The organism is Pseudoalteromonas rhizosphaerae (assembly GCF_902498845.1).
GTDB lineage: Bacteria > Pseudomonadota > Gammaproteobacteria > Enterobacterales > Alteromonadaceae > Pseudoalteromonas > Pseudoalteromonas rhizosphaerae.
On record NZ_CABVLM010000001.1, the window covers coordinates 1 to 57,671 of the forward strand.

General features: G+C 40.5%; 48 protein-coding genes (1 of these 48 running past the window's edge). 20 read left to right on the forward strand and 28 right to left on the reverse strand.

Annotated features, from left to right (window positions below; genetic code table 11):
- Positions 1–210 precede the first annotated feature (210 nt).
- The 4 genes from PSR9079_RS00015 to PSR9079_RS00030 form a co-directional block, all read right to left on the reverse strand.
- Positions 211–441 carry a transposase family protein gene (locus tag PSR9079_RS00015; RefSeq protein WP_179959126.1) on the reverse strand — a complete coding sequence of 77 codons (231 nt, stop codon included), beginning with the start codon at positions 439–441 and terminating at the stop codon, positions 211–213.
- Between the two features lie 158 nt (positions 442–599).
- On the reverse strand, positions 600–1,256 hold the full coding sequence (locus PSR9079_RS00020) for a DsbA family oxidoreductase (RefSeq protein WP_149979956.1): 657 nt from the start codon (positions 1,254–1,256) through the stop codon (positions 600–602).
- Between the two features lie 143 nt (positions 1,257–1,399).
- Positions 1,400–2,620 (reverse strand): M24 family metallopeptidase, encoded by a 1,221-nt coding sequence (locus tag PSR9079_RS00025; protein ID WP_149979957.1) that lies wholly within the window; start codon positions 2,618–2,620, stop codon positions 1,400–1,402.
- Between the two features lie 490 nt (positions 2,621–3,110).
- Positions 3,111–4,085 (reverse strand): transposase, encoded by a 975-nt coding sequence (locus PSR9079_RS00030; protein WP_149979958.1) that lies wholly within the window; start codon positions 4,083–4,085, stop codon positions 3,111–3,113.
- A gap of 311 nt (positions 4,086–4,396) precedes the next feature.
- Between PSR9079_RS00030 and PSR9079_RS00035 the strand changes: the two genes are divergently transcribed.
- Complete coding sequence (locus PSR9079_RS00035) at positions 4,397–5,206, forward strand: fascin domain-containing protein (protein WP_149979959.1); 810 nt, start codon at positions 4,397–4,399, stop codon at positions 5,204–5,206.
- A gap of 186 nt (positions 5,207–5,392) precedes the next feature.
- On the opposite strand, the gene PSR9079_RS00040 is transcribed toward PSR9079_RS00035, so the two are convergent.
- From PSR9079_RS00040 to PSR9079_RS00050, 3 genes are read right to left on the reverse strand one after another with little or no spacing between them, the layout of a single operon-like run.
- The gene (locus PSR9079_RS00040; RefSeq protein ID WP_149979960.1) at positions 5,393–6,007 is read right to left on the reverse strand and encodes a flavin reductase family protein; all 615 of its coding nucleotides are present in this window, start codon (positions 6,005–6,007) and stop codon (positions 5,393–5,395) included.
- Positions 6,008–6,016: 9 nt separating this feature from the next.
- Positions 6,017–6,751, reverse strand: a complete 735-nt coding sequence (locus PSR9079_RS00045) for an SDR family NAD(P)-dependent oxidoreductase (RefSeq protein WP_149979961.1) — start codon at positions 6,749–6,751, stop codon at positions 6,017–6,019.
- On the reverse strand, positions 6,751–7,116 hold the full coding sequence (locus PSR9079_RS00050) for a thiol-disulfide oxidoreductase DCC family protein (RefSeq protein WP_149979962.1): 366 nt from the start codon (positions 7,114–7,116) through the stop codon (positions 6,751–6,753). The genes PSR9079_RS00045 and PSR9079_RS00050 overlap by 1 nt, the downstream gene beginning before the upstream one ends.
- Before the next feature lie 220 nt (positions 7,117–7,336).
- On the opposite strand from PSR9079_RS00050, the gene ppc reads away from it, so the two are divergent.
- The 3 genes from ppc (at position 7,337) to cdd (ending at position 11,702) form a co-directional block, all read left to right on the forward strand.
- Positions 7,337–9,982 (forward strand): phosphoenolpyruvate carboxylase, encoded by a 2,646-nt coding sequence (gene ppc / locus PSR9079_RS00055; RefSeq protein WP_149979963.1) that lies wholly within the window; start codon positions 7,337–7,339, stop codon positions 9,980–9,982.
- A gap of 361 nt (positions 9,983–10,343) precedes the next feature.
- A complete protein-coding gene (locus PSR9079_RS00060) occupies positions 10,344–10,721 on the forward strand; it encodes a hypothetical protein (RefSeq protein ID WP_149979964.1) in 378 nt (125 codons plus the stop codon).
- 48 nt (positions 10,722–10,769) lie between these two features.
- Entirely contained in the window at positions 10,770–11,702 is a 933-nt protein-coding gene (gene cdd / locus PSR9079_RS00065; RefSeq protein WP_149979965.1) for a cytidine deaminase, read from the forward strand.
- Here the strand turns inward: cdd and udp are convergent.
- The gene (udp, locus tag PSR9079_RS00070) at positions 11,683–12,438 is read right to left on the reverse strand and encodes a uridine phosphorylase (RefSeq protein ID WP_149979966.1); all 756 of its coding nucleotides are present in this window, start codon (positions 12,436–12,438) and stop codon (positions 11,683–11,685) included. The two genes, cdd and udp, sit on opposite strands and share 20 nt — an antisense overlap.
- A 429-nt stretch (positions 12,439–12,867) precedes the next feature.
- Between udp and PSR9079_RS00075 the strand changes: the two genes are divergently transcribed.
- The 3 genes from PSR9079_RS00075 to paeA all read left to right on the forward strand — a co-directional run bounded on the left by PSR9079_RS00075 (position 12,868) and on the right by paeA (position 16,227).
- The gene (locus tag PSR9079_RS00075) at positions 12,868–13,980 is read left to right on the forward strand and encodes an arginase family protein (protein WP_145234417.1); all 1,113 of its coding nucleotides are present in this window, start codon (positions 12,868–12,870) and stop codon (positions 13,978–13,980) included.
- 34 nt (positions 13,981–14,014) lie between these two features.
- Complete coding sequence (locus PSR9079_RS00080) at positions 14,015–14,797, forward strand: substrate-binding periplasmic protein (RefSeq protein WP_246175453.1); 783 nt, start codon at positions 14,015–14,017, stop codon at positions 14,795–14,797.
- 131 nt (positions 14,798–14,928) lie between these two features.
- A complete protein-coding gene (paeA, locus tag PSR9079_RS00085) occupies positions 14,929–16,227 on the forward strand; it encodes a polyamine export protein PaeA (protein ID WP_149979967.1) in 1,299 nt (432 codons plus the stop codon).
- Positions 16,228–16,253: 26 nt separating this feature from the next.
- Here the strand turns inward: paeA and iadA are convergent, their stop codons facing one another.
- The 3 genes from iadA to PSR9079_RS00100 form a co-directional block, all read right to left on the reverse strand.
- Positions 16,254–17,420 (reverse strand): beta-aspartyl-peptidase, encoded by a 1,167-nt coding sequence (gene iadA / locus PSR9079_RS00090; RefSeq protein ID WP_149979968.1) that lies wholly within the window; start codon positions 17,418–17,420, stop codon positions 16,254–16,256.
- A 12-nt stretch (positions 17,421–17,432) separates the two neighbouring features.
- Positions 17,433–18,839, reverse strand: coding sequence for a putative basic amino acid antiporter YfcC (yfcC, locus tag PSR9079_RS00095; protein ID WP_145234408.1), 1,407 nt, complete (start codon positions 18,837–18,839; stop codon positions 17,433–17,435).
- Positions 18,840–19,002: 163 nt separating this feature from the next.
- Positions 19,003–21,966: a TonB-dependent receptor domain-containing protein gene (locus PSR9079_RS00100; RefSeq protein WP_149979969.1), complete on the reverse strand. Its 2,964-nt coding sequence runs from the start codon at positions 21,964–21,966 to the stop codon at positions 19,003–19,005.
- Positions 21,967–22,305: 339 nt separating this feature from the next.
- On the opposite strand from PSR9079_RS00100, the gene PSR9079_RS00105 reads away from it, so the two are divergent.
- The 5 genes from PSR9079_RS00105 to PSR9079_RS00125 all read left to right on the forward strand — a co-directional run bounded on the left by PSR9079_RS00105 (position 22,306) and on the right by PSR9079_RS00125 (position 30,877).
- A complete protein-coding gene (locus tag PSR9079_RS00105) occupies positions 22,306–24,006 on the forward strand; it encodes a cyanophycinase (RefSeq protein ID WP_149979970.1) in 1,701 nt (566 codons plus the stop codon).
- A gap of 408 nt (positions 24,007–24,414) precedes the next feature.
- The gene (locus tag PSR9079_RS00110; RefSeq protein WP_149979971.1) at positions 24,415–25,572 is read left to right on the forward strand and encodes an efflux RND transporter periplasmic adaptor subunit; all 1,158 of its coding nucleotides are present in this window, start codon (positions 24,415–24,417) and stop codon (positions 25,570–25,572) included.
- 12 nt (positions 25,573–25,584) lie between these two features.
- Positions 25,585–28,716 carry an efflux RND transporter permease subunit gene (locus PSR9079_RS00115; protein ID WP_149979972.1) on the forward strand — a complete coding sequence of 1,044 codons (3,132 nt, stop codon included), beginning with the start codon at positions 25,585–25,587 and terminating at the stop codon, positions 28,714–28,716.
- Complete coding sequence (locus PSR9079_RS00120) at positions 28,716–30,125, forward strand: efflux transporter outer membrane subunit (RefSeq protein ID WP_149979973.1); 1,410 nt, start codon at positions 28,716–28,718, stop codon at positions 30,123–30,125. The genes PSR9079_RS00115 and PSR9079_RS00120 overlap by 1 nt, the downstream gene beginning before the upstream one ends.
- A 137-nt stretch (positions 30,126–30,262) precedes the next feature.
- Complete coding sequence (locus PSR9079_RS00125) at positions 30,263–30,877, forward strand: TetR/AcrR family transcriptional regulator (protein WP_145234396.1); 615 nt, start codon at positions 30,263–30,265, stop codon at positions 30,875–30,877.
- A 91-nt stretch (positions 30,878–30,968) separates the two neighbouring features.
- Here the strand turns inward: PSR9079_RS00125 and PSR9079_RS00130 are convergent, their stop codons facing one another.
- The 7 genes from PSR9079_RS00130 to PSR9079_RS00160 all read right to left on the reverse strand — a co-directional run bounded on the left by PSR9079_RS00130 (position 30,969) and on the right by PSR9079_RS00160 (position 37,390).
- A complete protein-coding gene (locus PSR9079_RS00130; protein ID WP_145234394.1) occupies positions 30,969–31,556 on the reverse strand; it encodes a GNAT family N-acetyltransferase in 588 nt (195 codons plus the stop codon).
- A gap of 140 nt (positions 31,557–31,696) precedes the next feature.
- Positions 31,697–32,815, reverse strand: coding sequence for a HupE/UreJ family protein (locus PSR9079_RS00135; protein ID WP_179959127.1), 1,119 nt, complete (start codon positions 32,813–32,815; stop codon positions 31,697–31,699).
- Positions 32,812–33,819: a tetratricopeptide repeat protein gene (locus PSR9079_RS00140; RefSeq protein WP_149979974.1), complete on the reverse strand. Its 1,008-nt coding sequence runs from the start codon at positions 33,817–33,819 to the stop codon at positions 32,812–32,814. Before PSR9079_RS00140 ends, PSR9079_RS00135 begins: the two co-directional genes overlap by 4 nt.
- A 51-nt stretch (positions 33,820–33,870) precedes the next feature.
- A complete protein-coding gene (locus PSR9079_RS00145) occupies positions 33,871–34,386 on the reverse strand; it encodes an Ig-like domain-containing protein (protein ID WP_149979975.1) in 516 nt (171 codons plus the stop codon).
- A gap of 11 nt (positions 34,387–34,397) precedes the next feature.
- The gene (locus tag PSR9079_RS00150; RefSeq protein WP_149979976.1) at positions 34,398–35,990 is read right to left on the reverse strand and encodes a DUF4331 domain-containing protein; all 1,593 of its coding nucleotides are present in this window, start codon (positions 35,988–35,990) and stop codon (positions 34,398–34,400) included.
- Positions 35,991–36,164: 174 nt separating this feature from the next.
- On the reverse strand, positions 36,165–36,854 hold the full coding sequence (locus tag PSR9079_RS00155) for an anti-sigma factor (protein WP_149979977.1): 690 nt from the start codon (positions 36,852–36,854) through the stop codon (positions 36,165–36,167).
- Positions 36,851–37,390, reverse strand: coding sequence for a sigma-70 family RNA polymerase sigma factor (locus PSR9079_RS00160; protein WP_149980373.1), 540 nt, complete (start codon positions 37,388–37,390; stop codon positions 36,851–36,853). Before PSR9079_RS00160 ends, PSR9079_RS00155 begins: the two co-directional genes overlap by 4 nt.
- Before the next feature lie 363 nt (positions 37,391–37,753).
- Between PSR9079_RS00160 and PSR9079_RS00165 the strand changes: the two genes are divergently transcribed.
- On the forward strand, positions 37,754–38,755 hold the full coding sequence (locus PSR9079_RS00165; RefSeq protein ID WP_149979978.1) for a branched-chain amino acid aminotransferase: 1,002 nt from the start codon (positions 37,754–37,756) through the stop codon (positions 38,753–38,755).
- Between the two features lie 274 nt (positions 38,756–39,029).
- The gene (locus PSR9079_RS00170; RefSeq protein ID WP_149979979.1) at positions 39,030–40,655 is read left to right on the forward strand and encodes a diacylglycerol kinase family protein; all 1,626 of its coding nucleotides are present in this window, start codon (positions 39,030–39,032) and stop codon (positions 40,653–40,655) included.
- A gap of 42 nt (positions 40,656–40,697) precedes the next feature.
- On the opposite strand, the gene PSR9079_RS00175 is transcribed toward PSR9079_RS00170, so the two are convergent.
- Complete coding sequence (locus PSR9079_RS00175; RefSeq protein ID WP_145234376.1) at positions 40,698–40,964, reverse strand: VF530 family protein; 267 nt, start codon at positions 40,962–40,964, stop codon at positions 40,698–40,700.
- Positions 40,965–41,029: 65 nt separating this feature from the next.
- Positions 41,030–41,332 carry a DUF1496 domain-containing protein gene (locus PSR9079_RS00180; protein WP_149979980.1) on the reverse strand — a complete coding sequence of 101 codons (303 nt, stop codon included), beginning with the start codon at positions 41,330–41,332 and terminating at the stop codon, positions 41,030–41,032.
- A gap of 181 nt (positions 41,333–41,513) precedes the next feature.
- Here PSR9079_RS00180 and PSR9079_RS00185 point away from each other — a divergent pair, with 181 nt between their 5' ends.
- Positions 41,514–41,747 carry a TIGR02647 family protein gene (locus PSR9079_RS00185; RefSeq protein WP_145234371.1) on the forward strand — a complete coding sequence of 78 codons (234 nt, stop codon included), beginning with the start codon at positions 41,514–41,516 and terminating at the stop codon, positions 41,745–41,747.
- A gap of 6 nt (positions 41,748–41,753) precedes the next feature.
- Here the strand turns inward: PSR9079_RS00185 and maiA are convergent, their stop codons facing one another.
- On the reverse strand, positions 41,754–42,383 hold the full coding sequence (maiA, locus tag PSR9079_RS00190; protein ID WP_149979981.1) for a maleylacetoacetate isomerase: 630 nt from the start codon (positions 42,381–42,383) through the stop codon (positions 41,754–41,756).
- Between the two features lie 7 nt (positions 42,384–42,390).
- On the reverse strand, positions 42,391–43,692 hold the full coding sequence (gene hmgA / locus PSR9079_RS00195) for a homogentisate 1,2-dioxygenase (RefSeq protein WP_149979982.1): 1,302 nt from the start codon (positions 43,690–43,692) through the stop codon (positions 42,391–42,393).
- A 129-nt stretch (positions 43,693–43,821) separates the two neighbouring features.
- On the opposite strand from hmgA, the gene PSR9079_RS00200 reads away from it, so the two are divergent.
- A complete protein-coding gene (locus PSR9079_RS00200; protein WP_149979983.1) occupies positions 43,822–44,253 on the forward strand; it encodes a MarR family winged helix-turn-helix transcriptional regulator in 432 nt (143 codons plus the stop codon).
- 63 nt (positions 44,254–44,316) lie between these two features.
- Here the strand turns inward: PSR9079_RS00200 and PSR9079_RS00205 are convergent, their stop codons facing one another.
- The 3 genes from PSR9079_RS00205 to PSR9079_RS00215 form a co-directional block, all read right to left on the reverse strand.
- Positions 44,317–47,394: an outer membrane beta-barrel protein gene (locus PSR9079_RS00205; RefSeq protein WP_149979984.1), complete on the reverse strand. Its 3,078-nt coding sequence runs from the start codon at positions 47,392–47,394 to the stop codon at positions 44,317–44,319.
- Between the two features lie 275 nt (positions 47,395–47,669).
- Positions 47,670–50,846 carry a TonB-dependent receptor gene (locus PSR9079_RS00210; protein ID WP_149979985.1) on the reverse strand — a complete coding sequence of 1,059 codons (3,177 nt, stop codon included), beginning with the start codon at positions 50,844–50,846 and terminating at the stop codon, positions 47,670–47,672.
- A 27-nt stretch (positions 50,847–50,873) separates the two neighbouring features.
- Positions 50,874–51,740, reverse strand: coding sequence for a S1/P1 nuclease (locus PSR9079_RS00215; protein WP_149979986.1), 867 nt, complete (start codon positions 51,738–51,740; stop codon positions 50,874–50,876).
- A 221-nt stretch (positions 51,741–51,961) separates the two neighbouring features.
- On the opposite strand from PSR9079_RS00215, the gene PSR9079_RS00220 reads away from it, so the two are divergent.
- Together PSR9079_RS00220 and PSR9079_RS00225 are read left to right on the forward strand one after the other, a co-directional pair.
- On the forward strand, positions 51,962–52,858 hold the full coding sequence (locus PSR9079_RS00220; protein ID WP_179959128.1) for a PhnD/SsuA/transferrin family substrate-binding protein: 897 nt from the start codon (positions 51,962–51,964) through the stop codon (positions 52,856–52,858).
- Positions 52,851–53,798 (forward strand): hypothetical protein, encoded by a 948-nt coding sequence (locus PSR9079_RS00225; protein ID WP_149980375.1) that lies wholly within the window; start codon positions 52,851–52,853, stop codon positions 53,796–53,798. The genes PSR9079_RS00220 and PSR9079_RS00225 overlap by 8 nt, the downstream gene beginning before the upstream one ends.
- Before the next feature lie 78 nt (positions 53,799–53,876).
- Here PSR9079_RS00225 and ushA read toward each other — a convergent pair whose 3' ends face one another.
- On the reverse strand, positions 53,877–55,511 hold the full coding sequence (ushA, locus tag PSR9079_RS00230) for a bifunctional UDP-sugar hydrolase/5'-nucleotidase UshA (RefSeq protein ID WP_149979987.1): 1,635 nt from the start codon (positions 55,509–55,511) through the stop codon (positions 53,877–53,879).
- A gap of 77 nt (positions 55,512–55,588) precedes the next feature.
- Positions 55,589–55,786 carry a hypothetical protein gene (locus PSR9079_RS00235; RefSeq protein ID WP_145234351.1) on the reverse strand — a complete coding sequence of 66 codons (198 nt, stop codon included), beginning with the start codon at positions 55,784–55,786 and terminating at the stop codon, positions 55,589–55,591.
- Positions 55,787–56,049: 263 nt separating this feature from the next.
- Between PSR9079_RS00235 and PSR9079_RS00240 the strand changes: the two genes are divergently transcribed.
- Positions 56,050–56,793: a peptidylprolyl isomerase gene (locus PSR9079_RS00240; RefSeq protein ID WP_149979988.1), complete on the forward strand. Its 744-nt coding sequence runs from the start codon at positions 56,050–56,052 to the stop codon at positions 56,791–56,793.
- Positions 56,794–56,843: 50 nt separating this feature from the next.
- On the opposite strand, the gene PSR9079_RS00245 is transcribed toward PSR9079_RS00240, so the two are convergent.
- Positions 56,844–57,263 (reverse strand): MAPEG family protein, encoded by a 420-nt coding sequence (locus PSR9079_RS00245; protein ID WP_149979989.1) that lies wholly within the window; start codon positions 57,261–57,263, stop codon positions 56,844–56,846.
- A gap of 154 nt (positions 57,264–57,417) precedes the next feature.
- On the opposite strand from PSR9079_RS00245, the gene PSR9079_RS00250 reads away from it, so the two are divergent.
- A protein-coding gene (locus PSR9079_RS00250; protein ID WP_149979990.1) for an insulinase family protein crosses the window boundary here: on the forward strand, positions 57,418–57,671 show its 5' end (the start). The gene runs 2,626 nt beyond the window's last position; 254 of the gene's 2,880 nt are visible here — the first part of the coding sequence; it begins with the start codon at positions 57,418–57,420; its stop codon lies beyond the right edge, outside the window.

Here is a 57,671-nt window from a genome sequence, read left to right on the forward strand (position 1 = left end):
TTTTATCAACAGGGCATTGCGCCAAAACAACACCATTTTCGCAGGCAAATGCACTGACCATATAAAGTGCATCGCGCCTATCTGACTGATTAAATGAACCTTTCAATCGCTTACCATCAATCGCAACGACATCGCCCTGAGTTAATTTAGAACAGTCTTTCATCTAAGAAGAAAAAGAATCTTGAAACTGCGTCATATCAATACGACTCATCACACGAGCGATTGTGTCATGGCGAGGGATACCTTGCTCAGAGGAACGTACTTCCTGAGCCAATCTAATCTATCATGGCCAAAATCTTCAATATCTTCCCAGCCTTGGCACCCAGATATGACAGCGCTGACAGCTAAGAATATGATATCAAAAAGTTTATGGACAACTTTACCCTGCTGGCGAGGGTCGTCAATTGATTCGAAATATTTAAATAGTTGAATATCAGGCATGGGGCTCCTTAAAAAGGAGTATAAGATCATACTTTTAAGTCAAGGTAAAGTTCGTGATCTTGCCCTGGATGTTGAATAGCCTTATTGGAGTAATTGTGGGATTTTAATTATTTAAATGATTAAAGCCACGTAATGCTTAAGTGACGTGGCTTTTAATGTTACTGTTGTTGCGCTTCTTGCTCGGCGATTTGCTTAAATGCTTGCACAAATGCATCGCTTGGTTGGCCGCCGGTGAGGGCGAATTGCTCGTTAATGATAAAAGTTGGCACTGAGGTAATGCCCATCTGTTGTAGCGCATTTTGCTCGCTGCGCACCTCTTGGAAATACTCACCAGAGTCTAAAATTTCTTTTGCGCGGGCTCTATCAAGGCCAACGCTTTGCACTACATCAAGCAGCGTATCTTGCTCATTTAAATAAACTAAATCAGTAAAGTGCGCTTTAAAAAATGCCAGTTTTAATTCAGTTTGCTTGCCTTCAGTGGCAGCCCATGTCAGTAAACGATGTAAATCAAAACTATTGATCATGATTCGTTTGCCGTCAAAGTTAAAATCAAAGCCTGCTTGCTCGCCTATCTCTAAAATACGTTTACGGTTTTCGTCACCTTGTTCTTCAGTGAGGCCGTATTTTAGTGCTAAATGCTCATTTAAATCTTGGCCAACAACAGGCATGTCTGGATTTAGTTCGAATGGCTTCCAGCTGATCTCAGCTGTAAATTCGTCACTTAATTGCGCAAGGGCTGTTTCAAGGTTTTTATAACCAATAATGCACCATGGGCACATAACGTCTGAAACTATGTCGATTTTAAGCTTTTTCATCAGTGAGCCTATTTTTTACAAAATGTAACAGGGATATGCAGGCGAGGGTGAGTAAATTCAAGGGGGGCTATTGTTAGTTTTTATAAAGCTACATGGCAGGGGGCTTACCGTGCAGCTTTAAGGATAAGCTAATTTAAGTTAAATTAACCTGCTAAACCAAATGGGTCGTCAATACTATGAGCTGGCTCGGTAAACCATTGTGGGCCGTTGTCGGTCATGTAAAAATGATCCTCTAAGCGAACGCCAAATTCATCGGGTACAACTAGCATAGGTTCGTTACTAAAACACATGCCTGCTGCGAGTGGGGTTTTGTTACCACCGACTAAATAAGGCCATTCGTGAATGTCTAAACCAATACCGTGACCGGTGCGATGCGGACAACCTGGGGTTTGATATTCAGGACCTAAATCTTGTGCAGCTAAATAACCGCGTGCTGCAGCATCAACGGCCTCACAAGGAGCACCGATTTTAGCGGCGTTGAAGGCGGCGATTTGCGCGGCTTTTTCGTAATCCCAAAACTGGCGTTGGCGCTCTGTGGCCTCACCAAACACATAGGTTCGGGTAATATCTGATAAATAATCATGTACTTTACAGCCAGTATCAATCAGTACCATATCGCCTTTTTTAAGAATTTGCGGGTCTTTCACGCCATGTGGGAACGAGGTTGCAACGCCAAATAATACGATGCAAAAATAGTTACCTGAAGCACCTACTTTTTGGTGTGCTTGCTTGATAAACGCTTCAACTTCGCTCGTACTGATTCCTTCGTGTAACATACTTGCAGTTGCTTGGTGAACCGCTAACGTCATATCCATAGCGCGTTGCATCAGTGCCAGCTCGTTGGCTGATTTATGCATTCGACAATGAGCGGTCACAGGTTGTGCATTGACTAGGTTTAAGCCAGTTTGCGCTTTATTGATACCGTCAAAAATAAAGAATTGTGCGCTTTCGTCAATTCCCACAGTACCATTGGCTGCAATGCCCATTTCGGTGATTATATTTACAAATAATGCATAGGGGTTTTCGTGCTCTTGCCAGCCACGAATTGGTCCATCAATTACTTTAAAACCATTAAGTGAGCCAATTTCAAAATACGGGGCAATGTATTGTAAGTCGCCCTTGGCAGGTAAGATAGCACCTACCAGTCGCTCGCTTGCATACCAACGCATGCCTGTAAAATAGGCAAGGTTAGTGCCTGCGTTTAGATAAATCGCATCAATGCCATTCGCTTGCATATAGGTTTGTGCATTAGCGATACGTGCTAAGTGTTCATCAGCTTGAATAGCCGTCAAATCGCCTGTCATATCACTTAGGCTGGCTAATGCCTGCTCGTTAGTTTGGGTACCAATACCAAATATTGTCATGGTGCTCTCCTTTATTTGTATTTGGCTATTGTGCTTGCGCCACTGCTGTACTGCAAGCGAGTTGCGTTGAAAAGCGGCTCATACAATTGGATTGTAAATTAATCTGTGGTGGATGGTTTTAACTCTTTGGGCTATTAGCTCTACTCTCACGGAGTTTTTTGTTTACTCTAAATTATTGTATGAAAATAAAAATACAGATTTTATGTTTGGTTTCGCGGCAAATAACGATGAATATGACCTAAAACTAAGCCGTTTGATAATAGGCAATTTTGTACTCGCACTCCAGTAAGTTAAAAGACATCCACTACTTTTAAAAATTAAAATGACACCCAACTTCAATACAGTTACATGAGTTTTTATGTGTCTAATGATATTAAAAAACTCTTCACAGAATAATAAATGTGTATTTTGGGGCGAATATAGCAAATAACTGGCAGCATAAGCTTCAGCCTTGAGCTGATAAAAAAGTAAAGAGTTGTTTTATATGGTATTACGCTAATAGTTTTTCGCAGTTTTTGAGGTTACTTCGTCGTTTAAAGTGTTGGTGTTCACAATACCGGTCAATTGCATCTGGTTTACCAACAGCACCATGAAAGACTTTAGTAAACCTACTGGTGATTTTTAGCCAGTTTTCAGGGCATATGTTTAGTTGCTCTAGTAGCGGTGGCAAAGAATGATCTATATAACCTGTTTTATCTGTTCTTATGCAGCGCCCTGTTTTATCAACAAGGTTTAGGTAAGAGTTCAGTTCAAAAGGCAAACCATTTACAGTGTGTTTTGTTGTTAAACCTGCAAAGCGAAATAAGGACCTAGGTTGTTTGGCATTTTGTGCTGCTGCAATACGTTTTTTAATACTTGTATAATTTGAGTTTTCAGGTGATGAAGCGGTTCCAGCACGGATTGGGTTTAGATCGACATAGGCCATACAAGCCACTAGTGCTGACTCATCAAGTAAAGCTTGAGATTTAAAGCGCCCCTCCCAAAATCTACCTTTACAATTATCTTCTTTATTAGCTTTGCGAGCAATGTACTCATTAAGTGATCGCATAAACCAGCTAATGTCCATTAGCCTTGAACGATATTCTCCAATACTAGACTTTACTAATTGCAGTTCGACAGTAGAGAGTACCTCATTTTTCACAAAGCGTTGAGTTAATAAAGTACCTTTAAATGCTTTGTGCCAGCGTAAGGCAATGGCTTTATCATTTAGGCGGTTAGCTTTATTATTATCTACATGAAGGATGATATGTGTATGATTACTCATCACAGCATAGGCGCATACATCAATACAAAATATTGAAGCGAGCATTATAATTTTATCTTCAACCCATTCTCTGCGGTGCTCATACGATTGGCCCGTATGCTTGTCCATACCACATAAATAAGCTTTTCTTACGCAACGAGATATACAATGATAGTAGCGAGTATCACTTAGGCTAATTTGTCTTTTTCGAGCGATTGCCATAAAACCTCCAATGTTGTGTTTATATAAAAATACTAGTCACTTTATATAGGACTGCAACTTTATGATGGGATTGAATTGGAATCAGTTGTTGAATTTAGATTTAAATTGGTGTCATGTAAGTTTGATATAGGACTGCAACTTTATGATGGGTTTGAATTGGAATCAGTTGTTGAATTTAGATTTAAGTGGGTGTCATGTAAGTTTTTTTTCATCATGCAACTTGTAATGAGGTGTAATGTTTTATTTCATGTCGACGTTTACGCTTATAGGGCTGTTAATCCTAGCAGCGTAAACGTCACAGGAACTCGACAATGATTACTTCAAAACTTTTATTTGTGGTTTTACTTGGTACGGCATCGATTGCGCATGCTGGTACGCAGTACACAACACAACCTGCAAGCAATATTACGACAACATCGGCGCAGTTAAATGGTTATTCGGCATCTACTATTGGCTTAAGTGGTGAAATAATTGATTATGGTGAAACCACAAACTATGGCTTTAGTGTTTTAGTCACACCCGCAGGAGTTAATGGCCCTGTGAGTGCGCAAGTAGCTAATTTAGAGTGTGGAACGCAGTATCATTTTCGGTTTCATGGTGATCCAAAACCGCCCAGATCAACACTGCAAGGTGAAGATCTCACTTTTACCACGCTACCATGTAACCCCACTATATTAAACAATATCTCCCTAGAAACAGGTGGCCAATATTACCTTGTGGCTGAGAATAATGGGGGGGATACAGTGAATGCAAATCGTCTTGCAATTGGTCCATGGGAGCAATTTAATTTAATAGATATTAATGGCGGTGATTTGCTAAGTGGTGATGAAATACATATCCAAACAACATCAGGATACTATTTTGTGGCAGAGCAAGGTGGTGGGGCTGCACTTAATGCAAACCGAACTGCGGCATCAATATGGGAAACGTTCACTATAGAATTACCAAATAACCCTGGTGCATTAATTCAAAATGGTGACAACATCGCGCTTAAATCGATTAATGGTTATTACGTACAAGCGGTCAATAATGGTGGTTTTGGAACCAATGTTCTGCCTACTGTTATAGGTTGTAATGCAATGTATCCTTGCTCATTAGAAATGTTTAAAATAATATTTTAAGTGTGGGCCGCAATTACCAAAACAGTCTATTGTAAGGTAGTTGCGACTTTCAGTATAATACGTTGCACTTGCTGCTGAGGTTTACTCCATAGCGCAGTGTTAACAACCGTATCAAAGTATGATATTTAATTATTCAAAGTATATATGACACTCTTAACAATCATTTTCAAAGCTCAGCTGCACTATTTAACGAGGTTTTTTAGCATAGGGTAGACGCGTTATAGCGTGTGTTTTGTGATAACTATCTAAGCCGCTAATGGTGACGGTGTTGATTGACTCTAAATCGATAAAACCATCCTCTAAAATTGCTGAGTCTTCAACATGTAAGTCTATAATCTCACCGATTACTAACTCAGTGCCATTTACGGCAAGGTGTTGATGTTCAACAAATTTAACTGCATACTTTAAACGGCTTTGAGCAACAAACGGAGCCGAAAAATTAGCCAGATACTCGGTTGTAAGGCCTGTAGCATCAAATTCAGATTCATTTTTATCGTAACGGGCAGAAGTCTGGTGAGCTTGTTCCACAATCTCGCTATTCACTTGGTTAATAGTGTAAACACCGGTTGCTAAAATATTCTCGAAAGTATGACGAGGTACACTATGTGGGCGGATTATCATGGCGACCAAGGGTGGATGCGCACCTAGATGAATCACCGAACTTACAATTGCTAAGTTGGTGTTGCCAGCACTATCTTGAGTACCAATTAAGTTGGCACTTTTAAAACCAGATAGTGAGTTTATTAAATGCGTACGGTAGTGTTTATCTAACTGACTAATGGCGTCTGTTGTAAAGTGCATGGTTTATCCTTACCAGTGTATGTGCTCACCTTGCCAATCAATGTAGGCGGGTTGACCTAACTCAGTGAGCTGTTCAGGTTGTTGTAAAAGAGTATAAAGTTGTGATGCTACAAACTCAGGTGTAAAGAGCTTACCTGCGGGTACATTTTTTTGAAACGGCTTAGATAAATTAGTATCTGTTGTGCCTGGATGAAAAAGAATTAAACGGGTTTGTTTTGCGCGTCGTTGCAGTTCAATAGCTGCTGTTTTAAATAACATATTAAGTGCTGCTTTTGAGGCGCGGTAGCTGTACCAGCCGCCTAAGTTATTGTCTGTAATACTCCCTACTCGCGCACTTAAGGCCGTTATGGTACAAGGTATTTTGTGGCTAAGTAGCGGCGCGATTGCTTGCAGGCACAAAATAGGAGTTAAAGTATTGGTGTTGAGTAAAGTATTGAAATAATGCTCATCGATATCGTCGAGTTTTTTTTCAGGCATAGATTGCGCATAATGTAATTGGCCGTTAAAAATAACTACCTGAGTTGGGTATATTGCGCGCTCTTTAAGTAAGTTTGTTAATTCATTTAAGCGTGCTTTGGAATAGTCACAAACAAACTGCTCAACAGCAATACCGACAGCGGATGTGTCAATACAGCTGCGACTTACACAAAAAACCATAGCCTGCGGATCGTGTTTGGCAATTTCTTTTAGATACGCATTTGCAATTTCACTACTTGCACCGAAAATAATATAAGTGTTAGTCATTATTTTATCCCACAACTTGATTGGCAGAAAATGCGTGTGATTTGTCTGCGGTATTTTGCAAACAGGCGATAACCTAGATCGGCAATAAAGCGTATTATGGGTAATTGTAGCAGCTTTAGCCATGAATGACGGCCAACCGTTTGCCATGCTTCAAATGTGACATCTAATCCGTAAATCATTTCACCGTTATCACGCTGGCCATGCAAAAACGCCATGGCATCGTGGCGTTTTATGTTTTTAAAGCGCTGCTCAAAATCATCTTTATTTATATCTTCGAGTATTATTTTGTTGTGTGTGTCAGCACGCTTAAGTGAATCCATTTCTTTAACACAAAGCGGGCAATTACCATCGTAAAAAATAATCATAGTTACTCAAAATTCGTCGATTTATTATGTCTTGTTACGAAATAGAATAAGCCTTGGATCTGTTAAATTATCCATTTGGATGATATTAATAGAGTCTTACAAATATAAAGGTAAGCAAAGTGTCGATTTTTTACCGCATTTTACACTCCACACTTAAAAATTGAACACGGCTTATTATTAGTACCTTTATGGTATAAACATCAACAATGGAGTATCAGGAATGAGTGAACAATATGCCGCCTTGCGTGGGAACGTTAATTTATTGGGGCAATTATTAGGCCAAACAATCAAAGACGCCCAAGGACAAGCGATTTTAGATAAAGTAGAAGAAATTCGAGCTTTAGCTAAGTCATCCCGCACAGGAAACGAGCAAGACCGCCATACCTTAATTAATGTTCTGCATGCTTTAACCGATGAAGAGTTACTGCCAGTAGCACGTGCTTTTAATCACTTTTTGAATTTAGCCAATGTTGCAGAGCAGTTTCATACTATTTCCCGTTTTAATGACGTGGGTTTTTGTCAGCTAAGTCCGTTAACACAAACTTTAAAAGCATTAGCTAGCCACGCACAACAGGGTAAAATAAATCCCAATGAAATCGCAGAAAGCTTAGCCAAACTGCATATTAATTTAGTTTTAACTGCACACCCAACTGAAGTAACTCGTCGTACAATTATTAACAAACACGTTGAATTAAGTGATTGCTTAGCGGCTCTTGAGCGCACCGATAACCTGTCTTATGAGCGTGAAAATATATTAAACCGTATCGCACAGTTGATCAGCCAAGCATGGCATACTGACGACATCCGTCGTTCACGTCCAACCCCAATTGATGAAGCGAAATGGGGTTTTGCAGTTATCGAAAATAGCCTTTGGCACGCCGTTCCGCGTTTTTTACGAGACTTTAATAAAGAAGTAAAAGAGCACCTTGATTTAGAGTTACCAAACGATTACAGCCCCGTTGAATTTACCTCATGGATGGGGGGCGATCGCGATGGCAATCCATTTGTAACAGCATTAGTGACGCAGCAAGTGCTGGATCATGGGCGCTGGATGGCACTTGATTTATACAGTCGCGATATCGACACTTTAAGCACTGAGCTTTCTATGTCACAAGCCAGTGATGAGCTAGTCGAGCTCGCTGGACAAGATTTTGAACCGTATCGTGCGGTATTAAAAGTACTCAAAGCGCAAGTGAGTGAAACCGTTGCTCATCTTGGCGCTAAAATTATGAATAAGCGCACCGATGCACAAGACATCGTCACTGACATTGAGCAGTTAAAGCAGCCGCTTGAGGCATGCTACCGTTCGTTGCTTAAGAGTAACATTGCGGTGGTAGCCAATGGCTTATTATTAGACGTGTTACGTCGTATTAATAGCTTTGGTATTCGTTTAGCTAAACTTGATGTGCGCCAAGACTCATCACGCCACAGTCAGGTATTTTCCGAGCTCACTCGTTATTTAGGTTTAGGTGATTACGACCAATGGCAAGAAGAAGATAAGCAGGCATTTTTATTAGCCGAGCTTAACTCTCGTCGCCCGCTTATTCCTAAACATTGGCAACCAAGCGCTGATGTTAAAGAAGTCCTCGACACCTTTGATGTAATCGCCAAGCAAGATGCGTCGACGTTTGGTTTATATATTATTTCAATGGCACGCACAGCCTCTGATGTATTAGCAGTACAACTGCTATTAAAAGAAAGTGGTTGTAGTTTTAAACTGCCTGTTGCGCCATTATTTGAAACCTTAGATGACTTAAATGCAGGCAGCGATGTTATTACTCAATTGCTTGATAATAACTGGTATCGAGGCCAAGCTGAGGGCATACAGAATGTCATGATTGGTTACTCAGATTCAGCCAAAGATGCTGGCATGATGGCTGCCGGATGGGCGCAATACGAGGCAATGGATAAGCTTGTACAATTGGCAGAGCAACGTGGTATTGAGCTGGTATTATTCCATGGTCGTGGTGGTACTGTTGGTCGTGGTGGTGCACCTGCTGCACAAGCCTTACGTTCACAGCCACCAGGTTCACTCAAAGGTGGCCTGCGTGTTACCGAACAAGGGGAGATGATCCGCTTTAAGTTTGGCCTACCTAACGTGGCGCTGGAAAGTCTAAACATCTATGCCGGTGCTGTGCTTGAAAGTAATTTGTTACCACCACCAGAGCCAAAAGATGAATGGCGTGATGTAATGGCGTTGATCAGTGAAAAGTCATGTGAGCATTACCGTAATGTAGTGCGTTTTGATGAAGACTTTGTGCCGTACTTTAGAATGGCAACACCAGAGCAGGAACTATCAAAATTACCGCTTGGTTCGCGTCCAGCAAAGCGTAATCCCAATGGTGGTGTTGAAAGCCTGCGAGCTATCCCGTGGATTTTTGCTTGGAGTCAAAATCGCTTAATGCTACCAGCATGGCTTGGGGCACTAACTGGTTTACAAGCTGCACTTGAAAAACATGGCATAGATACCCTTAATGAAATGAGTCAACGCTGGCCGTTTTTCAGAGCCCGTCTAGAAATGCTTGAAATGGTATTCAGTAAAGCGGACTGTTGGTTAAGTGCGCATTACGACGACGCTTTAGTTGAAGAGCAATACAAACCACTAGGTGAAAAACTGCGTAAAGAGCTCAAGCAGGCTATTTCACTGGTACAATCGTTAAGCCCACAGCAAAGTTTGCTTGCCGATCAACCTTGGATAAAAGAGTCTATTGGTTTGCGTAACCCGTATACGGATCCATTGAATGTGCTTCAAGTTGAGTTGTTAAAACGTTCGCGCGAAGCGGCAGAAGGCAGCTCTGGTGACATTGATAACGCGTTAATGATCACTATGACTGGGATTGCCGCAGGTATGCGTAATACAGGTTGATTGTTAGTCGATAAATACTCGACCTCTTGATACTGCTTTGCAGCTTGAGGTCGTTTAATGACTAACGTGCTAACAAATTGTGCGCCGCTGTTGGTAATACTAATTTAAATTGGTAAAGGTGCGGCGCATTTGTTACTAAACAGGTTATATTTAATTGCATTAACACGCCTAGTTATTCAAATTAAGCTTATTTAATTACCATCTATTGCATTTCTTCAGTAATAAAAGTCATCCTTTATTCCGTATTAACGTTCTGGTCAGACCTGATTTGATATTAGATATTGACTGTTCATTTTTTTTATCTAGAATATCGGCTGTTTTGTCATTTTATGGCAATTGTACTAATAATCGAGTAGTAATTATGTCAAATGTGTCTACTTGCATCACGTATGATGCATCTACGTCATTAATAATGATGACGCTTAGAGGGACGGCAAGTGCACAGGATGTGATGAACTTTTATCAAATTGCGCAGCAGTATGTATCTATTTACGGCAGTAATAAATTACTCGTTGATGTGTCTGAATTAACGCATAAATTTCCGGCTAGTGATCTACTGACAATTATGCCTGCAGTGTCAAAGTGGTTATCCAGCTGCTTTATTGCTCGCGTCGTTAGTTTTGATGGTTTTATGCACGATTTGTTTTTGCAAAAAGCGCAACGCTTTGATATAAAGGCAGAAAACTTTGATTGTTTTAACAGCGCGAAAAATTGGTTAGTAAATCAACCTAGCATTTAAGCGTTGAACCTTCTAAACTAATTAGCCATTAAATCATAAAACTAGTCTATGTCTTCATTAACGCCTTCAGTAAGTACTCAAACTAGCTGCGTTTTTAGCTTCAGTGAAAAACAACAGCAGCAGTTATATCTTCACGTAAAACAGCACAAGGGTATTTTAAATACCGCTGATATCACAGCTTTGTGCGCGCAATATAAGCAACCTGTCGAGGTTATACTGCGCGCCTGTTTACCTATTGCTGCAAAATTTGCAGTTGTGCCTATTTCACATTTTTTTGTTGGGGCAATTGTAGTTGGCTACGATAAACACGGTGAGCAACATTTTTATTTTGGGGCTAACGTTGAATTTGCACAACAAGCATTAAGCTTAGTGGTTCATGCTGAGCAATCGGCAATTAATAACGCTTGGCTCAATGGCGCGAAAAAAATAGCTAAAATTGCTATCAGTGATGCGCCATGTGGTTATTGTCGTCAATTTATGAATGAGTTGGCTGATGCGCAGAGCTTTGATATTTTATTACCGCAGCAGCAATTCAAGCTGGCTGATTTACTCCCTCACTCATTTGGTCCGCAAGATTTAGGTAATTCTTATAGCTTGTTTAACCCCGCTCCACAACAGCATGAATTTGTTGTAACTGATGAACTGGATAAAACGTTGTTAAGTTATGCGTTGGCTGCATATGTACCTTACTCTGAAAATTACAGTGCAGTGAAAATTAGTACTTTCGAAAATGGTAATTTTTATGGTTGTTATGCGGAGAATGCCGCGTATAGCCCGAGCTTATCACCACTGCAAAGTGCGGTGAGTCAATTGCATTTAGCCGGTTTGGCAATGACTAAAGATGTTGTCAAAGGGATTGAGTTACTACAAACGCAGGGTAAGGGAAATCAGTTAAGTGTCAGTCAAGCAGTACTGGCAAGTTACACTGATTTGCCAGTACTACAAAGTATTAGTTTAAATATTAAGCCAACAGCAGTTTAGCGGCTTCGAGTACCACGGCGACTGATTTTTTCTCAATCTCGCCGTGATCTACATTGGGGATTTCTTGGCGAGTACGATTAACCAACACACCAGCTACACAGGCGGCTTTTAGCCCCAGTGCTGCACACATTGTAAATAAGGTTGCTGATTCCATTTCATAGTTCATCACGCCCAGCTTTTGCCATTCTTCACAGCTACCTTGAAATGCTTTTGGTACATAACCTGAGTAAGTGTCGTAACGTTCTTGACCTGGGTAAAAAGTATCGCTTGATGCAGTAATACCAATATGAAAATCAATACCTAAATTACCGCACGCATTGACCATCGCTTGAGTGGCGAAAAAGTCAGACACAGCGGGGTAGTTCAATGGCGCAAAATGTTGGCTCGCACCATCTAAACGCACAGATGCTTGGCTGATTAAAATATCACCTTCATTAATATGAGGTTGAATAGCGCCAGTTGTGCCAATTCGTAAGAATGTTTCAACTCCCAATTGCGCCAGCTCTTCTACTGCAATGGAGGTTGAAGGACCACCAATACCGGTTGAGCAAATAACCACAGAGTTACCGTTAAGTTGACCTAAGTAAGCATGAAACTCTCGGGTTTGGACGAGGCAAGTTGGGTTTTCGAGAAAAGTTGAAATACGTGCTGCACGATCTGGATCGCCCGGTACAATTGCAAGTTTTGCACCGTGTAGATCGTCGCGGGTGAGTCCTAAGTGAAATACCTTTTCCATAGCGGGGCCTTATTTATAACTTTTGTTCTAACGTCAGTTAATAACGCTAATTTATAAAGAGTTGTTATCAATTTAGCATAATTACCACAATGCATTGCCTTGTACAGGACGGATGTCCGTTATCAAATTTATTCATTCTCTTTGAATATTCAAGCAACTGACTTTAATTTGTGTCATCGCCGGTAGTTGACTTGTATTCATAGACACTATATCAATCCTACTAGGCACTCTATTTTAGTTTATACGTTGTTGGATAAATAAGTATAACCAATTGTTATTTTAGAGGTTTATATAGTTATTTAAAATGTAGCTAAAGCGGCGAGAGTAATAAAATTGCGAGTGAAAATCGGCGCGTGAATCTTTTATTAATTTTATTTTCAACAACGCTCTTTTGCATAACTACGCAAAAGCACACAGTAAGGAATTGCAATGAGCACACAATGGCACACATTTAAAAGTAAAGTTGAGCACTGTTTATGTCCGCCGGGCGATGGCGTTTTTACGGTTAATACTGCAAAAGAACGAAAAGCGGCGCTGCGTATGAAACTGTATGGGCAAGAAGATAATGTCGATACGCTATGGCGTGCATCACTCGATACACTTAGTCAAAGTGAGCATAAAGCGGTGACTTTAGGCATTAGCTCTGACTGTGGTGGTGGCATTTTACGCGGCGCCAACTGGGGGCCGTTGTTTTTACGTTCAGCATTGATTGATCAGCAGCCTCAGGCAAAGTCGTTTGATTTAGGTGATGTAAGGGTTATTCCACATTTATTGCATGATAAATATTTAAACGACGCGACTATCAGTAATTGCCAACAGGCATTATATGATAATCCAAGCAGTGAGTATTATGTCAGCCCGTTGTCTATCACTGAAGATGTATGCGATAGCTTTTATGCAACGTTTACTGATAAAGGCATTTTTGGTATTGGTGGTGATCATTCAATTAGTTACCCGTTAACTAAAGCGTATTTGAAGGCAAAGCGTGCGCAAGGTAAACGCACTGCGATTATTCACTTTGATGCGCATACCGATTTACTCGTTGAGCGTTTAGGTATCGATTTATGTTTTGGCTCGTGGTGCACGCATATTTTAGAGTTTTTACCTGCACCACATCATCTGATCCAATTTGGTATTCGCTCAAGCGGTAAGCCAAAAGAACACTGGGAATCTACCTTTGGCGTTAAACAACATTGGGCCCATGAGATCATCGAACGAGGCGCACCGGCAATTGCCGCAGAAGTCATTGCTCAGCTTAAAGCTGATAATGTTGATGAACTCTACGTCAGCTTTGATATTGACGCCCTCGATGAAGAGTTTGCATCAGCAACAGGCACACCCGAAGGGAACGGTTTAACGCCGCAGCATGCTTTGGATATCTTGGTTGCTTTGGCTGATGAATTTCCGATCACCGGCGCTGATATGATGGAAATTGCTCCATTTACCGACAGTTCACTGATTGGTCAATCGAGTTCAGATACAACGCTTAGGGAAGGTGCAAAAATTTCAGCATTTTTAATTAATGCTATGAACCGCGCATAGTTAATAACAGTTCATTTAAGCAGCCTGCTACGGCATGCTGCTTTTTAAATTCACAAATCAGCTATTTGCCGTTATATTTAATTTACATCAACAGATGCTTAAAGTAATAATCGGTGGGGCAAGAGTGGCTAAGTGGTGTTATTTTTTATTTATAATCTTAAGTAATCAAAGTCTCGCTAAATTAAATGTGGTGACGGAATATTTTCCGCCTGCTCAATATCTTGATGAAAACGAACAACTTGTTGGCTATATAGCTGATAAAGTTCAAATGGTGTTAGCTTCTTCAACACTCGATTATACAATCTCAGTGCATAGTTGGAGTACCGCATTTAATATGGCACTGCGCGATCCGCAAACGTGTATTTTTTCTATGACGCGTTCAACTCCTCGTGAAAAGCAATTTATTTGGATTGCAGAATTAGCAAAGTTGAATACTTATCTGTATGCATTGAATTCAAAAAACATTGTTATCAATTCCCTAGAGCAAGCAAAGCAGTACCGGGTTGCGGTATTAAAAGATAACTACAGCCATCACTTTTTATTATCACAGGGCTTTGAAGAAGGTGTAAATCTAATGCTGATGAATAGTTTTGATAATATTTTTAAAATAGTTCAAAGCCGTCAAAGCAGTATCGATATCGTTGTATTACCTGAACAACGGGCTAAATATGAGCATGCTAAAAGGCAAGTTACTGACAAATTAACACCTATTTTAAGGCTTAATATTGAGCAACCGGCATTATATTTTGCTTGTAACAAAGCGCTAGATAAGCCAACTCAAACCAAACTCAGCAACGCATTCAACGCGTATCAGTAAGCTTTTATTGTTGGTAATACACTGATATTTAATTACTTTTAATATTAATTAAATTTAAATTGCCCAACCTTTAAAAGGGGTTATAATCCAGCTGCTTTTGCTTATAAAAGCGCTTATTTTTGGAGTTATAAATGGGTGACTTAATCGGGATTGGTTTATTAATCTTGATCAGTGCGTTATTTGCTATGTCGGAAATCGCCATCGCAGCATCACGTAAAATTAAATTAAGAGTCATGGCTGACGAAGGCAATGCTAAAGCGGCTGCAGTATTAAAGCTGCAAGAGCAACCCGGTGCTTTTTTTGCCATGATCCAAATTGCTCTCAATGCAATTGCTATTTTAGGCGGTATAGTGGGCGAACAAGCGCTTTCACCTTATGTTGAAAGTGTACTTGTGTTGTTTTATCAAGGACCGTTACTGGCGCAAATTAGCTTTTTACTGTCGTTTTTGACAATTACTTCATTGTTTATTTTATTTGCTGATTTATTACCAAAACGCTTAGCTATGATCCTACCAGAGGCTGTTGCGGTTCGCGTAGTCACGATTATGCGTTGGGTAACGTATGCATTAACACCGTTGGTATTGTTTTTTAATGGTGTAACTAATATTGTTTTACGCTTATTCAATGTGCCGGCAGAGCGTGAAGACATTGTAACTACCGAAGACATAGTCGCAATGATGGATGCAGGCGCAGAATATGGTAGCTTACAACAACAAGAATATGATTTGATTGGTAATGTATTTGATTTAGAAGCGCGCTTTTTATCGAGTGTTATGTCACCTAGAGATCAAATAGTCTACTTTGATATTAACGAAGCCAGCGATAGTATTTCGGGCAAAATCATTGATCATCCACATAATCATTTTTTGGTATGTAATGGCAATTTAGATAAATTAATTGGCTCAGTTGAATCAAAAGATATTCTTCGCCAAGTGCTCAAAGGCGATGCAGCGAATATTAACGACGAAATGCTCGAAAAAGAGATTTTTTATCTACCAGAAACACTGAGTTTGTCAGAGGCATTAAATGCCTTTAAAGGCGCAGCAAAACCTTTCGCAGTGGTGGTAAATGAATACGCACTTGTCGTGGGAATTGTGACAGTTAAAGATCTTATGAAAGGCTTTATGGGAGATTTGATCACCCATAATGGTGATGAATTAATTATCGCACGTGATGCAAATTCATGGTTAGTTGATGGTTTAACCCCAGCCGTTGAGCTGGCAAAAGTGCTCGGTGTGGATGAATTTCCAGATCAAATGCATTATGAAACTGTTGCCGGATTTTTAATTTATACCATGAAGCGAATTCCTAAACGAGCAGAATATATTCAATACGCAGGTTTTAAATTTGAAGTTGTGGATGTTGAAGGGATCCGAGTTGAACAGTTATTGGTGTCTAAAATACTACCGGTAGAACCAGCCTTACAATAAACGTGAGGCGCTATGCGCCTCATTATTTATTCAAAAGCGCCTTTTATTATTGCAAAGCCGTGCTCAACCATATGAATGCCATTACTCCATACATGTTGTGGCGCTAAAGTGTTGCTATCAAGTAAAACTAAGTCGGCGTCTGAGCCTTTGCTAATAGTGCCTTTTTTAATCCCCAGTACATTAGCGGGATTAGTGGTTATGGCCATTAATGCGTGCTCTATACTCACCTCATATTGATGTACAGCTTGTTGAAAAGCACCTAACAGAGAGGCTTCTTTACCAATTTCAAGCCCGAGCAAATTAAATTGCTCGTCAAATATTGGCAGGCTGGCATGGCCATCTGAACTCATAGTCAATTGTGTTGGCTTAACATTGTGTGTTAAACAGTAAGCTAACGCTTGCGCGGCAGCATATTCGCCATGAGCAAGATCATACTCAGTTGTGCTGGTGGTAAAATCAATTGTACCGCCGGCTTCACAAAATAAAATCCCAGCGTCAAGCAGCGCTTTATTTCTATTCATGTGTGTTGGATAAAACTGACTCAATGAAATATCAGTATTTTTATCAACCTCATGCAGAATCGCTAAGTGACTATTAACGGGGCCGACATGAATGCTCACGGTGCCTTTTTTTGCGCTTAGCATGCCGGCGACTTTTGCTTCTGCTGCCAACTCTGCGAGTTGTTGAACGGTGGGTTGGCTGCTACGGTGATCTGAAATTGCCACTTCGCCTACGCCAATAAACTCGTCAATATACATTAGGTCATTTGTAATACTACCCGTCAGTGTTTTAGCGGGTAAGTGATAAGAGCCAGTATGGCAAAATACATTAAGACCAAGCTCTTTTAAGCCTTTCGCTTTAGCAACTAAGTTGGTTAGTGTGCGACTGCTTGAGTCAGTGCCCAGCGCTGCAATAACGGTTGTAATACCTGCTAAGGTGGCATCAGTTAAGTTCATTTCTGGCGTTCGACTAGTAAAACCTGCTTCGCCGCCACCGCCTGTAATATGGACCAAAGAGTCAACAAAGCCTGGTACTAGAATGTTTCCTCGGCCATCGATAATCTTTACTTCGGTATTACTTTCTAGTTTGATCTCGGTTCGAAAATCAATCACTTTAGAACCAGCGATGAGTACATCCATCTGCCCTTGAGGGCTTGGAGTATAAAGGTTTGCACCTCGAATTAATGTCAACATAGTGAAGTCTTTTTATTGATAATTGATAAAATAAGCAAGAAATATGAAGCCGCTTGCTAAAGTAAATAATGCTAAAGTGAAACGCCAAATAAAGGCTGCCCATTCGCTCCAATCAAGCTTTACAATACCTAAGCAACCGATCAAGCTGGCTGAGGTTGGAATGAATATATTCGTTAAGCCATCGCCAAACTGAAAAGCTAATACCACAATTTGTCGTGAGACATTGAGTAAATCGCCTAATGGAGACATCAGTGGCATAGTGATAGCGGCTTGACCTGACCCTGAAGAAACAAAAAAGTTAAACACACTTTGAAATAATAACATTCCCCATGCCGCAACAAAGTCTGGTACCGCAGCGATACTACTAGCACTATGATAAAGTAATGTATTTAAGGTTGACGGTGCATTTAAATCACTGCCGCCAAGTAATAATACCACCCCTTTGGCAAGAGCGACTAACATAGCTGCGGGCAACAATTCTTGTGCACCATGTTTAAATGCATCTGCACTTTGGTTGGCTGTTTGTTTATTAAAAATACTGGCGATAAAAGCACTGAGCACGCCAATACAAAAAAACTGTGCTGCGAGCTCTGGAATATAGTATTGGCGCGCCATCACACCCCACACAACCCAAGTAATACCCGCTATAAAAGTAATCAAGATAAGTTTATCGGCGGTATCTAATTTTATATCAGTATGGGAGTCGCTTTGCGCGGTGTTAATGGTTCTGATCGAGTTGGCATAACGTATAGTAAAAAATAAACCAAATAGTGTAAACACAACCCATGCGATCATTCTAAAGCCAGCACCAGAAAAAACCGGTATTTCAGCAATAGATTGTGCAATTGCAATACTAAAAGGATTCATCCAAGACGTTGCAAAGCCAATTTGTGTGGCAACATACGTAGTTAAAACCGTTACTTTGGCATCATAGCCGAGCTGTTTCATGATCGGTAGCAAGACAATACAAAAAGCAATGGCTTCTTCGCCCATACCAAATACTGCGCCACCTAAGGAAAATAACACAAATAATAATGGTAGAAACAGCCATTCAACTCGCTGAGTTTTATTGATAAGCGCCATAATACCGTTATTAATTGCGCCCGTTTTCATAATGATACCGAATGCACCACCAGTAATTAATATAAACGCCATAACACCGATAGTTGCGCCGTACTTGTCACCCGAGACTAAACCTTCAAACAACACATTTGCCAGACCAATTTCACCGCCTTCAGCAAACAGCGGTGTTTGCTCGCTAACAGCCACTGTTTGGTATTGAGAAAGTTCAACACTGTGGCTATCTTTTTGGGCGTTAAACATCCCAGGAGTAATAAACAAGGTTGCCAAGTAGGCAATTAATGCAACTGATAACAAGATGATACTTGCATCAGGCATAGTAAATTGTTTGTTTTTCATAATTTCACTTTTCGCAAAGAAATAGGTTGCTTAGACTAAGCCGCACACCTGCTTATTTTAACACGAAGTTTATTTGAATAAGTGACCTTACTCTACAAAGCAAAGCCACTTAGTACAATTTGGATGGTGTTACGCACAGCGACTAGTGCTGCGCGTATAATTTTTAGAAACGATAGCTGACACTAAATGTATAACGCGCGCCATAAGCATTATGGTTTATAGAATCAAAACCACGACTTGAGCCGTATAGCTGTGGCGGCTCTTTGTCAAAAATATTATCAATGCGCGCTCTTAAGGTAAGGGCTTTATTTACGTAGTAACCTGCAGATAAATCCCATACGAGCCAATCGTCAACTTGATGATTACCTTGTGAGTCAAGTTTACCTAAACTTTCCAGTTCATCAATTTCACGGCCTCGAAGTCCTTCAATGTCATCATCATAGCTGCTGGTGTAGTTAGCCCCTAAGTTTAAGTAGTAGCTTTGTGCTTCCCAATCGATTGACATACGAGCGATGTTTTCAGGGTAGCGATATGTACCCACTAGCTTTTCAATTGAGTCTGAGCCCGGTTTGTTGCGTTCAAATTCAAGGTAGTGAGTACCGTCAAATGCGAAGGTTAAGTCGCCGCCAGATAACGCAAAGCGATGGTCAAATTTAATATCAATACCCGCTAACGTTTGTGTGCCGGTATTTTCAAGCGGAATGACATGGTCGCGGAATAAGGGTAAGTAGTCTTCACCAGGACGGGGATTAAAGTTATCTGGGTTTTTATCGCCAGCTTTGTTATCTTCATCAACATAGTTAGCTAAAATCTCAGTAAGATTAGCGCCATCTTGCTCGATGTTTAAACCACTATTGTCACTGATATCACATAGCTCATTATCGTAAGAAATACCTTGTTGACCTTCTGGGACAATACCGCAATGGCGCAGTGATGCATCAGTAATGGCACGATCTAGCACCGCAGTCATATTAGTATCAATCACTTCTTCGTGATCAAACTGCCAGTAATCAACGGTTAGGTTAGTATCAGCGCTTGGGCTCCAAGCAAAACCAACACTAATAGCTTCTGATTCTTCTGCTTTAAGATTTTTATTTCCAAGCTCGAGTGAGTTAACACTTACCTCTGTTCCTTGGCTCATACAATAAAGATCAGATACTGCTTGGTTAGCACCGCAATCGAAGGTTGATTGAGTGGTTCTTAATTTAACACCAGCTTGCGTAAGAGAAGGGGCACGGAATGACGTAGACCATGAGCCACGTAACACTAACGAGTCGTTAGGACGATAGCTTAAGCCTATTTTTGGATTAAAGGTGCCGCCAAAATCGTCATAATGATCGTAACGTCCTGCCGCCTGTAGCTCAACTTGATCGGTCAATGATACACTTATTTCTGCGAACGCCGCGTATTGAGTGCGATCAGCCTCTGATAAGCTCGAGCCAAAACCAAATACATCCACTAAGTAGCCGTTTTCAGGGCGTGCTTGCGAGTCAAGTGATGGAATGTCAGTTAATTCTTCACGGCGAGCTTCAACTCCAAATGATGCATAAGCGGGTAAATCATTAAAGGTGAATAGCTCACCGTTAAAGTTTGCATCCCAGCCGTATACGGTGCTTTCGCCACTGCGTGTTGGACGTGCCTGTGCCGTTGCTAAAACCGCATCGTTGGCGGCATCGCCTTGCACAAATGGATTATAAAATGGCAGTAAATCGCCTGATACACAGTTAAGGTTCGCGCCGTCGTAGTTTGCTAATGTACCGTCTGAGCATAGTTCACCAGTAATGGCGGCATGAAATTGGTAGCGATTGTAAATACCATCAATGGCTTCTTGTTCAGAGCTTGAGCGAGAAAAGGTTACGCCTGACTCCCAGCTCCAGTCACCAACATCACCTGCAAGGCTACTCACTAAGCGGAAGTTTTTAGTTTCTACTTCGACAGTACGTGGGGCATTAAAACGCGCATCAAAGCCAAAGCCGTAAACTTCGCGGCCAGCTTGCGTATCAAATTCAAATGGGTCAATAAACACTTGATCCATCAAATCATTACTGCCATCTGCATTATCATAAATGAACAGCGCATCTTCTAAAATGAAAGGGCCATCTTCATCATTTATTTGATTAATCGGTGAGGGTGACGAGTACGCTTTTGCCTTTGTTTGGCTATAGAAAAAGTCAGTATGCCAATCAAGACCGCCTAAGCTGCTATTGAACATAAAGCCAGTCGATAGACTCTCAAATGGCGTATCCAGATAATCGTCTTGATTTGGGTAATAGGCACAAATGTCTTCACCAAATTCAGTTGTAACTAATTCAGTCTGGCAATTTGGCGCTGGCAATTCATTCCCATCACGCGAGCTGTAATAATAAATATTTGGCGCGTTTTCAAGTTTTGGTAAGTACGAATAACTATTCACCAGTGGTGATGATGCAGTGAAATCTCGATCGGTTGCTTTAAATGCGTTACGGTCAAAAATATCGGCAAAAACCGTTAAGTTACTCTCACCAATTTTTGTACCGTATACTAGGTTAAGTTGTTTTTTACCTTCATCATGACTGTTAAAGCTGTTTGCGTAGGATGCGTTTACTTCAGCGCCTTCAAAGTCATCTTTTAAAATATAGTTAATTACACCTGCTACGGCATCTGCACCGTAAACCGCTGATGCACCGGTTGCAAGAATATCAATACGCTCGATAGCAGCAAGTGGAATTGAGTTCACATCGACAAAGTTTTCCGTGCCAGCGGCAAATGAACTGGGCGCAACACGACGACCATTAATCAGTGTTAATGTGGCTGATGGGCCCATGCCACGTAGACTTGCTGCAGATTGTCCCGCAGGTGTTGAAGTGGACGTGCCACCGCTTTCTGAAGTGGAAAAAGTGCCGCTACCACCTTTGAACACGGATAAATCCTTTAATAATTCGTGAATCGTGTTGGCGCCAGAGCGTTTGATGGCATCTTGGTCTAATACCGTTAGTGGAATCGTTCCTTCAAGATCGACGCCTTTTAAACGTGATCCGGTGACTTCTACTCGTTCAATGTTTTCAGCTTTAGTGTTTTCTTGCGCATACAAAAAAGTTGGGCAAAGCACTGCGCTTATTGCCGTTGCAATAGTTAATTGACGAAACATATTGGTTTACCTTTGTCTTTATTTTAAGCACAGGTGTACTGCACAGTGCTTATTTTTTGATTATTTAGACAGGGCCGTGATCGATAGACACAGTTAGCCCCTCACAGAGAATGTGAGGTAGTGGCTACTCGTCAAACCACTCCGAAAGGTAGTGAGGAGAGTAGAAATATGTACACAGCGATGTTGCGTTTTTAAACATAATTCCAATCCAAAAGGTTTTTGACAAAGCTAGTATTTGGGTGCTAGCTTACTCGCGATTTAAAAGTTCCTTATTTTTATAGCAAGCATAAAGTTTTACTGCAAGCTATTTTTTATCATTTTTTACATGAGTATAACATTATGGAAAACTTTCGGGAACATCTTGCAAAGAGCCCTAAATGTGGTTTTTTTGCTGCTTTTACACTGGTAATGACCGCTTTTTCGGCGAATATATCTGCAAATCAAACTGAGCAAACCTTGCTGTTAATTGGTGGCGCATTAACGACTTGTTCAAGTTTAAATCCTAAAAATTGCATTGAAAAAACATCATTAATAGGAAAAAAAGCGAATCAATTTCAATTGACGGGCAAAGCACTACAAGAAATAAAAAGCCAATGGCCTGATGATAGTACTAATAACCGCAATGAAACCTTGCGGGTTTTATCAAAAATAGCTAAGCAACAGCCTAATCTTATCGATAAAGGGTCTTTGCTATGGGCTTGGCGGGATTTAGATAGCCGCTCGCTCAATAATTTAACTGATCGAGAATATAACTTTGTAACTGATATGCTGGAAGTGGCGGTTGTTGATGCTAAAGGCCAGCGCATAAAAGAAACGGTGCAAAGCAAACAAAATAATGAGCCGGCTGCTAATGATATAGTTAATTTTATTTCTGCAACAGCTAAAGTAAATAGTAAACAGCCGAGCTTATTAGCTATCACAGCATCGAGTCGCGACCCTTATGAATCGGCTGATTTTTATGAAGGCTTACTGGATTTTGATCATATTAAAAGTTCATGGCTGGCATTAACTCCGGCATTAGCGCAAGCAATCACAACTGGGCAATGTGAAAAGCTAGCGCAATTTCGCCAGCAAAACATGCAGGTGTTTAATCGCCACAAAATCTATCCTGACCGTATTCAAGCTGAGCAACAACTATGCGACGCGGGTGTTGATAATTTAGTTGCAAAAATCGAATCTGCAACAGGTATTATGCTCAATGGTGGCGATCAAAGTTTAACTCGAAAAGTGTTATTTGATGATACGGGCAAGCCGTATCCATGGACCGATGCTATACGTTCACGTCCGCTATTGGTAGGTACAAGTGCAGGCACAGCCATTCAAAGTGGCGGCAGTAACCAGTTTGGTAGTGTTGCGATGATCACTAATGGCACTAGTTTAGCTGCATTACGCGATGGTGCGCACGCAGTTTCTGCACCGAGTGAACGTTGTGAAGATGATTGTAATCAAGGGCTAAGCGCAGATACATTAACCTATCAAACTAATGGTGGGCTGGGTAGCTTTAGTGCAGGTATAGTTGACACCCATTTTAGTGAGCGAAATCGCACTGTGCGTTTAGCGACATTGCTTGCAAAAACAGGGCAACAGTATGGCTTTGGTGTTGATGAAACGACAGCTTTAGTGTTCATAAAATCACAACAGAGTACGATTGTGACAGTGCTAGGTAAGCATGGGGTTGTGCATTTAAATAAGGGCAAAGATAAATACAGTTTTGATTATTCATTTTGGCCAGCTGGTGCGATTATTGATGTAACACCGCAAGGCTACCAATTAAACCAACGTACTATAGATAGTGCTTTGCCTGCAATTAAAATACCGCCTTTGCCAATGCAGCGTTTTAATAACATACTCACTGATGCTAAATTGCGCTCGCTTACTCAAGCAATGTGTTTAGCTAATGAGCAGTCAGCGGTAGGTCAGCAAGATGAGTTTATAGTGACTTTAAATGCCAGTAAAAATACCCAGTATCAGAGAATAAGTCCAAGCAGTTATGGCTGTGCAATTGAACGACTTAGCGTGAATATTACGACGATTCAATGATGCTTTGATGAAGAGCTACTGTTACTCACAGTAGCTCTTCTTTAAATGACAAAGTAATGTGTTAAATTGTCAACAACACCAATTTGGATATATTAGCTACCCATTTCCCCTCAAATCTCACAACCGATGATTGAACATCTGCTTGCTGTGTCGCTTTTCGTTTCAGACGCTAAAAATGACTACTTTTAATCTTTACTGCAGCTGCATTGTTATATTCATTAAAGATAAAATTAACTCTTTTGTACCTGAAATTAGCAATCGAGTTGTCCTGTTTTTTAGCTCACCGTCAAGTCTTTTTACATCACTTTACATGCTCTTAGATCTTTTAAAAATAATTCTCAATTAACATTGGAAAATGTAATAATTTAATTTAGAATGATCGTTCATTCTAAATTAAGGGTAGTTAACATGCAGCGTTCTCGCGTCGTTCTTTTTACTGTCACCGCTTTGGCAAGTGCAGTTGCTTTATCCGGTTGCGATCAAACTCAGCAGGCGAATGCGCCTGCTTCGCAGCCAGCTCCTGTTGGCGTAATTACATTAAAAAGCCAACCATTAACGCTTACTAAGGAGCTTCCTGGACGAGTAACTGCGTCTCAAGTGGCGGAGATTCGTCCTCAGGTAAGCGGTATTATTCAATCACGTTTATTCACTCAAGGTGCTGAAGTTAAAAAAGGTCAGGCTTTATATCAAATCGACCCAGCTACATTTGAAGCGCAAGTGGCAACCAGTAAAGCCGCTATTAGTAAGGCACAAGCAAGCATTGCTAATGCAAAGGCTAAATCAGATCGTTATTCTGAGTTACTAGCAATAAAAGCGGTCAGCCAACAAGATTTTGATGAAGCAGACGCAAGCTATAAAGGCGCCCAGGCTGATTTATTAACTGCGCAAGCGCAGCTTAAAACAGCGCAGATCAACCTAAACTATAGTCGAGTTTCATCGCCTATTAGTGGCCAAATTGGCAAATCTAACGTGACTGCTGGTGCTTTGGTAAGTGCTAATCAAGCAACCGTATTAGCAACTGTCACTCAGCTTGATCCAATTTATATTGACCTTACTCAGTCAAGTAGTGAGTTGACTCGCTTGAAAAAAGCGATTGCCACTGGTGAGCTTGACAAAGATCTTACTGCGCAATCAAAGGTTGAACTCACTATGGAAGATGGCTCAGTGTATCCGCACACTGGCACTTTGCAGTTTTCTGAAGTGGCTGTTGATCCAAGCACTGGCTCAGTGACTTTACGAGCAGAATTTCCAAATCCAGAAAAGCTATTATTACCAGGTATGTACGTCAGAGCTGCGGTTGTTGAAGGTGTTAAGTCTAATGCTATTTTAGTACCGCAACGTGGTGTGAGTCGTAATACTAAAGGTGAGCCTACAGCGATGGTGGTGAGTAAAGATAATACCGTTGAAGCGCGGGTATTAAAAACTGACCGCACAGTAGGTGCAAACTGGTTAGTGACTAGTGGCTTAAACGACGGCGATCAACTGATTGTTGAAGGTTTACAAAAAATAGCACCAGGCGCACCTGTTAATGCAGTGCCAGCCGACTCAGCTACTAAAACTCAATAACGGAGCATTTTAATGTCACGATTTTTTATCGATCGGCCTATTTTTGCATGGGTATTGGCCATTGTTGTTATGTTGGCGGGAATACTTGCAATTAAAGGTTTACCTATTGCTCAGTATCCGTCTATTGCGCCTCCGGCAATTAGTGTTCAAGCTAATTATCCCGGTGCTTCTGCACGTACGTTAGAAGATACTGTTACGCAGGTTATTGAACAAAAGATGAAAGGATTAGATGGCTTGTTGTATATGTCATCAACCTCGGAATCAAATGGCTCGGCAACTTTAACACTAACGTTTGATGCTGATACCGACCCAGATATTGCACAAGTTCAAGTGCAAAATAAACTTGCCTTGGCAACACCGTTATTGCCACAAGAAGTGCAACGCCAAGGTGTATCTGTTGCTAAATCTGCCCGTAACTTTTTAATGGTTGTTGGTTTTGTTTCTGAAGATGGCAGCATGAATAATATCGACATTGGTGATTATGTTGCATCCAATGTGCAAGATATCGTGTCGCGCGTTGATGGTGTAGGTGAAGTGCAGTTATTTGGCTCACAGTATGCGATGCGTATCTGGTTAGACCCTAGTATGCTGCAAAAATATAAACTGACTCCTGCAGATATTAGTGCGTCTATTAGTGCTCAAAATGCGCAAGTATCGGCAGGTCAACTTGGTGCTTTACCTGCGATTTCAGGGCAGCAGCTTAATGCCACTGTGACTGCGCAAAGTCGCTTACAAACACCAGAACAATTTCGCAATATTTTTGTCAAAAACAATGAAGACGGCTCTGTAGTTCGCTTAGGCGATGTCGCAAAAGTCGAACTTGGCGGTGAAAGCTACGGTGTTGTGGCGCGTTTTAATGGTAAACCGGCGTCAGGTTTAGGTATTAAACTTGCCAGTGGCGCAAATGCTCTTGATACTGCAGCAGGCGTAAAAGCAGCATTAGCTGAACTAGAACCGTTTTTTCCTGAAGGGTTAGCCAGTGTTGTACCTTACGACACCACTCCGTTTGTATCACTATCAATTGAAAAAGTAGTGAGTACATTAATCGAAGCGGTTATATTGGTATTCTTAGTTATGTATTTGTTTTTACAAAACTTTAGAGCAACACTAATTCCTACCATTGCAGTGCCTGTGGTTTTACTCGGTACCTTTGCTGTACTGCAAGTACTGGGTTATTCAATTAATACTTTAACCATGTTTGCTATGGTATTAGCTATCGGCTTATTAGTTGATGATGCCATCGTGGTGGTTGAAAACGTTGAGCGGGTGATGACGGAAGAAAAGCTGTCACCGCTTGAAGCTACGCGAAAATCGATGGATGAAATCAAAGGTGCACTAGTTGGTATTGCTATGGTGTTATCGGCCGTATTTATCCCAATGGCGTTCTTTGCAGGCTCGACAGGGGTTATTTATCGTCAGTTCTCAGTAACCTTAGTAACTGCTATGAGTTTATCTGTTTTAGTGGCACTTATTTTAACACCAGCACTGTGTGCAACCATGTTAAAACCGAGCCACGTACATAATAACTCATCATTTATTGGTCGCTTTTTTATGGGCTTTAACCGCGGCTTTGAAAAGACCAACACCGGCGCACAAAACTTTGTAAGTCGTATGATCAAGCAAAGTAAGCGCTATTTATTGTGTTACGGCTTAATTGTTGGCGGCATGATCTATATTTTCTCACAACTCCCTTCAGCATTTTTACCTGATGAAGACCAAGGTATTTTGTTCAATCAAGTAAGTTTACCAGCAGGAGCAACCACTGAGCAGACATTAAAAGTCGTTGAGAAAATGGAAAAACATTTCCTAGAAGATCAGTCTGAAGCTGTTCGTTCTGTGTTTAGTGTAACTGGCTTTAGCTTCGCAGGCTCTGGACAAAATGCAGCGCTTGGCTTTGTTGGTTTAAAACACTGGGATGAGCGTCAACGCGATGATTTATCGGTTGGTGCAGTTGCAGGCAAAGCGATGGGTTATTTTTCTACGATTAAAGAAGCCTTTGTTTTTGCTTTCCCACCACCTGCGGTTGTTGAGCTTGGCACTGCCAATGGCTTTACCTTGTTTTTACAAGATAGGGTTGGGCTTGGTCACGACAAATTACTCGAAGCGCGAAATATGTTACTAGGGATGGCTTCACAAAGTCCTGTGTTAGCAGGCGTTCGCCCTAATGGTCAAGAAGATAAGCCAGAACTGGAGCTAGATATTGATTTAGCAAAAGCGCAAGCACTTGGGCTGACCCAAGCAGATATCAATAGTACTTTGTCTACCGCGTGGGGTAGTAGCTATGTGAATGACTTTATCGACCGTGGTCGAGTAAAAAAAGTGTTTTTACAAGGTACGCCAGAGTCTCGTATGGTGCCGGAAGATTTAGATAAATGGTATGTACGTAATAGTAATGGCGATATGGTGCCATTTAGCGCGTTTGCTCAGTCGTACTGGACCTATGGTTCGCCGCGTCTTGAGCGTTTTAACGGTTTTTCAGCGATGGAAATTCAAGGTGCAGCAGCGCCAGGTTACAGTACTGGTCAAGCTATGGATGAAATGGAGAAGTTGGTTAGCCAGCTACCAACTGGGTTTGCCTTTGAATGGACTGGTATTTCGTATGAAGAGCGTTTAAGTGGCGGACAAGCGCCATTATTATATGCGTTGTCGTTATTGGTGGTGTTTTTATGTCTAGCTGCATTGTATGAAAGTTGGTCTGTGCCGGCAGCGGTAATGATGATTGTTCCTTTAGGCGTATTTGGCGCTGCAATGGCTGCCTTTATAGGTAATTTATCGAATGATATTTACTTACAAGTAGGCTTATTGACTACCATAGGGCTGGCATCTAAAAATGCTATTTTGATTGTTGAATTCGCGATCCATAAAATGGATGAGGGCATGGGACTCGTGGATGCTGCAATTAACTCTGTTAAGCTACGACTACGACCAATTTTAATGACTTCTATGGCATTTATTTGTGGCGTTCTACCTTTAGCTATTGCATCAAGTGCTGGTTCTGGTGCACAAAATGCTCTAGGTATCTCAGTCATAGGTGGCACGCTCGCATCGTCAATATTGGCTGTGATATTTGTACCGTTATTCTTTGTATTAGTGCGCAGAGTTTTTCCAGGTAAACACAAAGCTGTGACACAGGAGCAACCATAATGACATTCAAAACGTTAAGCCTAGCGAGTCTAAGCGTATTCGTGCTCAGTGCTTGTCAAATGGCTCCACCGCTTGAGGATATCGTGTTGCCGGTGCCTGATAGCTACGCAATACAGAGCGAACAAGGTAATACGGCTGATTTAAGATGGCAGCAGTTTTTTGCGAATGAAAAGTTGCAACACTTGATTGAACAAACATTAGCTCATAATAAAGACCTTAAACTTGCCGCACTTAATGTGCAGCAAGTTCGTGCGCTTTATCAAATCGAAGACTCTGCCTTATATCCGTCAATCGATTTTGCTGCGTCGGGCACGCGTCAGCGCTTACCGGGAGACTTAACGTCAACCGGTAATGCACAAATTAGCGATAGCTATCAAGCTACCGTGGGGATGACCGCGTATGAGCTCGATATATGGGGCAAAATTCGTAATCAATCTGATCAAGCACTGCAAACTTTGTACGCGTCAGAGCAAACTCAAACGAGTGTAAAAATTAGCTTAATTTCTGAGTTGGTAAGTGCGTGGCTAAATTACGCTGCTGATAAAGAGCAGTTAGCGCTTGCTACGCAAACCCTAAAAAGTCAGCAGGCATCACTGGCGTTAACCGAAAAAACCTATGCACTTGGCGCGGCATCAAAGTTAACGTTGGCACAAATTGAGAGCACTGTAGCCACCGCTAAAGTTGATATTGCTAACTATCAGCGCTTGTTAAAGCGTGATAAAAATGCCCTTGATTTATTAGTCGGTCAGCCGGTTTCAGCGCAGTTGTTACCTGTTGAGAGTTTAGATGAAGTACTAAATTTCCCGACCGTGCCTGTAGGCTTACCATCCGAGTTACTTGAGCAACGTCCTGATATTAAAGCTGCAGAGTTTCAGTTATTAGCTGCTAACGCTAATATCGGTGTTGCGAAGGCGGCATTTTTTCCGAGCATTAGCTTAACGGCTAATGCGGGGAGTGCGTCGAGTGATCTAGATAATTTGTTTTCAAGTGGCACTGGCACTTGGAGCTTTATGCCATCGATCACGATACCGATATTTAATATGGGTCGTAATCAAGCAAACTTAGATGTTGCGCAAACTCAACAACAGATTGCGCTAACTACCTATGAACAAACGATTCAACAGGCATTTAAAGAAGTCTCTGATGCGCTTGCCGATAGGGAAGGCTATATGCAGCAGCTAAGTGCGCTTGAAGATCTGTATAACAGTAATCAAGTGTCGTTTACACTCTCTGAAGCTCGCTTTGAAAAAGGCGCCGATAGCTATTTACAAGTGCTGGATGCACAACGTAATTGGTACAGTGCAGGGCAACAACTCATTAGCGGTAAAAAAGCCTATATTACGAGCCAAATTAGTTTGTATAAAGCGGTTGGAGGCGGTTGGCAACGATCGGCTCAACACAGTGAATAGCCGCTAGGCTGCACCACTATATAGTTTATCACTAGTTTATTAAGTTCTTTGTGGCAACTGACAAAGTTGATCTAAAAGGGCATATAAGCTAGTGATAATTATTAGGTTAAAGAAAAGCAGCGCTTTTCGGAGTTACTATGAAAGAAAAATCTAAAAGACAAACCGACCCTGCACTTGTGCAAGCACGCCGTGAGCAAGTGCTTAGTGCTGCGGCCGATTGTTTTAGACGAAAAGGCTATCATGGCGCAGGAATGGCCGAGATCTCAAAGACCGCAGGGATGAGCGCAGGACATATTTACAATTACTTTGCCAGTAAAGAAGCGATCATTGAATCGATTATAGAACAGGATATGGAAAAGCTGTTCTCTATTTTTCAGGAGTATGAAGATCAACCTGGTGACTTAGTAACGATTCTACTCGATGGTCTAGACTATGCAGTGGAACATCATACTGATGTAAACCAAGGAGCACTCGATTTAGAGATGTTCGCTGAAGCTGCGCGCAACGATAAAGTGGCAGAGCAGTTGCGAAAGTCTGATTGTTACGCCAGAGAGAAAATGCGAAATCTTTTATTGAGTGAACGCAGTTTGATAAAAGATCTTAGTGCAACTGAACTTGAAAGCCGTATCGAAGTGATGTTTGCAATGATAAATGGGATCACCATACGCAAAACCCTTAATCCACATGTTGATAAAGCCATGCTATTATTAGCGCTTCGCCCGGCAATGCGGGTGTTGCTTATACCGTTCTAATTAGAGCCGAGGCCTTAACCGCAAAGAGGTGTCGTTTAATCCTCTTTGCTGCGTTATTTTGGGGCTTAAAGCGCAAACCTTAAATTATAAGTTAAGTATATTTTAGTTTGTTCAGTAAATGATTCTTCACGGCTGGCCACTCTGATGCAATAATTGAATAAACAACAGTATCGCGAATCGATCCATCTCTTGTTATTTGATGGCTGCGTAAAATACCATCTTGTTTAGCGCCTAGCCTTGCAATTGCCTTTCGCGACTGTTGATTAAAAAAGTGTGTTCTAAACTCAACTGCAATGGCATTGTGAGTATCAAATAAATACTTCAACATCAAAAGTTTACATTCAGTATTTACAGGACTTCTTCGTACAGCCTTGGCATACCATGTGTAGCCTAGTAATGCGCGCTGATGCTGTGCGTCTACGTTATAGAATCGAGTTGTGCCAACTATTTTATGGCTACTATTACACCTTACGGCGAAGGCGCTATTGCCGTTTTTGGCTTCAATAATTGCCCGCTCAACATAACTGTGCATTTGTTCTGGCGAAGGAACATTGGCATACCATAACTTCCAAGACTCTCCATCAAGCACCGCATGTTTTAATTCATCTATATGATGTAAGCTTAACACCTCAAGCGTTATAAAGTGCCCAACCAATGGCATTGGTTTTAACCACTGCATATATTTCCCTTACTCCTAAAACCATTGTTTAATATCTCAACGTTTTGTACATAGAGATGATCCTATAAGGATTCAATGATAGCAACTTACACAGTGAATTTTACAATTAATTTGTTGATTTCAGCTATAAATCAATACCCTCAAATCCGTTCTATTGACCACTGCACTGCGATGATCGCGATGGCGAGTGAGCCTGCAGGCATCACCCATTTTTGATACCAGTGATAGTTTCTTGCCCAAATAAGGACTGGTAATGTAACTGCTAATATAGCCAGTTGGCCTATCTCTACACCTAAATTAAATGCTAGCACGCTGAGTAATTGATAGTCACTGGATAGCCCTAATTCACCTAATACACTCGCAAAGCCCATGCCATGTAATAAACCAAAGGCGAATGTGACCCAGCCTAAACGCACAACTAATGGCCAAATATTGTTAAGAGCTGCAAACAACACAGATATAGCGATCCCCAGTTCTACCCAGCGACTGTTAGGTGTAACTAATTGCATTGCAGTGGCGGTCAGAGTGATTGAATGCGCCAAAGTAAATGCGGTAACTATCCATGCGGTGTGTTTGAAGATCGTGACTTTTGATTCTACACCTTGCCATTTTGCTGATTTTTTTACTAATACACAGGTAAGCAACAATGCAATTAAAAATAAGATATGGTCAAGTCCGAGCCAAATATGCAGCACTCCTTGGTAAACATATTGATTAAAAGTGGTGAGGTAACTGCTTTTAGTAAAATCAAAAGTTTGAAGGGTATTATTTTTACTCATCACACGAGTTTGATCATTGATAGTGACAATTGCTTTATGATTGGCATCAGTATCGAAAAATGCCTGATAATGAAATGCTATGGCGCTGTGGTTGGTGCCCAGAGCTGGGCAGGATAATTGCAATTGAACAACTACATAGGGTTGATTAAAATGACTATCAAGCTGCAACGGAGCGTCGCTGGTAAGCGTACATGCTTGCTTGTCCGCTGATGTTACTGTCAGTGAGGTCAGGACAAAATCACTTATGGCGCTATGTTTTGCACTGATCTCATGCCATGCGATAGCCCCATCTTGATTTAAATCAAACGCCACCTGTTGCTCTAAATCGGCAACGTTGATTTGCCAACTACCCGTAAAATGGCTGTCATCAATTGCGTTTAAATTAATATAGCTGGTACTTAATTGGTGTGCTTGAGCTGTTCCTTGCAACATGAAAAATAAACACAAGTTACAAAAAAACGCAGTTACAAATGCGTTCATAAAGAGGCTCCTTGCGCACGTGTAAGTAATTGCTGATCGGCATCAAGCTTGGCTTGTTGCCAATTTATTTTTGCCCAGTATAGGGCTTTTTCTGGCTGTTTATTGATGTCTAAATAATAGTGAGCTAAATCACTGGCATGGAAACTGTCTTGGCGTAATTCACGCAGCGCCACTCTTTGTGCCATTAAATTTTGCCATTGTTTCAGCGAGGTATCGTTGTAGTGTTGCTCTGCAATTGCTAAGCGCAGCAACAAGGCATCTTCTAAATTTTGTTGATCATTTACCAGTGCAGGCAAAGTGTTTAGCACTTTTTGATAATTCCCTTGCGCTAAATAAATATCTGCCCATAACACTACAAGGCTGACGGGGGCTGTTTTTAATGGCAATGACTGGATATGAGCGAGCGCTTCATCGGGTTTATTGAGTCTCAGTGCCATTTCAGCCAATACATGGCGGGTATCATCGCTTTGTTTATTACTTGTAATACTGTTCGCTAAACTTTGATAACTTTGTGCTAATTGACCGTCTTGGCTTAGTACATCAAATGTACAGGTATTAATTACATCCATTGCTGTTAGACCCAAGAGTTTTAAGCATTGTTGTTTAGCGGCTTTAAAGTCACCTTGAACCATTAGCATATTGGCGCGTAATAGATGGGTGTTAACATGGTTAGGATCGCGTTTTAGTACTGCATCGGTGATTGCTAAGGCTGCTGAAAATTGATGTTCACGTTGTAAAACGCGTGCATACATGTAGCCAATTTGTGGTGTGGGAGATTGCGCATAGCGCTGCTGTAACTGGTTTTTTAATAAGCCTTGGCGAAGCTCAGTTTGACCTACTTGTTGGCTATTTATCAGTAACGTCATTAATTCGTCTTGATTAAGGTGTGCGGTATTTATTGCGCGGGCTTTTGCGATGATCTCGTCATCTGCTGGCGTATAAGGTTCAGCCCCTGCATTAACTGAGATCAATAAACAAAGGTAAGTAAAAGCACGGGTGATCATAGCATTCTCCTTAAAAAGGCCATCCATGGCCTGCAAGTATTATTGTGTGATTTAGTTGTTACCTAACAAATCGTCAAATGTGGCATTTTCATCCGCATTTGTGAATGTACGGCCGTTCACACTCAGTGGCTTATCGGTAGCCGCTTGGTTAAATGCTGCACGGCCTAGTAGTGCAAAATCGACTTCAAGTGCTTCAATAGTGATATCAACCATCGCAGTAACTTGGCTGTTTACCCCATCACTGACTGCAAAGGTAAAGCTATCAGAGCCAGTAGTTTCAAGGTTCGGCGTATAGGTGTAACTACCATCACTATTAACCACTACCATGCCTAGCATTGGCTCAGTAACCAGACTGAAGGTAAGAGTATCTCCTTCAGGATCAGAACCTTGTAGCATGTCTTCAATTACAACTTCGGTTTGTGTGGTTACCATATCAGCTGTTGCTGTAGGTGCTTTATTTACCATCGGTGGTATCTCGACGGTGTTATGGTCGTCATCATTGCTACAGCCGCTGAGTGTAAGCGCAGCAAGCAATAACCCAAGATGTGATAATTTAAAATGTTGCATGAGTGTTCTCCTTATTTAGACCCTGCAAGTGGAGTTGCTAGATATGGAAAGCTTGCATCCATCATCGTAGCGTTCACTGGTGCACCATCGGTAAATGGTACGTTACCTACACTGGCATCATCAGATGTACACAGGCCTAAATCAGTATTTGTGCCATTTACTGGAATTGGGTAGCATAAGCGACCCATTACCACACGTAGCGCAATATCAACTACATCATCACCAGGACGACGGCCATTTGGGAAACCGGCTAAATCATCACCAGCAACACCAAATGCTGATTGATCTGCCTGTGCTTTAGCTGCAATTGCTGTGTTTAAACGTAACATTTCAGCACCTGTAACAGTGGCTAATTGATTAACGCCCGGGAAACCAGTTAAAAATGCAGTTACTAAGTCATTACGTGGAAAATTCGTTGGTGCAAGGGTCGCTAGATTTGCCCCCAAGGTGGTGTTAACCGCATCTTTAAACAGAATATTTAAAAGCTCTGGTAAAGAAGGGTGGGTAACATAATCAATAAATTGAGCATCGTCTTTAGGCTGTGAACTTGAGAAGGTATCTTTGTCTTTTAAACCAATTACCAACTCATTAACAAGTGGATTACCTAAACGAGATACTTGAGTAAGCGCACCACCGTTTACTGCATTGTTCGCAAATTTAGCATTCGGGTTTAGAATACGCGCCTGCGGTAAGCTTGCTGTAGTCCATGTACCAATAGTGCCGTTGCCATTACCAACTACACAGCTTTTAGGTACTTCGATAGCAATTGCGGTCACATTTTTATCTGCTAAGTCATCATTATCTGCCGATTGTGTAATGCCTCCAGGGAAGCCCGCGCCATCACCTGCGCCCGGCGCACTGTCGCCTTCTACCGGCACATAGTTCACTAAGTCAAAGGTTTTGCCTAGGTTCACTACGAATGGGTCTTTACGTTGGCCAACAAATACTTTTGCCATACCGTCACAGCCTGGGATCGCTACTTGATATACAAATTGCGCTGCGTAGCTTTTATAACCATCCATTGATGAAAACGTTTTATCGCCAATATAATCAAGTGGCTTGTGGAATTCATTACTGCTGGTCATGGTATTAGTTAGCATGGTTTTGCTACCTGTACGCTGATCACCAGCGATCATCGTCATAGTGTATGATTCGCTAAAGTTAACTGCGGCATTATTGCCAGCTGCAACACCACCAACATTTTTGAGTGGTACAGCAACAGTACGTTGGTTGCCTTCAGGGCCAACGGTTAATGCAACACCTTGATTGTCATTAGGCAGCATACTTTTGAAGTTAAAGGCGAAGCTAATATCTTCAATCGCATCGCCATCGTTATCAATATGGATGCTGTAGGTTGCATCAGGATCCATGGCAAAATAGTTAGGTCCGCCATAGCCATCTTGCAATGGAATATAGTTTGCAATCAGGGTGACATAATCACCACGGCCTTGTTCATAACTGTTAAATGCATAAAAATCTGTTGAATCTAAAGTCGGGAAGCGACTGATATTTGGAGCTTCACGGTGACTTGACGCCTCTGATGGGACGCTTACTAAGGTACTACATACTACAACTGCTAATATTGAGGGAGTTAAAGCTTTCATGACTTTGTCCTTTAGTTTTAGATAGTGGTCACTACTAATACGCAAAGCAATTACCATTGGATGCAATAAAAAGTAAAAAATATTAATGGAATGTATATTTAAAATTACCTCGTTGAATTTAATGGAATAAAAAACCAGCTTTTGCTGGCTTTTTATTGCGTGTTGTTGGTTTACTTACAGTAAAATTAACTCAGTTGTGTACAGTACTTCGGTGGGAGAGCCTGTTGGTGAGCCTCCAATAGGTTCTAAACTTATGGCAAGTAATGCGATATCTTGCGCGTTGAAACGTGAGTCTTTTAATAGCGATTTAACGCCATCTTTTGGTAAAAGGCCCAACGAAATAGGTGCATCTTGACCTTTTAATATCATCCACAGTTCATAATCCTTATCAGTTCTGGCGGTCAATTTGTCGCTGGCTTTTATTGATAAACCTTGTTCGTTGATATCGATAAACCATAATGGTTTTTCGCTGGCATCTTTAAACAGCGCAATTTGCTGAGTGTTTTGCCCGACAGGCGTTTGTGGCTGCCAAATAATCAAAGCTAATACGATACTTGCTGCGGTAGCAATTAACGACCACGCTTGCCAAATACTTGTTTTAGGTTGAATAACATTGTTTGGTACCACTGCTTGCTGTGGGTCAATACGCTGTGAAATTGCTTCCCAAACGTGGCTATCAGGCGGCACAGATTTAATTGAGCTGGCTAAATTATTTAAATGTTGCTCCCACATCCAGGTTGCTTCTCGAACACGATTTGATGAGAGCATTAAACGTTGAAAGCGTTTACGAGCAGAGCCTTTTAAGGTCCCTAACACGTATTCAGCCGCCAACATATCGATAAGTTTTTGATTGTCATAATTCATAACGTTAAGCACCTTTGCAACTGTTGCAGGCCGCGTCTGATCCAGCTTTTTACTGTGCCAAGCGGAGTATCAATATGATCAACTAACTCACTGTGAGTCAAGCCTTTGTAGTAGGCTAAGTGGATCGCTTGTTTTTGCTGTTCATCTAGTTGCTCTATACAATCAACGAGTTTACTTTTATCTTCGTAATCAATAGCTAAAGGTGAGTCAGTTAAATCATCTGAGATTGCAGAGTCGTCATCTAAGGATTGCTCTTTACGCACTTTGTGATAGCGCAAAGAGTCTAAGCTACGATAACGAACAATGCTGATCATCCAGCTGATCACTGTGCCTTTGGTTACTTGATAATCAGATGCATTGTGCCAAATTTTCACAAATGCATCTTGCAGCGCTTCCTCGGCATGAGCACGATTGCTTAACATTTTTAAGCTGATCGCAAACAGCTTTGCGCTTGTGGCATTATACAATTTAGCAAATGCCTGTTTATTGCCCTGCGCGGTTGCACTTAGTAGGGGTAATAATTCGTCGGTTTCCATAGAGTTCCTATTATTATTGTCAGTTAGTAAACGTATGATGATGTAAAATGGATGCAAAAAACCAACTAAATGATGGGTGCTTATCATTATTTTCATGCTTTTCCACCAGTTAGCCTAGCAGTAAAATACGGCTTATCAAGTTGCGGAGATCAGTTTTATATCTGAGACTGCAGTCCTACATTCATCGTTTAGAGAGCTGGAAATGACGCCGCAAAGCAGAATAATAGGACCTACCAAAGTTAAATACTTACGAAATTGCAAAAAATCCTGTTACTTCCAATAAATGCCTTGTTTTAGTTATGGTTAAACAGTGCATGAATGTCATACAATGGGGTAAAAGTAGACCACATAAGAGAGATTAAAATGGCCGCATTCGGTACCGTATTTATGCCGCAGATGATTCAAGCACGTTTTACTGATAACGCTTGGAGCGAAAGCTCTGTTGTTCCGTCAGATAAAATTGAACTTCATGCTGGTGCACATGTTCTTCACTATTCAAGTACATGTTTTGAGGGGTTAAAAGCATTTCGCCATGAAGACGGCTCAGTTTATATTTTCCGTATGGACGCTAACATTGCCCGCATGAAACAAAGCTCGCATTTATTAAGTTTACCTGAAGTTGATGGAGCCATGCTTGAAAAAATGATCATTGATATTGTTCGCCAATATGCTGATGAAACGCCGTTACCACCGGGCTCTATGTATATTCGTCCAACTCATATCGGTACTGAAGCTGCAATTGGTAAAGCGGCTGTGCCGTCATTAAGTTCATTATTGTATGTGCTATTATCACCTGTGGGTGATTACTTTGCTGGTGGCGCGACTGCGCTGCGAGTATTACTAGAAGAAGATGGTATGCGCTGTGCCCCACACATGGGTATGATCAAAAGCGGTGGTAACTACGCTAGCGCATTAGCACCCATTACGGCAGCACGCTTGCAACATCAAGCCGACCAAATTCTATTCTGTCCAGGCGGTGATGTACAAGAAACTGGTGCCGCAAACTTTATTTTAATTGATGGTAATGAAATTATTACTAAAGCGCTAGATAGCACCTTTTTACATGGCGTGACGCGCAGCAGTATTTTAACCATCGCTAAAGATTTAGGTATGACAGTATCCGAGCGCAATTTTACAGTCACTGAATTACTTGAGCGTGCTGCAAAACCGGGTACTGAAGCTGCTTTATCTGGCACTGCTGCGGTATTAACCCCAGTGGGTACTTTTATTCATAATGATAAAGAATATAAAGTGGGCAGTGGTGAAGCAGGGCCAACGACAATGCGTTTGCGCCAAGCCCTTAACGATATTCAATGGGGTAAAGCACCAGACACCCATGGCTGGTTAACCAAAATCGACGTGTAAAGTTAAACGATATGTTTTTATAAAAAGCCTAGGTTATTTATAACCTAGGCTTTTTTATGGTCTAAGTTATTTAATAATCTATACTTTCAACTGTGTAAGTTAGCTGCACAGGTGTGTAAAAATAACGTATGTATACACAGCAAGTATCACGAAACTAATCAGCTGATATCTTAATACTATGAAATATATATGAATATTTATTTCCATTTGATTTTTTTAGTGGCGCATAGATTGCATTTCTATTTGGGTATAACTAACGACAAAAGGAGCGTTTATGTGGGCCGCAATAAGTTACTTATTATTGGCAATTGTATTTATCATTATGGGGTGGCAGGTTAGTCCTAGCTATTTTTCGCTGCTATTCTATTGGACGGCTTTATCTTTATTACTGGTAAGCGGTGCCTATTTTTTTAATATTGCAAAAATTTTTCGTAAACGAGAAAACGGTGTTATCCCGTTTTACATTCGTTGGGCTTTCATACCTTTTTTATTGGGGGCACAAGTTTATAACGCGTGGAGCCGAAAGCACGATAAAGTACCGCCATTACAACAAATTAACGAACACTTATTTTTAGCCTGTCGCTTATTCCCTTCAGATATAGATACTTTAAAAGATAACGGTATTACCGCGATTTTAGATGTAACCTGTGAATTTGATGGACTTGAATGGTCATCAACACAAGAAAACATAAACTATTTAAATATCCCAGTGCTTGATCATCGAGTCCCAACACGTTCGCAGCTTAATCAAGCGATTAACTGGATTGCCCATCATATTAAAGATAATCGTCGAGTGGTGGTGCATTGCGCGTTGGGTCGTGGTCGATCGGTGTTTGTGATGGCGGCTTATTTACTCAGTCAAAATAAGGAGGCTGATGTACATCAAGTGCTTGCGCAAATAAAAGAAACACGCGAAACCGCTAATTTAAATAAACACCAACTGCGTCAACTAGTTAAACGCCATAGAAAGGGTGAGTTATTAATCAAAAATAAAGCGGTATTAATTGCCAATCCAGTTTCCGGCACTAAGTTATGGCAGCAAAAAGAGCATTTAATTGTTGCGCGTTTATCTGCTTATTATAACTTAAAAGTGATGATCACATCAGTCGAGAAAAATGGGATTGTGTTGGCCAAACAAGCGATAGCTGATAAGCCAGATATGATCATCGCCTGCGGCGGCGATGGCACCGTGGCAGAAGTGGCAAGTGTTTTGGTAAACACAGACTGTAAATTAGGTATTATTCCATTTGGCACGGCCAATGCTCTAGCACATGTGTTAATGGGAATTAAGTCAAAGTTGATCCCTGTGGAAGTAGCATGTGATTTGATTATTGAAGGGCAAACCAAGCAAATGGATACAGCATATTGCAATGGTGAGTTAATGCTGCTGTTAGCAGGGATTGGCTTTGAACAACACATGATTGAAAAAGCCGATCGGGATACTAAAAACGAGCTTGGTCAGTTCGCATATTTACAGGGCTTCTGGCAAGCTTTAGGCGAACAAAAAGCCCAAGATTTCACAGTACAGCTAGATGATAACGCGCCGCAGCAAATACATACCAATAGTTTAATTGTCGCTAATGCTGCACCTTTTACTACTTTACTAGCGCAAGGTGGGGGACAGCCTAATCACTATGATGGCTTGCTCGATGTTAATTGGCTCACTCCTAACCAAGACGCATCAGCCAATGTATTAAGCATTGCTGAGCTGGTATTTAGCAGTATTACTCAAGCACACTTTGCGATTAATTCACATCATACCAATGCGCGCCGCGTTGCAATATCGGCGACTCAGGAAATAAAATATGTACTTGATGGTGAAGTTAAAAGTGCTGATAAATTGATCATTGAAATTACTCCGCAATCACTGGCGGTGATCTGTGCAGAGCAGGTCGAGTAACTGAACTTGTTGCGCGTTATAAGCTATAACGCGCAATGGCTGTTACTTCTTTTTAATACTAGGCCACACAAAACCGCTGTTTTGCGGTTGTGCATCGACACAGTTATCGAGGTATAACTGCTCGACCTTGGTACGCGCCCAAGGTGTTTTACGTAAAAATTTAAGGCTCGATTTTACACTTGGGTCAGATTTAAAACAGCGAATATCAACATGCTCACCCATTGCTTTCCAGCCAAGTGTTTGCTCGAGTTTTACTACTATTTGTTCGAGTGTAATGCCATGTAACGGGTTGTTTGCTTGCTGATTCATAAGTCACTATTGCTTGATAAAAGTCGCTGCTATTGTAACGTAACTGTGCGTTGATACCAATTCTATTAATTAACGCGAATTGTTTTAGGGGCGGTTGGGTAAATAATTTCATTTTGCTCGTTGAGCATTAACCAATTTAACGCGCTATTATTGTGATGAGGGTTTTTTGCTGCACAGATCACCCGCACATTAGCCATTAAAATAATCGCACCTTCACTGTAGCGTTGATCTTCAAACCAACAGAGTTGCTGCTCGCTAACTATATTTTTTGCGTCAAGAAACAAGGCTGGTTTTTGATTATTACTGAAACTATTAGCCGAGTAAATTACACTGATAAAACAGATGCCTATAATCGTTATAATTCGCATATTTAGCCTTTGCATTAAAAAATAACTACACTAAGCTTATACCTAAGTTACCCCAAAATACTAGTTTCAGTTGCAATTAAATGCGTTTAAACCAGCCCACTTAGGGTTTTAGGGTGACTTGGCCATAAAATGTGTTAGGGTAAAATCCACAAAAATAATTTTCTAAAGACAAGGTGAACACATGCAATTTAAACAAACGATGATTGACGAATTTACACTGTTAGCAAAATTTCCATTAACCAGTAAAATGCAAGGTATTAAGTTACATAGTGATGCTGATGAAAGCTTATTAAGCGCGGCACAACGATTGTTTGATAAAGGTATTATAGATAGCCCAGATGGCGGTTACTTAACCGATCTGGGCTTAGATCTGATAGAGCACGTAACCGTGCTACACAGTGCGTTGGGTAATTAAAAAATATCAGGCTGCATCCGGTTGGTTTTGTGGTGCAGCATCAATAAATGCATCAAGCTTGTTACAACGTTCATAAATGGCTGCTATTTTCGGATACGCAGTCATATCGACGTTAAAACGATAAGCATTAAATACTTGCGGCACTAAACACACATCAGCAAGGCTAGGTTTATCACCCACACAATATTGATTTGTATGATCAAGTAGCTGTTCAATTTTTTCAAAACCAACCTCTACCCAATGACGATACCAGGTATTTTTGATTGCATCGTCAGCACCAAGTTCACCGCTTAAATATTTCAGTACCCGTAGGTTATCAATAGGGTGAATATCGCAGGCAATGGCATAACATAAATTACGGATCTGGGCTTTTTGCCAGGCATCACCAAATAATAGTGGTGTGTCGGGATGTGTTTCTTCAAGGTATTCTAAAATTGCCATCGATTGTGCGAGTACACCGTCATTGGTTTCCAGCGCAGGTAATAACCCTTGTGGGTTTTTATCTAGGTATTCAGGTGCTTGTTGCTCAGATTTTAGTAAGTTAACAGTTACTAACTCATGCTTAATATTTTTTAAATTAAGCGCAATACGAACGCGATATGCGGCAGATGAACGAAAATATGTATAAAGTTTCATGGTTCAATTATCCTTGTGGGCCACTGTAGTGTTTTTTAATAGTTCGCCAGCAATCAGTGTAATTAGGTTGGCGCTCTTTGCCTTCTAATGCGTATTTTGTTGGTGAAATAACGTAACGTGATTCAAACATAAACGCGAGGGTCTTTTCGTAGCGTTGCGGTTCAAGCTCTGCGTTAGAGGCCTTTTCAAATACATCAGCTTCTGGGCCATGCGGTGACATACAATTATGTAAACTCATGCCTCCTGGTACAAAGCCGTGCTCTTTGGCATCGTACACGCCTTCAATTAAGCCCATAAATTCACTCATAATATTGCGGTGATAATAGGGTGGGCGGAAGGTGTTTTCAGCCACCATCCAGCGTGGAGGAAAAATTGCAAAATCAATATTAGCAACACCTTCTGTGCCTGACGGGGATGTCAGTACTGTGAAGATAGACGGATCAGGATGATCAAAGCTCACTGTATTCATTACATTAAAACGTGCTAAATCATATTTATAGGGAGCGCTGTTGCCCGTCCAGGCTACAACATCTAAAGGGGAGTGGCCTATATCACAGCGGAACATATTACCGTTGAACTTAGCAACCAACTCAAACTCACCTTCTTTATCTTCAAAGGCAGCAACAGGGTATTGAAAATCACGGTCGTTAGCGTAGCCGTTGGCTCCCACTGGGCCACGCTCAGCTAACACATAAGCATGACCATAATTTTCACAGATATAACCACGAGCAGTATCACAGAGCAAAACGACTTGGAATTTAATGCCACGCGGGATCACTGCGATTTCACCTGCTTTAACCGTTAAATTACCACATTCTGTTTTCAGCAGTAACTGACCTTGCTGAGGCACAAATAACATTTCGCCGTCGGCATTATAAAAATAACGATCAGTCATTGATTTATTCGCTACATAAACATGGATGCCAATTCCTGTTTGGCCATTAGCGCTGCCGTTTGCAGCCATAGTGATCAAACCATCAATGAAATCGGTTGGCGTAGTTGGAATATCAATTGGATCCCAACGAAGCATCGTAGGTGGAGTCGGGACTTCGGTAATTGGAGCGGTGCGAATTAAACCGTTATCAATTGCGCTGTAATCACCTTGGACAACCGATGGGCGGATACGGTACATCCAAGTACGGCGGTTATCAGCACGCGGCGCAGTAAATGCGGTGGTACTAAATTGTTCAGCGTATAAATCGTATTTTACTTTTTGCGGGCTAAACTGCCCAATAGGCAATGCGCCAGGCAGAGCTTCGGTTTCAAACTCATTGCCAAATCCTGTCATATATTTTAATTCGCTGGTCATCACTCGACTCCTTTATGTTTTACTGTAAGATACTCTCAAGTGAGACTAAATTCAAACATCGTGCTTTTTGTCACTGTACATATTTATGGACACTTAAACATGATTGTAAATTAAGAGGACATAGCCGTTATGGCACTCGATTTAGAGACATTTTTACCTTATCGTCTGGCTAACTTAGCCAGTAAAATGAGTGAACAGTTTGCACCCGTGTATCAACAGCAAAGTGATTTAAGCATTCCTCAGTGGCGTATTTTGTTTAATTTAGCCCAGTTTGGACAAAGCAACGCGAAAGCATTGTGCGAGCAAGCAGCAATGGATAAATCCACGGTATCGCGGGCTATTAAGGCATTGATAGATAAACACTATGTAGTGAGTTTAATCGATCCAGCAGATAAACGCGCCAGCTTGTTAGCGTTGAGTGAGCAAGGGTTGGGCTTGTATCAGCAATTAGCCCCAGCTGCTTTAGCGTGGGAGAAGAATCTGTTGGATGTTTTAACTCAAGCCGAGTATCAAACCTTGCTTAGTTGTTTAGATAAGTTAACTAGTAAATTAGATGAATAAAACAAAAAGCCCATCAAAAGATGGGCTTTTAAATTAATTTAATTTGTAAGTTACCTTAGCAAATTAGAATGTGTATTTAACACCTACACGCATTTCCCAAAGTGACGGCTTAGTTTCTACACTTGCACCTGCTGGATCATTAAAGCTGGTGTAAACGTATTGACCATTAACAATTTCAGTCGTTACAGCGTTTTGTAATGCGCTGCCGCTTTTCAGCACGCCCCAATCGTCATTTAGCATGTTACCGATGTTTTTGATAACAAAGTATGCTGAGCCTTTTTGATCATCAGTAAAGCCCATAAATTCTTGCTCAACTTTGAAATCGAACGTAACCCACCAATCACCATCAATGCTGTTACGGTTATTGATTTTACCGCGAGTTAGGCCTTCGCTTTCAACCCACTCATTAAAGGCTGCTTGATCAAAATCTGCACCATAAACAACTTGGCTGTCGTCAAGTGTTGGTACATATAATAATTGACGAGCAGCATCGTTGTATCCCATACCACCTGATCTTGAGTCAAATCCATATGAGTAAGGTGTTGTTTGTTGTGCTTGACCAAATAGGTTGAACTTAGTCTCGTAACCATCAAATAACTCATGGCTATACGCTAAACTCATCGTAAAGCGGTGCGGAATTTCATAGTTAGATGTTGCCACACCTGGGTTTTCAGAATCAGACACCGCAACGTAATGATAGTTAGAAAATGCTACAGAGCTAGTCATCGGGTTAACATCTTTAGACACTGTATATGCATAAGAAAGAGCAAAATCGATGCCATTATCAAATGACTTGTTCATTGCAAGAGACAGAATATGCGAGTAAGCATCATCGCCTTTAACATTGGTTAGCAAGAAGTCCGAACCACCATTGTAAATTGGGCGACCATCTGGCGCTACACCCGTTTTTTCATATGCTAAGTTTTTAACAATGGCTGAATCTTGCTTATCGGTATAAAGGTAGTCAACATTAAACACATAATCGCTTTCAGTGATATAAGTACCACCTAGTGAGAATTTCCATTCTGATGGAATTTCAAAGTTAGGATCCGTCACATTTACATCAGCATCAGCACCACCTTGGCCTACTTTATCATATAAGCCTTGTGGAATATCGTAACCAGGTTGACCTGCGCCATTGAATGCTATTGCATCAGGACCAAGGATTTGGATATTTCTTTGATTAACTTGAACATTACGAACACCATCGTTTGAATAGCTGTTAGAAATCCATACGTTAGGGTTACCACCTGAATATAAGCCAATACCGCCGCGCAATTCTAACTGATCATTATATATCCAGTTAACACCTAAGCGTGGTTGCAGTAAGTCAACCCCATCAAGATTTTGGCTATTTGAATAGCCATAACGTTCTTCAAAGTTAGCATTATAAGTTGGTGTATCATCACTGGTATACCAGTCATAACGAAGACCTGCAGTAAATGTTACATCATAATCAATAAGCGCAAACTTATCTTGGAAATACACTGTATTCAGTGCATATTTGAATTCACCCGCGGCATCATCAGGATTTTGGCTTGAAGCGTTACCATAGTAAATTCTGTCTACAAAGCCGCTTTCAAACTCTTCAATAGAACCAAAACGGTATTCACCTTCATTGTGTTGCACGAACAAGTTGTAAGCATCAAGCTCTTCACGCTCATAACCAAATGATAGCTCGTGGTCTTCAAGGTAATAAGTACCACCTAATTTAAGTGATAAGTTATCATAACTTAGTACATTCGCTTGGCGAGAGTCATCAGGACCCATGTATATATCAATATCACCAGTATCAATTCTAAACTCACCAAAACCTGATGCTGCATCAAGTGAATTTTGGCGGTTATCAAGTTTTGAATAGCCTACACGAACTTCAGTTGAAAAATCATTGGTCCAATCTGAGTATACGGATGCTACGTAAGACTGTAGCTCAGCACCACGCTCATAAAAATGATTAGATAAAGCGATTTCACTAGAATCGGCATCTGACTGGGCTAGGCTGAAGCCGTCGTTATAGTTATAAACAAAGCTTGCACGGTGTGCTTCATTAATATTCCAATCGAGCTTAACTAAGATTTTTTCATCTTCAACTGGCATGCTAGGTACCATAGTACCTGGGTCATAATTATATTTATCGATAGCAATTTGGGTAACGCGATCAATAGTTGCTTGATCAATTCGACCGTTAGCAAATGGCGTATAATTAAAAATTTGTGCGCCTTCAAGCTTCTCATAAGAAGTGAATAAGAATAGCTTATCTTCAATAAGAGGAAGGCCTACGTTAAAGCCGTAACGTTTTTCTGAGTAATCACCAAGCTCTTGTTTCTCGCCTTCAATTGAGTCACCTGACATTGAGTCATTGGTATAATCATAGAAGAAACCACCAGTGATTTCGTTGGTACCTGACTTTGTTACGGCGTTAATGTTACATGAAGTAAAACCACCATATTGAACATCAAATGGTGCAAGTTCTACTGCAACTTGTGCAATTGAATCAAACGAGAAAGGCATTCTTTCAGTAGGGTAACCACTTGAGTTTAAGCCAAAGTTATCGTTCATACGAACGCCGTCAACAGTTAAGCTGTTAAAACGTGGGTTACCACCGCCACAATTGATAGCACCAGCGTTTGTTTCATCGATATAGATACGTGGATCAGCGCGAATAATATCTTTTAAGTCACGGTTAATAGCTGGTTTGTTTTCTAAATCATCTAAAGTGAAATAAGCAGCTGGACCTGTGCTGCCTGATTGAGCGCTAATTGGTGCGCCACTAACAACGATTTGTTCCATTTGTTGCGAGCGAAGTGCAACAGTTACTGGGTAAGTTTGACCAAGAGTTAAATAAACATCATCAAGTTGAGTATCTTCATATTTATCAGAATCAACAATGATTTTATATGGGCCGCCTACGCGTAAACCTTTTGTAGAAAAGTTACCTTGTTCATTTACTGTTGTTGTTTTTGTTGAACCAGAAGGTAAGTGGATAATAGTAATTTGAGTACCAGTGGCTGGGTTGCCATTTGGACCTGTGATTTGGCCTTTTACAGATGATGCAGTTTCATTTGCAAACGCTGCGCCACTTACGCCAACACAAGCTGCGATAGCAAGTGAAAGTGCTGTTTTGCGTAGTTGAATTTTCATTATTAATTTCCCGTGTAAGGTGTAATATTTTTTAGTTTTGGTATTAATTTACTCGGATTTTCCAAGCAGCTAAATTGTACCCTATTATTTCATTACAAATAAGTTACATTGCACATAAATTTGTAATAAAAGTAGTTTAGAACAAAACTGCGTTTTTTCGAGCAATTTAGTACCCATGGGACAATCTACTCATTAAATATGACAAAAGTATGAAACCCAGTGCTTTATGCATAAAAAAACCCGCTAAAAGCGGGTTTTACATAGAGTTTTAAAAATTAGAACTTGTAGCTGATACCAATCTTAGCTTGCCATGTTGATGAGCTCGCTATTTGGCTATAGTTTCTTACATCAGCGCCACCGAAGCTATTATCAATAATATAGCGTCCTTGGTCATCAAGACCACCAAAATCATAAATTGATTGGTCTGAATAGCCTAAGCGCTTTTCTATACCCCAATCGCTATTGAGTAGGTTAGCGAAATTATCAATCATTAGGTATAGCTCGCCACTATGGCCGTTAGCAAAGCCAGGAATTTCTTGTTTAATGCTGATGTCCATGGTGGTAACCCAAGGCTGCGTTCCAGTATTTTTACCGATAATGCCGCCGCGTTGAGAGATACCTGCGCGATCTAAACGCTCTGCTAATTGTGCCCAATTCATTTCAGAATCAGCCCAATTGACATTCGCATCATCAGCACCCGTTGGAATATAGGCCAAATAAGCACTGTTGCTAAATAAAGAACTTGTGTCGCCTAAGTGAGCATCTTTATACATATTCATTGTATAACTAAATGGACGACCAGAACGGCGTTCAAAATACATATTAAATTTAGTCGCATAACCGGCAATAAACTCAGCATTGTAGCCTAAGTTAATTTTGAAACTGTGCTCAACTTCATAAAAGCCACGTGCTGCCACATCTTGATTACGATTAGCCGTAATATTATGCTTATAGTTACCTTCAGCTTGCGACGCTGATCCAACAGAAGACTCAGTAACATCTTGATGAGCATAACTTGCAGAAACAAATAAACCGTTATCCCATTCTTTAGCAATACCAGTAGAGATAATGATAGAGCGACCATCGTCGGTTGAATTAGTCATTGCAATATCAACATTATCTTTCAATGCACCACTGTAGATGGTTTCATTAATTACACGCTCGCCGTCAGCAGCTAAACCGATAGGACGGATAGAGGTATTATGCCATACAGCTTCATTTTCTTTTTTGTGGTAAGCAATTTCGGCCTGCCATTTAAAGCCATTTCCTAATAGTTCAGAATCAAACTCATATTCAAAGCCAACTTGGGCACGAATACTTGAAGGTAGCTTGAAGTCAGGATCAATGTAAGCGGTGCTTCCAGCGCCTTTCTCTAACGAATTTTTAATAACATCAGGGACCTGAGTGATATCTGCTGGGTTATTTTGGTAGTAGTCGTTTATTACACTATTTGGTGCAGAAACGAGGGTAATACCATCTTTTTGAAATGAGTTGTTATACCAGACATTTGGAATGCCACCTTGGAAACGACCAATTCCACCGTTGATAGTTAATGCTTCAGTTGCATAATACTTAAAGCCAACTCGAGGTAGAATAATATCTAAACCATCTAGGTTTTCTTGATTACTATAACCATAGGTGTTTAGAAAGCTTTCATTAAGAGTTGGTTTATCATCAGATGATAAGCGCTCATAGCGAAGGCCCGCTGTCACTTCTAGGTCATCATTTAAATAAAAGGTATCTTCAATATATAAAGCTAATTGACTACGAGTTACATCATAGGCGGTATCTGCTGAATTATTAGTGTACGCATTTTGATAAGAGAAATCATAAGCACCTACTTCGCGGTTTGCAAAACTTTCTAGGCTATCAAACTTCCATGTACCTAATGAGTTCTCAGCAAAGAGGTTATATAAACGAAGTGATTCATATTGAGCACCAAAGTTTATCTCGTGCTCGTCCATTAGATAAGTTGCATCAAGTGTCAGGGTTAAGTTTTCAGTTTCAGATCTGTTGGCATGACGATATTGGTCAGTACCAAAGCTATAAGATGGACCATTTCGACCATCTTCATTTACTGAAATACTGCCTAAATTTGAGCGAGTAACACTGTCAGAGGTTACATCTTTATAGGCAATACCAATTTCTGTTGAAAAATCTTCAGTCCAATCAGAGTAAAGCTTAGTAGCAAAGTTATTAAATTTAGTTGCATAAGCATATGTATTTGACTTCAATACAATATTATTACCACCTTTACTAAAGTTACGCTCATCTTGATCATCTTGCCATTGATACGTGAAATCTAGGCGATGCTCATCACTGGCATTCCAACTAAGCTTAACCAATAAATTTTTATTGGTGTCTTCAGGAGCCCCTGCTAATGAGTCTGTTAAACCATATTCGTCATTTAAAATAGCAATAAAGCGATTAAAGTTTTCTTCCGAGGTATTGAATTCATTCGCTGCACCTGAATCTTCAAAGCCATAATCTAAATCCTGTTCACTTGACCACTGTGCGTAGTTTACAAAGTAAAATAGTTCATCTTTAATAACTGCGCCACCGACATTAAAACCAAAACGTTGTTCAGTTTGAATCGGTTTTACTTTATTCGTTGAATAAGTTTTATAACCGGCTTTATCAGTATCTTCTTCGTTAATTGTTTGAACATCGCCGGCCATATCCGGTGTAGATGTTTCATAGAAACCTGAAAATTTGAATTCATTAGTACCAGACTTCGTTACGGCGTTTATTGTACCGCCGCCAAAGTTACCTTTAGAAGCTGAAAAAGGCGATACGTCAACTGAAACTTGCTCTATTGCGTCAAGTGAAACAGGAGGTTGAGACGTCGGGTAGCCACCAAAATTTAAACCAAAGTCATCGTTTTGACCGATACCATCAACAGTTAGACCGTTAGTACGAGGGTTGCTACCAGCAAACGTTAACTCGCCATTACCATTGATACTTGCTAAAGGATTTAGACGGGCAATATCTTTAATGTCACGGTTAAAGCTTGGCATGTTACTGATTGTATCTTCGCCAAAGGTACTGCTTGAACCACCAGATTGCTGAATAATTTTATAGCCTGATACTTCAATTTTTTCGATGTTAGCTGCTTGAAGCTGAGAATTAAGACGATATGTATCGCCCAGTTCTAAATATATATTTTCAAGCATGGTATCGGTAAATTGGTCTGAATCAATAAACACAGTGTAAGGGCCGCCAACACGTAAACCATTGGCAATAAAGGTACCGCTTTCATTGGTTGTTAATTCGCTTACAGTGCCAGTTGGTTGGTGAATAACTTTAATTTTCACATTTGCAGCTGCAGTGCCAGAAGGTGTAGTTATTTTACCACGCATAGCGGATGAGGTATCTGCTGCCATTACGCTTGTAGAAACACCTAAGGCTAGGATCACAGCCCCAGCTAATTTCGAAAGGCGAAGCTTATTCATTTTGTTGATTCCCGTGTAAGTTAAGGTTTATTGCTTGTTTGTGTTAGCTGACATCTTAAGTGCCTTTGCTAACGGTTTTGCTGAACTATCAAATAACGTATTTAATAATCCTGCTAATCGAATACCGGCTTGTTGTAAGCGAGTTTTAATAATCGGTGTGTTTTCGTAAATGTAGCTAAAGCCAATCTCGTCATTATTTAGCTTGTATAGTTTGTCAGCTAAATTGTGTGACTCTGTTACCCATTGCTCTGGTGAACTGGCTAGGTACTCAGCAATTATTTCTGCATTATTAGTATCAATAAACTGCGCGAATTCAGTGAATGATAGGTTCTCATTTTCGATTAATTTAGTGTCCCACAATGAGTGCAGGTTGGTTGGCTGGCCAAAAAAGGTAACGTTAACACGGTTACCACCTCTGTCTTCTGCACGTCCGGCATGAAACGGCTGATGGCTATCGCCAACTAAATGAACAAGAAAGCGTAAGCTAAAACGTTTTGCATCTATTGAGCTGTTTTTGTTTTTTAATGTATCGATGGCAAAATACATCCCTTCAAGAATGTTGCTTACATTATCTTTATTTAAATTTTCATCGTGGCTGTGAGTAAATGTAGATGAGTTGCTTGGCGCGTTAATGTAATGCCAACGAGAAGATTTTTTTTGCCAAAAAGGACTCGGATCAGAGCGCATTTCATCAGCCCAAGTAGCAATTTGCGCTAGGCTTTGCCCTTCTAAAAGTTCTTTAAGCTCTGTTTTAGTTGCGTCTGTTATGTGATTTTCGGCAATTTTACCGACAATTCTGTGGCCATTTTGTCCCCAAGCCAATACATTTTGTGATGATAAAAGTACTGCGCCGACTAAAAGATAACTAAATCCATGTGTAATTTTGCGTAACATTTGTGTTTTCCTCAATGATCTTATTTGGCAAGAGCGGCCTCTTCTATGGCGCGAATTGTCCTGATTTTGAGATAAATAGGAAGGACTCAAAGAAATTCATAATTTCCCATTGATAGTTCTTTAAATTCATAAGCTTAACTGTTTTGGGTAAAATTACTTGTTGTAATAAGTAATTTAAATTGGTCAAATAGGAGGATGAATCGTTTTGGATTGTTGAACTTTTGAAAATTAAACAGCTGCTTTTGCAACACAGCTTCTTTGTTACTGTTTTGTTACTGTTTTTTTTGTTGGTTTGGCTCAGTGGCCAGCTGAGTGTGGTTACATCAACGGGGACCTTGAAGCCTTTAATTGAAACATCTAGTCGTTGTCAGACGAGGGCAACAGAAAACCAATCGCAATTAATTGTCTATGCCTCGTCGCAAAAGGTCGCTCGTTCTTTAACACAAAACCTGTGTGAAGATCCCGTTGTAGCAAAACAATATGGCGAAGTGATCGCTTTATGGGGTTACCGTACTGCCGATAGCATTGAGTTCATTGGTAAAGGTATTGCTGATTTAATTTTAGCAAAAAACAACATTATGTCAGCCTTCAAAGCTGAATCGACCTATAACTACCAGCCTGTGGTTGGCTTTCCAAGTTATACTGCGTTTTTTATTTCAGCTAAAGAAAAGCCAAAAATTAACAAGCAATACTTTTTGGGGAAACGGATTGGCTTACTTGATTATCCTACAAGCCGATCGGGGCATATACTACCTAAACAAAAGTTTAAAGATTTAGGGATCAACCTTGAAAATTTAAAAATTACTTACGCCAGTTCACATAATGAGCTTAGGGAGTTATTAGCCAATGGACAGGTTGATTTAATAGCCTCTTTTTGGAAGGAAGCAGATCAGGCGCATTTTTCTAAAAATTATATAACTCCAATCAGCGATAATGTAATAGGCACACGTTGGTACTTTAAAATGCAGCATGAGAACACTGATTTGCTGTGCGCTATCCAATCTCAATTAATCCAATTATCTAAGCAGCAAGTGTCGACTTATTTTAATCATGTTGAACCATACTGGCATTGTTCAGCGGGTAAAGCTGAATTCTTAGGAGAGCAACGTGATGAATAATAAGCGCTTGTTTGGCGTGACACTGCTTATTTTTAGTGCGGCGCTATTGACGTTTAAACTCTCTAGTTATCTGCAGCAGGCGCAACATAACGATTTAATAATGGCTGATATTGAAAACCGAATTGCACTAGATTTACCTCGCTTAGACTTATCAAATCGTTTTTTGAAACACTCGGGTAATCATGATGCTATTGTTGGTTATCTAAAACGTTTGAATATGCAATTGATACAACAGCCAATTCAAGTTAATACCATCAATGATGTCTCACTGGCATTAACAAATAATGGCCGCGAAAGTCGGATAGAGTATCTTGAAACAAGTGATCAAAAAGTTGCGATTACATTTTTAATTGAGACGCGTTGGTGGCATACAAGCGATATTTATACCTTTATTGTATTGTTATTATTGGCTTTTTTATTTTCTAAGTGGGCTGAACTTATTAACCGAACATCGCTGAAACACTTAGCATTAAAAGAACAAGTAGAGCAACTTCCACTGATTAATGTGCAAGTGAAACTAGTGATTGATTTGCAAGCCAAAGTTTTGGCTATTAATGATAACGCTGAGATAAAAGCTGGCTTAGCTAACAAACCACTGTGTTTTTACTTGGCTTTAATCGAGTTTTGCGTTGAGAATCCGGACGTGACACTTAATCAAAACAAAGATGTGCCGGGTGAGTTAATTGAACTTGCTAATAAGTATTTTTACCGATTAACACAACTTGGCCATACTATTCGTAAACGGCCTAATTTTACTAACAGTCTAGAAAAAACCTTGAGTGAAATTAGGGCTGCATTGGATGAGGTACTTATTGAACACTCACAGCTGAAGGAAATATATTACCCTCCTAAGGCACATGGTGAAGGCTCTCGGTCACGGTTACATAGTTATGGTTTATCGAATATCAAAGCAGATGATATAGAGGTGATAGGCAAATAACCTTAACCTGGTTAGTGAGTTAGTTCAGAATAAAAACCTCACACTGCTAATACTTAAACTGTGTGAGGTAAGCTCTGATTATTTAGGAGCAAATTCAATGGCTTTGACTGGACTATTTTCAATAAAGAAGCGTTTTAATGCCTGTGCATCTGTTTCGTCAGTGCTGACAAATCCTTTATGATTTATCAGTATCGGGTAGCCGTCACCGCCAGATGCATTGTAGCTATTAATGCTCATGCGATAGGTTTTGTTTTTATCCAAAGCTTTGCCGTTGATCATCACTTTAGTCAGCGCATTATCGTTACGCTCGAAGCTTAATTTGTGGTATTGCAAATAAGCACCAGAATCCGGTGGGAAACTAGTTACAGTCTCAAGGTAATCCCAAAGCTCTTGGCCTTGCCAATCAATATACGCGATGCGATTTTTAAAAGGGTGTACTTTTAAAATATCTTTATAACTAACTGCACCTGCAGCAATACTATCACGTACGCCACCGCCACTGATGATACCAAAATCGGCGCCAACAACATTCATTTGTGCTTGCACAATAACGCGCGATAAGTTGGTTTGTTGATAACGAACTTTATTGCGATCGCCCTCAAGCTTTGCATCAACATAACCAATTTCACCTTCAATTTGTTTTGCACCTTTGGCTTGGTAATCAGCTAAAAATGTTTTTAAGGCAGCGTCTGGTTTGATGTATTCGTTGGCAAGCTCAGGCTTAATTGAACCATCAGCTTGCGTTTTATCAACGTATAAGTTAACTGGCAATAATTTATAATCTAATAAGGTTAATACGCCGTTTTCTTGTTTAAACTCGGCTTTGCCGACATATTTACCCCATTCATGAGCTTGCATTATCCACGTACCATTTTGTTGGTCTGGTTTACATGTCATACCGGGTTTAAAGTTATCGTCATTTTTATTTTCGCTTGCCATGCACACAGGTTCTTGTGAGTGACCGCCGATGATCATATCAAGGGTATGAGCCGGTAAAGAGCGGGCAAGGGTAACATCGCCAGGGGCATTTATGCCATAATTCGCATCAACATAATGACCCATATGAGTTATTGCAATCGTGATATCCGGTTGATATTGTGCTTTGATTTTCTCAGCTAAAGCTTGGGTTACTGCAACGGGCTCTTGAAATTCAAGGCCGCCGATATACTGCGGGTTGCCTATTTTAGCGGTATCTGTGGTTGTCAAACCAATAACGGCGATTTTCAGCCCCTGTTTGTTAAAAATCTTATAGGATTCGAAGGCATTTTTACCGGTTTTTTTATCAATTATATTAGCCGAAAGAAGCGGGAAATTTGCCCACTGCTGCTGTTGTTTTAAAACACTCAGTGGATTATCAAATTCATGATTACCAATCGCCATCGCATCGTAACCAATTAATGACATTCCTTTAAAATCAGGCTCTGCAAATTGCAGGTCTGATTCTGGAATGCCTGTATTTATATCACCACCAGATAGAAGTAGCACTGCGTGACCTTGTTGCTGCGCATCAGCACGTAACTGGTCGATTAAGGTTTTACGTGCAGCCATACCGTATTCACCTTTTTCGTTATGCCAAAAGCGGCCATGATTATCATTGGTATGTAAAATGGTGAGATAGTGAATATCTGCTGTGTCAGCTTGTTGAACGGAGGTTTGATGATTACTACATGCAGTAATGCTTAGTAATAGGAAAAATGAAAGTAATATGCGCATAATATGACCCGTGTTGTCAGTGTTGTGCTATTTATTAAGCGCATAGTTTAAACTAGTTTTATTGCAAAATAACGTAATTATTCTATTTTAATGTCATCTTGGAAATTTAACTTTCCAGTCGCCGCTAATTGACGTCGCTGTAACTCTTGTTCTGCTAATGCTGATTTTTCATGGTTATTACCCACCATCCAGTTTAAAAAGCTTGCCGGTAACTTAGTGTACGCCTCTCCTTGGTGTAAACCAAAATCACAGATGTGTTGCTCTTCATACGACATAGTTGTTAATCCTGTTGTGTGTGTTTTATTGTTATAAATAATACTAACAAAATAAACTCGGCTATTAAGACGATTTCGTTTTAAACAAAATTTATTTATAACGTGAGTGAATAACAACACATTGTAACCACATGTAATTTAAATGTAATCAATTCGGTTTGATTTGTTTAAAGGTACGTTTTGCTATCGTAATCTCCACAAAAGTTCTTTACTATTTGCATTAAATTCACATAACCACAACATTCTTCAGGATAAATATAATAATGAAAAAACTATTACTATGCGGTTTGTTAACCGCAACCTCATTTGCAAGCCATGCAACTGTAGTTGAAATGCAAACTTCACAAGGTGCTATTAAGGTTGATTTGTTTGATCAACAGACCCCCAAAACGGTCGAGAACTTTTTAAGTTATATACAAAGTGATGCGTACAATCAAACCGTGATCCACCGTTCAATCAAGGATTTTATTATTCAAGGTGGAGGCTTTACTTTTACCGATGATTTTAAAGCGATCACAACGTCACCAGCTGTTGTGAATGAGCCAGAATTATCGAATGTAAAAGGCACGATTGCCATGGCTAAATTAAGCAATAATGCGAATAGTGCCACAAGTCAATGGTTTTTTAATCTCAAAGATAATAGCGCAAACTTAGATAAGCAAAATGGCGGTTTTACCGTATTTGGTCAGATTACAGCAGATAGTTATGCTGTGCTTGATAAGATCTCTGCGTTAGTGCATTGCGGTGAAATACCGGTAGTTAATCTAACTAAAGACCAATGTGCAAGTGCAGATACCACGTTGACTATTGCTAATTTAGTGTCGATCAATAGTGTTCTGGTACTTGATGATGATCCAAATTCGTCAGTAAATTTATCTCCAAAAGAAAATACGCTAATTGACGATCCGACTCCAACTCAGCCTGATGATGGGGATAGCTCAAGTGGCAGTATGAGCTGGTTACTACCATTATTATTGCTTGGCTTTAAACGCCGCCGCTCAGCTTAAAGGTATATACTTGCTATCGGGTTATGTGTCCCGATAGCAAACGTAACGCTTTAGAGTGCAAATACCCGCATTACTAATAACACCCACATAGTTAAAACCAGTAAACAGCCAAGCAAAAAGCTATAATAGCGAGGTTTTACGCTATTGCTGCCTAAATGAATAATACTGTGAATGACGCGCGAAATCACAAAACCCCAGGCTAAAGTAATAAATACATAACCCGCTGCATTGAGCTGTAAAGCAGCTAAACAGGCTACAAAAAATAGCACTGGTATTTCAAACTGATTAATAAAGTTTCTACCGGCAATATGTACATCATCACCCGCATTATTTAATTGCATAGTGGCAAAATCTTGCATAGTAATCGTTTTGTTACGCGCCGCACTAAAACGGCGGCGGCCCATTACTACCATTACCGTAAAAGTGAGTAGTACCTGAGAAAACATCGCGAGTAATACATATTTTTCCATTAAGAGTCTCATTTGATAAATAACGTAGCTTTAAGCCTAGCAGTTTGTCTTTATAATTCACAATGTGTTACAAAGTATTTAGAAAAATGATTGCAAGGGTTTTGAATTTTACCGATCATTCAAACAACAAATAAGTATGGATCACATTCTCAATATGAAAAAAATAATTACTTTAAGCGCTATTGCTTTAGCAGTATTAAGTGGCTGCGGCACTACCACCACTGCGGTACAGCAGCAAACGTCATTACTTTCAGATACGCTGGTAATAAGTCCCAACGATACTCGTCAATATAAAACCCTTAAACTTGCGAATGAGATTGAAGTAATTTTAGTGTCGGATCCAACTGCTGAAAAATCAGCCGCTTCATTGAGTGTGGGTGTTGGTTTATTACATGATCCAATCAGCCA

Coding starts and splice junctions, on each gene's coding strand:
- ppc (WP_149979963.1), top strand. CDS start 7,337: ATGAGTGAACAATATGCCGCCTTGCGTGGGAACGTTAATTTATTGGGG.
- PSR9079_RS00155 (WP_149979977.1), bottom strand. CDS start 36,854: ATGAATTATGACAATCAAAAACTTATCGATATGTTGGCGGCTGAATAC.
- PSR9079_RS00125 (WP_145234396.1), top strand. CDS start 30,263: ATGAAAGAAAAATCTAAAAGACAAACCGACCCTGCACTTGTGCAAGCA.
- hmgA (WP_149979982.1), bottom strand. CDS start 43,692: ATGACCAGCGAATTAAAATATATGACAGGATTTGGCAATGAGTTTGAA.
- ushA (WP_149979987.1), bottom strand. CDS start 55,511: ATGCGCATATTACTTTCATTTTTCCTATTACTAAGCATTACTGCATGT.
- PSR9079_RS00035 (WP_149979959.1), top strand. CDS start 4,397: ATGATTACTTCAAAACTTTTATTTGTGGTTTTACTTGGTACGGCATCG.
- PSR9079_RS00180 (WP_149979980.1), bottom strand. CDS start 41,332: ATGCGAATTATAACGATTATAGGCATCTGTTTTATCAGTGTAATTTAC.
- udp (WP_149979966.1), bottom strand. CDS start 12,438: ATGGAAAAGGTATTTCACTTAGGACTCACCCGCGACGATCTACACGGT.
- PSR9079_RS00150 (WP_149979976.1), bottom strand. CDS start 35,990: ATGAAAGCTTTAACTCCCTCAATATTAGCAGTTGTAGTATGTAGTACC.
- PSR9079_RS00145 (WP_149979975.1), bottom strand. CDS start 34,386: ATGCAACATTTTAAATTATCACATCTTGGGTTATTGCTTGCTGCGCTT.
- PSR9079_RS00240 (WP_149979988.1), top strand. CDS start 56,050: ATGAAAAAACTATTACTATGCGGTTTGTTAACCGCAACCTCATTTGCA.
- PSR9079_RS00030 (WP_149979958.1), bottom strand. CDS start 4,085: ATGGCAATCGCTCGAAAAAGACAAATTAGCCTAAGTGATACTCGCTAC.
- iadA (WP_149979968.1), bottom strand. CDS start 17,420: ATGTTGACATTAATTCGAGGTGCAAACCTTTATACTCCAAGCCCTCAA.
- PSR9079_RS00210 (WP_149979985.1), bottom strand. CDS start 50,846: ATGAATAAGCTTCGCCTTTCGAAATTAGCTGGGGCTGTGATCCTAGCC.
- PSR9079_RS00050 (WP_149979962.1), bottom strand. CDS start 7,116: ATGATTATTTTTTACGATGGTAATTGCCCGCTTTGTGTTAAAGAAATG.
- PSR9079_RS00025 (WP_149979957.1), bottom strand. CDS start 2,620: ATGACAATATTTGGTATTGGTACCCAAACTAACGAGCAGGCATTAGCC.
- PSR9079_RS00075 (WP_145234417.1), top strand. CDS start 12,868: ATGAGCACACAATGGCACACATTTAAAAGTAAAGTTGAGCACTGTTTA.
- PSR9079_RS00015 (WP_179959126.1), bottom strand. CDS start 441: ATGCCTGATATTCAACTATTTAAATATTTCGAATCAATTGACGACCCT.
- PSR9079_RS00135 (WP_179959127.1), bottom strand. CDS start 32,815: ATGAACGCATTTGTAACTGCGTTTTTTTGTAACTTGTGTTTATTTTTC.
- PSR9079_RS00175 (WP_145234376.1), bottom strand. CDS start 40,964: ATGAATCAGCAAGCAAACAACCCGTTACATGGCATTACACTCGAACAA.
- PSR9079_RS00020 (WP_149979956.1), bottom strand. CDS start 1,256: ATGAAAAAGCTTAAAATCGACATAGTTTCAGACGTTATGTGCCCATGG.
- PSR9079_RS00140 (WP_149979974.1), bottom strand. CDS start 33,819: ATGATCACCCGTGCTTTTACTTACCTTTGTTTATTGATCTCAGTTAAT.
- PSR9079_RS00225 (WP_149980375.1), top strand. CDS start 52,851: ATGAATAATAAGCGCTTGTTTGGCGTGACACTGCTTATTTTTAGTGCG.
- yfcC (WP_145234408.1), bottom strand. CDS start 18,839: ATGAAAAACAAACAATTTACTATGCCTGATGCAAGTATCATCTTGTTA.
- PSR9079_RS00215 (WP_149979986.1), bottom strand. CDS start 51,740: ATGTTACGCAAAATTACACATGGATTTAGTTATCTTTTAGTCGGCGCA.
- PSR9079_RS00170 (WP_149979979.1), top strand. CDS start 39,030: ATGTGGGCCGCAATAAGTTACTTATTATTGGCAATTGTATTTATCATT.
- PSR9079_RS00060 (WP_149979964.1), top strand. CDS start 10,344: ATGTCAAATGTGTCTACTTGCATCACGTATGATGCATCTACGTCATTA.
- PSR9079_RS00235 (WP_145234351.1), bottom strand. CDS start 55,786: ATGTCGTATGAAGAGCAACACATCTGTGATTTTGGTTTACACCAAGGA.
- PSR9079_RS00205 (WP_149979984.1), bottom strand. CDS start 47,394: ATGAAAATTCAACTACGCAAAACAGCACTTTCACTTGCTATCGCAGCT.
- paeA (WP_149979967.1), top strand. CDS start 14,929: ATGGGTGACTTAATCGGGATTGGTTTATTAATCTTGATCAGTGCGTTA.
- PSR9079_RS00185 (WP_145234371.1), top strand. CDS start 41,514: ATGCAATTTAAACAAACGATGATTGACGAATTTACACTGTTAGCAAAA.
- PSR9079_RS00200 (WP_149979983.1), top strand. CDS start 43,822: ATGGCACTCGATTTAGAGACATTTTTACCTTATCGTCTGGCTAACTTA.
- PSR9079_RS00045 (WP_149979961.1), bottom strand. CDS start 6,751: ATGACTAACACTTATATTATTTTCGGTGCAAGTAGTGAAATTGCAAAT.
- PSR9079_RS00115 (WP_149979972.1), top strand. CDS start 25,585: ATGTCACGATTTTTTATCGATCGGCCTATTTTTGCATGGGTATTGGCC.
- PSR9079_RS00120 (WP_149979973.1), top strand. CDS start 28,716: ATGACATTCAAAACGTTAAGCCTAGCGAGTCTAAGCGTATTCGTGCTC.
- cdd (WP_149979965.1), top strand. CDS start 10,770: ATGTCTTCATTAACGCCTTCAGTAAGTACTCAAACTAGCTGCGTTTTT.
- PSR9079_RS00110 (WP_149979971.1), top strand. CDS start 24,415: ATGCAGCGTTCTCGCGTCGTTCTTTTTACTGTCACCGCTTTGGCAAGT.
- PSR9079_RS00105 (WP_149979970.1), top strand. CDS start 22,306: ATGGAAAACTTTCGGGAACATCTTGCAAAGAGCCCTAAATGTGGTTTT.
- PSR9079_RS00165 (WP_149979978.1), top strand. CDS start 37,754: ATGGCCGCATTCGGTACCGTATTTATGCCGCAGATGATTCAAGCACGT.
- PSR9079_RS00080 (WP_246175453.1), top strand. CDS start 14,015: ATGCTGCTTTTTAAATTCACAAATCAGCTATTTGCCGTTATATTTAAT.
- PSR9079_RS00130 (WP_145234394.1), bottom strand. CDS start 31,556: ATGCAGTGGTTAAAACCAATGCCATTGGTTGGGCACTTTATAACGCTT.
- PSR9079_RS00245 (WP_149979989.1), bottom strand. CDS start 57,263: ATGGAAAAATATGTATTACTCGCGATGTTTTCTCAGGTACTACTCACT.
- PSR9079_RS00040 (WP_149979960.1), bottom strand. CDS start 6,007: ATGCACTTTACAACAGACGCCATTAGTCAGTTAGATAAACACTACCGT.
- maiA (WP_149979981.1), bottom strand. CDS start 42,383: ATGAAACTTTATACATATTTTCGTTCATCTGCCGCATATCGCGTTCGT.
- PSR9079_RS00100 (WP_149979969.1), bottom strand. CDS start 21,966: ATGTTTCGTCAATTAACTATTGCAACGGCAATAAGCGCAGTGCTTTGC.
- PSR9079_RS00160 (WP_149980373.1), bottom strand. CDS start 37,390: ATGGAAACCGACGAATTATTACCCCTACTAAGTGCAACCGCGCAGGGC.